Source organism: Streptococcus sp. HMSC072C09 (assembly GCF_001813105.1).
GTDB lineage: Bacteria > Bacillota > Bacilli > Lactobacillales > Streptococcaceae > Streptococcus.
In genome coordinates this window covers 69,684-127,354 of record NZ_KV811503.1, presented here as the reverse complement: position 1 = coordinate 127,354, position 57,671 = coordinate 69,684, and the positions used below count along the sequence as shown (strand labels likewise).

General features: G+C 41.6%; 51 protein-coding genes, 2 pseudogenes and 1 riboswitch (1 of these 54 only partly in view). Of the genes and pseudogenes, 39 read left to right on the top strand and 14 right to left on the bottom strand.

Annotation, left to right across the window (positions count from 1 at the left end; translation table 11 throughout):
* The 8 genes from HMPREF2893_RS09180 to rpsD all read left to right on the top strand — a co-directional run.
* On the top strand, positions 1–403 hold the 3' end of the coding sequence (locus tag HMPREF2893_RS09180) for a DHH family phosphoesterase (RefSeq protein ID WP_042760252.1). It extends 1,577 nt beyond the left edge of the window; only the last 403 of its 1,980 coding nucleotides appear in the window; its start codon lies beyond the left edge, outside the window; it ends in the stop codon at positions 401–403.
* The gene (gene rplI / locus HMPREF2893_RS09175; protein ID WP_024056479.1) at positions 400–852 is read left to right on the top strand and encodes a 50S ribosomal protein L9; all 453 of its coding nucleotides are present in this window, start codon (positions 400–402) and stop codon (positions 850–852) included. Before HMPREF2893_RS09180 ends, rplI begins: the two co-directional genes overlap by 4 nt.
* Before the next feature lie 25 nt (positions 853–877).
* Positions 878–2,236: a replicative DNA helicase gene (gene dnaB / locus HMPREF2893_RS09170; protein ID WP_014714093.1), complete on the top strand. Its 1,359-nt coding sequence runs from the start codon at positions 878–880 to the stop codon at positions 2,234–2,236.
* 1 nt (position 2,237) lies between these two features.
* A complete protein-coding gene (locus HMPREF2893_RS09165; RefSeq protein WP_003009183.1) occupies positions 2,238–2,510 on the top strand; it encodes a Veg family protein in 273 nt (90 codons plus the stop codon).
* Between the two features lie 34 nt (positions 2,511–2,544).
* Positions 2,545–2,646, top strand: a riboswitch (TPP riboswitch).
* A 74-nt stretch (positions 2,647–2,720) separates the two neighbouring features.
* Complete coding sequence (locus tag HMPREF2893_RS09160) at positions 2,721–3,479, top strand: ABC transporter permease (RefSeq protein ID WP_070675871.1); 759 nt, start codon at positions 2,721–2,723, stop codon at positions 3,477–3,479.
* A gap of 57 nt (positions 3,480–3,536) precedes the next feature.
* Positions 3,537–4,532 carry an ABC transporter substrate-binding protein gene (locus HMPREF2893_RS09155; protein ID WP_049506426.1) on the top strand — a complete coding sequence of 332 codons (996 nt, stop codon included), beginning with the start codon at positions 3,537–3,539 and terminating at the stop codon, positions 4,530–4,532.
* The gene (locus tag HMPREF2893_RS09150) at positions 4,525–5,256 is read left to right on the top strand and encodes an ABC transporter ATP-binding protein (protein WP_070675869.1); all 732 of its coding nucleotides are present in this window, start codon (positions 4,525–4,527) and stop codon (positions 5,254–5,256) included. Before HMPREF2893_RS09155 ends, HMPREF2893_RS09150 begins: the two co-directional genes overlap by 8 nt.
* A 205-nt stretch (positions 5,257–5,461) precedes the next feature.
* Positions 5,462–6,073, top strand: a complete 612-nt coding sequence (gene rpsD / locus HMPREF2893_RS09145; RefSeq protein WP_003002210.1) for a 30S ribosomal protein S4 — start codon at positions 5,462–5,464, stop codon at positions 6,071–6,073.
* A gap of 189 nt (positions 6,074–6,262) precedes the next feature.
* On the opposite strand, the gene HMPREF2893_RS09140 is transcribed toward rpsD, so the two are convergent.
* Positions 6,263–6,796: a TetR/AcrR family transcriptional regulator gene (locus tag HMPREF2893_RS09140; protein WP_003001962.1), complete on the bottom strand. Its 534-nt coding sequence runs from the start codon at positions 6,794–6,796 to the stop codon at positions 6,263–6,265.
* Between the two features lie 134 nt (positions 6,797–6,930).
* On the opposite strand from HMPREF2893_RS09140, the gene HMPREF2893_RS09135 reads away from it, so the two are divergent.
* Positions 6,931–9,726: a YhgE/Pip domain-containing protein gene (locus tag HMPREF2893_RS09135; protein WP_070675867.1), complete on the top strand. Its 2,796-nt coding sequence runs from the start codon at positions 6,931–6,933 to the stop codon at positions 9,724–9,726.
* 234 nt (positions 9,727–9,960) lie between these two features.
* Here the strand turns inward: HMPREF2893_RS09135 and HMPREF2893_RS09130 are convergent, their stop codons facing one another.
* Both HMPREF2893_RS09130 and HMPREF2893_RS09125 read right to left on the bottom strand, forming a co-directional pair.
* Complete coding sequence (locus HMPREF2893_RS09130) at positions 9,961–10,644, bottom strand: DUF4947 domain-containing protein (protein ID WP_083312260.1); 684 nt, start codon at positions 10,642–10,644, stop codon at positions 9,961–9,963.
* Positions 10,645–10,733: 89 nt separating this feature from the next.
* Positions 10,734–11,980 (bottom strand): annotated as a pseudogene (locus tag HMPREF2893_RS09125) (carbohydrate-binding domain-containing protein).
* Positions 11,981–12,194: 214 nt separating this feature from the next.
* Here HMPREF2893_RS09125 and HMPREF2893_RS09120 point away from each other — a divergent pair.
* From HMPREF2893_RS09120 to HMPREF2893_RS09075, 10 genes and pseudogenes are all read left to right on the top strand, one after another.
* Positions 12,195–12,974: pseudogene (locus HMPREF2893_RS09120) on the top strand (polyphosphate polymerase domain-containing protein).
* The gene (locus HMPREF2893_RS09115; RefSeq protein ID WP_049485999.1) at positions 12,967–13,650 is read left to right on the top strand and encodes a DUF4956 domain-containing protein; all 684 of its coding nucleotides are present in this window, start codon (positions 12,967–12,969) and stop codon (positions 13,648–13,650) included. The pseudogene HMPREF2893_RS09120 and the gene HMPREF2893_RS09115 overlap by 8 nt, the downstream one beginning before the upstream one ends.
* A gap of 328 nt (positions 13,651–13,978) precedes the next feature.
* Positions 13,979–14,107, top strand: a complete 129-nt coding sequence (locus HMPREF2893_RS09110; RefSeq protein WP_003002102.1) for a teichoic acid D-Ala incorporation-associated protein DltX — start codon at positions 13,979–13,981, stop codon at positions 14,105–14,107.
* A gap of 18 nt (positions 14,108–14,125) precedes the next feature.
* Positions 14,126–15,676, top strand: coding sequence for a D-alanine--poly(phosphoribitol) ligase subunit DltA (dltA, locus tag HMPREF2893_RS09105; RefSeq protein WP_049485998.1), 1,551 nt, complete (start codon positions 14,126–14,128; stop codon positions 15,674–15,676).
* Positions 15,673–16,926, top strand: a complete 1,254-nt coding sequence (gene dltB / locus HMPREF2893_RS09100; RefSeq protein ID WP_070675863.1) for a D-alanyl-lipoteichoic acid biosynthesis protein DltB — start codon at positions 15,673–15,675, stop codon at positions 16,924–16,926. Before dltA ends, dltB begins: the two co-directional genes overlap by 4 nt.
* Before the next feature lie 15 nt (positions 16,927–16,941).
* Positions 16,942–17,181, top strand: coding sequence for a D-alanine--poly(phosphoribitol) ligase subunit DltC (dltC, locus tag HMPREF2893_RS09095; protein ID WP_003002265.1), 240 nt, complete (start codon positions 16,942–16,944; stop codon positions 17,179–17,181).
* Positions 17,174–18,442, top strand: coding sequence for a D-alanyl-lipoteichoic acid biosynthesis protein DltD (gene dltD / locus HMPREF2893_RS09090; protein WP_070589849.1), 1,269 nt, complete (start codon positions 17,174–17,176; stop codon positions 18,440–18,442). Before dltC ends, dltD begins: the two co-directional genes overlap by 8 nt.
* A 251-nt stretch (positions 18,443–18,693) precedes the next feature.
* Positions 18,694–18,918: a hypothetical protein gene (locus HMPREF2893_RS09085; protein WP_021154124.1), complete on the top strand. Its 225-nt coding sequence runs from the start codon at positions 18,694–18,696 to the stop codon at positions 18,916–18,918.
* A gap of 97 nt (positions 18,919–19,015) precedes the next feature.
* The gene (gene aspS, locus HMPREF2893_RS09080; RefSeq protein ID WP_049482684.1) at positions 19,016–20,770 is read left to right on the top strand and encodes an aspartate--tRNA ligase; all 1,755 of its coding nucleotides are present in this window, start codon (positions 19,016–19,018) and stop codon (positions 20,768–20,770) included.
* Between the two features lie 75 nt (positions 20,771–20,845).
* Positions 20,846–21,787, top strand: a complete 942-nt coding sequence (locus tag HMPREF2893_RS09075; protein ID WP_003009152.1) for a YitT family protein — start codon at positions 20,846–20,848, stop codon at positions 21,785–21,787.
* A gap of 29 nt (positions 21,788–21,816) precedes the next feature.
* Here HMPREF2893_RS09075 and pulA read toward each other — a convergent pair whose 3' ends face one another.
* The 6 genes from pulA to HMPREF2893_RS09045 all read right to left on the bottom strand — a co-directional run bounded on the left by pulA (position 21,817) and on the right by HMPREF2893_RS09045 (position 29,376).
* Positions 21,817–23,892: a type I pullulanase gene (gene pulA / locus HMPREF2893_RS09070; RefSeq protein ID WP_070675861.1), complete on the bottom strand. Its 2,076-nt coding sequence runs from the start codon at positions 23,890–23,892 to the stop codon at positions 21,817–21,819.
* An 8-nt stretch (positions 23,893–23,900) separates the two neighbouring features.
* Positions 23,901–24,884 (bottom strand): LacI family DNA-binding transcriptional regulator, encoded by a 984-nt coding sequence (locus tag HMPREF2893_RS09065; RefSeq protein ID WP_013904333.1) that lies wholly within the window; start codon positions 24,882–24,884, stop codon positions 23,901–23,903.
* An 11-nt stretch (positions 24,885–24,895) separates the two neighbouring features.
* Positions 24,896–25,708 carry a DUF1189 family protein gene (locus HMPREF2893_RS09060; RefSeq protein ID WP_021154118.1) on the bottom strand — a complete coding sequence of 271 codons (813 nt, stop codon included), beginning with the start codon at positions 25,706–25,708 and terminating at the stop codon, positions 24,896–24,898.
* Between the two features lie 144 nt (positions 25,709–25,852).
* The gene (locus tag HMPREF2893_RS09055; RefSeq protein WP_021154117.1) at positions 25,853–26,695 is read right to left on the bottom strand and encodes a sugar ABC transporter permease; all 843 of its coding nucleotides are present in this window, start codon (positions 26,693–26,695) and stop codon (positions 25,853–25,855) included.
* Between the two features lies 1 nt (position 26,696).
* Positions 26,697–27,992, bottom strand: a complete 1,296-nt coding sequence (locus HMPREF2893_RS09050; protein ID WP_023919930.1) for a sugar ABC transporter permease — start codon at positions 27,990–27,992, stop codon at positions 26,697–26,699.
* Between the two features lie 127 nt (positions 27,993–28,119).
* Positions 28,120–29,376 (bottom strand): extracellular solute-binding protein, encoded by a 1,257-nt coding sequence (locus HMPREF2893_RS09045; protein ID WP_023919928.1) that lies wholly within the window; start codon positions 29,374–29,376, stop codon positions 28,120–28,122.
* Between the two features lie 449 nt (positions 29,377–29,825).
* Between HMPREF2893_RS09045 and malQ the strand changes: the two genes are divergently transcribed.
* The 6 genes from malQ to nrdI all read left to right on the top strand — a co-directional run bounded on the left by malQ (position 29,826) and on the right by nrdI (position 39,349).
* Positions 29,826–31,355 (top strand): 4-alpha-glucanotransferase, encoded by a 1,530-nt coding sequence (malQ, locus tag HMPREF2893_RS09040; protein WP_049522608.1) that lies wholly within the window; start codon positions 29,826–29,828, stop codon positions 31,353–31,355.
* 46 nt (positions 31,356–31,401) lie between these two features.
* Positions 31,402–33,660: a glycogen/starch/alpha-glucan family phosphorylase gene (gene glgP, locus HMPREF2893_RS09035; RefSeq protein ID WP_070675859.1), complete on the top strand. Its 2,259-nt coding sequence runs from the start codon at positions 31,402–31,404 to the stop codon at positions 33,658–33,660.
* A gap of 486 nt (positions 33,661–34,146) precedes the next feature.
* Positions 34,147–34,752 carry a YSIRK-type signal peptide-containing protein gene (locus tag HMPREF2893_RS11235; RefSeq protein WP_070675857.1) on the top strand — a complete coding sequence of 202 codons (606 nt, stop codon included), beginning with the start codon at positions 34,147–34,149 and terminating at the stop codon, positions 34,750–34,752.
* 162 nt (positions 34,753–34,914) lie between these two features.
* The gene (locus HMPREF2893_RS10705) at positions 34,915–37,890 is read left to right on the top strand and encodes a GbpC/Spa domain-containing protein (RefSeq protein ID WP_261674186.1); all 2,976 of its coding nucleotides are present in this window, start codon (positions 34,915–34,917) and stop codon (positions 37,888–37,890) included.
* Between the two features lie 426 nt (positions 37,891–38,316).
* Entirely contained in the window at positions 38,317–38,832 is a 516-nt protein-coding gene (locus HMPREF2893_RS09020) for an ABC transporter permease (protein WP_003009132.1), read from the top strand.
* Positions 38,833–38,893: 61 nt separating this feature from the next.
* Entirely contained in the window at positions 38,894–39,349 is a 456-nt protein-coding gene (nrdI, locus tag HMPREF2893_RS09015) for a class Ib ribonucleoside-diphosphate reductase assembly flavoprotein NrdI (RefSeq protein ID WP_070449535.1), read from the top strand.
* 240 nt (positions 39,350–39,589) lie between these two features.
* Here nrdI and HMPREF2893_RS09010 read toward each other — a convergent pair whose 3' ends face one another.
* Positions 39,590–39,835, bottom strand: a complete 246-nt coding sequence (locus HMPREF2893_RS09010; RefSeq protein WP_023919916.1) for a hypothetical protein — start codon at positions 39,833–39,835, stop codon at positions 39,590–39,592.
* Between the two features lie 153 nt (positions 39,836–39,988).
* A complete protein-coding gene (gene argS / locus HMPREF2893_RS09005; protein WP_070675855.1) occupies positions 39,989–41,677 on the bottom strand; it encodes an arginine--tRNA ligase in 1,689 nt (562 codons plus the stop codon).
* Positions 41,678–41,781: 104 nt separating this feature from the next.
* Between argS and argR the strand changes: the two genes are divergently transcribed.
* Positions 41,782–42,222 carry an arginine repressor gene (argR, locus tag HMPREF2893_RS09000; RefSeq protein ID WP_023919910.1) on the top strand — a complete coding sequence of 147 codons (441 nt, stop codon included), beginning with the start codon at positions 41,782–41,784 and terminating at the stop codon, positions 42,220–42,222.
* A gap of 120 nt (positions 42,223–42,342) precedes the next feature.
* Positions 42,343–44,892 carry a DNA mismatch repair protein MutS gene (mutS, locus tag HMPREF2893_RS08995; protein ID WP_070675853.1) on the top strand — a complete coding sequence of 850 codons (2,550 nt, stop codon included), beginning with the start codon at positions 42,343–42,345 and terminating at the stop codon, positions 44,890–44,892.
* A 180-nt stretch (positions 44,893–45,072) separates the two neighbouring features.
* Here the strand turns inward: mutS and HMPREF2893_RS08990 are convergent, their stop codons facing one another.
* Positions 45,073–45,528 carry a DUF3021 domain-containing protein gene (locus tag HMPREF2893_RS08990; protein WP_049503864.1) on the bottom strand — a complete coding sequence of 152 codons (456 nt, stop codon included), beginning with the start codon at positions 45,526–45,528 and terminating at the stop codon, positions 45,073–45,075.
* Entirely contained in the window at positions 45,522–45,962 is a 441-nt protein-coding gene (locus HMPREF2893_RS08985) for a LytTR family DNA-binding domain-containing protein (RefSeq protein WP_021154101.1), read from the bottom strand. The genes HMPREF2893_RS08990 and HMPREF2893_RS08985 overlap by 7 nt, the downstream gene beginning before the upstream one ends.
* Positions 45,963–46,210: 248 nt before the next feature.
* Here HMPREF2893_RS08985 and mutL point away from each other — a divergent pair, with 248 nt between their 5' ends.
* From mutL to HMPREF2893_RS08970, 3 genes are read left to right on the top strand one after another with little or no spacing between them, the layout of a single operon-like run.
* Entirely contained in the window at positions 46,211–48,154 is a 1,944-nt protein-coding gene (gene mutL / locus HMPREF2893_RS08980) for a DNA mismatch repair endonuclease MutL (RefSeq protein ID WP_070675851.1), read from the top strand.
* Between the two features lie 20 nt (positions 48,155–48,174).
* Positions 48,175–48,768 (top strand): Holliday junction branch migration protein RuvA, encoded by a 594-nt coding sequence (gene ruvA / locus HMPREF2893_RS08975; RefSeq protein WP_070675849.1) that lies wholly within the window; start codon positions 48,175–48,177, stop codon positions 48,766–48,768.
* Between the two features lie 9 nt (positions 48,769–48,777).
* Positions 48,778–49,341 carry a DNA-3-methyladenine glycosylase I gene (locus HMPREF2893_RS08970; RefSeq protein WP_070675847.1) on the top strand — a complete coding sequence of 188 codons (564 nt, stop codon included), beginning with the start codon at positions 48,778–48,780 and terminating at the stop codon, positions 49,339–49,341.
* A 61-nt stretch (positions 49,342–49,402) separates the two neighbouring features.
* On the opposite strand, the gene HMPREF2893_RS08965 is transcribed toward HMPREF2893_RS08970, so the two are convergent.
* Entirely contained in the window at positions 49,403–50,434 is a 1,032-nt protein-coding gene (locus tag HMPREF2893_RS08965; RefSeq protein ID WP_070675844.1) for a S66 family peptidase, read from the bottom strand.
* Positions 50,435–50,809: 375 nt separating this feature from the next.
* Between HMPREF2893_RS08965 and HMPREF2893_RS08960 the strand changes: the two genes are divergently transcribed.
* The 9 genes from HMPREF2893_RS08960 to HMPREF2893_RS08920 all read left to right on the top strand — a co-directional run bounded on the left by HMPREF2893_RS08960 (position 50,810) and on the right by HMPREF2893_RS08920 (position 57,627).
* Positions 50,810–52,078, top strand: a complete 1,269-nt coding sequence (locus HMPREF2893_RS08960) for a competence/damage-inducible protein A (RefSeq protein ID WP_070675842.1) — start codon at positions 50,810–50,812, stop codon at positions 52,076–52,078.
* 120 nt (positions 52,079–52,198) lie between these two features.
* Positions 52,199–53,344 (top strand): recombinase RecA, encoded by a 1,146-nt coding sequence (gene recA / locus HMPREF2893_RS08955; RefSeq protein ID WP_024054712.1) that lies wholly within the window; start codon positions 52,199–52,201, stop codon positions 53,342–53,344.
* Positions 53,345–53,431: 87 nt separating this feature from the next.
* Positions 53,432–53,830: a transcriptional regulator Spx gene (spx, locus tag HMPREF2893_RS08950; RefSeq protein WP_003009108.1), complete on the top strand. Its 399-nt coding sequence runs from the start codon at positions 53,432–53,434 to the stop codon at positions 53,828–53,830.
* 135 nt (positions 53,831–53,965) lie between these two features.
* Positions 53,966–54,562, top strand: coding sequence for an SP0191 family lipoprotein (locus tag HMPREF2893_RS08945; protein ID WP_031576799.1), 597 nt, complete (start codon positions 53,966–53,968; stop codon positions 54,560–54,562).
* A 124-nt stretch (positions 54,563–54,686) separates the two neighbouring features.
* Positions 54,687–54,953 (top strand): IreB family regulatory phosphoprotein, encoded by a 267-nt coding sequence (locus HMPREF2893_RS08940; RefSeq protein WP_003002070.1) that lies wholly within the window; start codon positions 54,687–54,689, stop codon positions 54,951–54,953.
* On the top strand, positions 54,953–55,372 hold the full coding sequence (ruvX, locus tag HMPREF2893_RS08935; RefSeq protein ID WP_023919889.1) for a Holliday junction resolvase RuvX: 420 nt from the start codon (positions 54,953–54,955) through the stop codon (positions 55,370–55,372). Before HMPREF2893_RS08940 ends, ruvX begins: the two co-directional genes overlap by 1 nt.
* 22 nt (positions 55,373–55,394) lie before the next feature.
* Positions 55,395–55,700, top strand: coding sequence for a DUF1292 domain-containing protein (locus tag HMPREF2893_RS08930; RefSeq protein ID WP_003001941.1), 306 nt, complete (start codon positions 55,395–55,397; stop codon positions 55,698–55,700).
* Between the two features lie 207 nt (positions 55,701–55,907).
* Entirely contained in the window at positions 55,908–57,140 is a 1,233-nt protein-coding gene (locus tag HMPREF2893_RS08925) for a bifunctional folylpolyglutamate synthase/dihydrofolate synthase (RefSeq protein WP_070675841.1), read from the top strand.
* Between the two features lie 76 nt (positions 57,141–57,216).
* Positions 57,217–57,627 (top strand): SP_0198 family lipoprotein, encoded by a 411-nt coding sequence (locus tag HMPREF2893_RS08920; protein WP_070675840.1) that lies wholly within the window; start codon positions 57,217–57,219, stop codon positions 57,625–57,627.
* Positions 57,628–57,671: the final 44 nt, after the last annotated feature.

The following is a 57,671-nucleotide window of genomic DNA, read 5'->3' as shown; positions in this document are numbered from 1 at the left end:
AACCATCCAGGAGATCTCTGCGATTCAGTTTGATGAGTACCGCGAAGTGAACGAACTGATCTTGACTGGTGAAAAGATTTTGCCGCATATCATCGTAGCTTGTGCCAATACGACTAAAGCCTATGATTCAGTAACTATTAGTAAAGCAGCTGATAGTATGCTAGCCATGTCTGAGGTGGAAGCAACCTTTGTCATTGCTTGTAATCAAAGTGGAACTGTCTCGATTTCTGCACGAAGTCGAAGCAAAGTCAATGTACAGCGTATCATGGAACAGCTTGGCGGAGGAGGTCATTTCAACTCGGCGGCTTCTCAAATTGAGGGTCAAGATTTAATGAGTATTCGTCAACAACTGATTGAGACTATTGAAAACGAAGTAACTATTGAAAAGGAGAATGTAGAATGAAAGTTATTTTCTTAGCGGATGTAAAAGGTAAAGGTAAAAAGGGCGAAATTAAAGAAGTGCCTACTGGTTATGCACAAAACTTTTTGATCAAAAAAAATCTTGCGAAAGAAGCCAATGCCCAAGCAATCGGTGAGCTTCGTGGAAAACAAAAGTCAGAAGAAAAAGCGCATGCTGAATTGTTAGCGGAAGCGCAAAAGATTAAAGCAAAATTAGAAGAAGAAGCAACTGTTGTTCAATTCACTGAAAAAATTGGGCCAGATGGCCGTACTTTCGGCTCTATTACTAATAAAAAGATTGCAGAAGAGCTTGAGAAACAATTTGGCATTAAAATTGATAAACGTCATATCCAAGTTTCCTCTCCAATTCGTTCAACAGGTTTGATTGACATCCCTGTAAAAATTTATCAAGATGTTACAGGTGTGATTAATATTCGTGTAAATGAAGGGTAAACACGATCGATAGAAAGGTTTTTTTATGGCTGAGATAGAGGAATTACGAACACAACCTCAGGATATCCAAGCGGAGCAATCAGTGTTGGGAGCCATCTTTATTGATGAGGGGAAATTGGTCTTTGTTCGTGAATATATCGAGCCTGGCGATTTCTTTAAGTACTCGCACCGTTTGATTTTTAAAGCCATGATCGATCTAGCTGACCGCGGGGATGCGATTGATGCGACGACTGTTCGAAATATTTTAGATAGTCAGGGGGATCTCCAAAATATTGGCGGTCTCTCCTATTTGGTAGAAGTCATTAATTCGGTACCAACTTCAGCTAACGCGGAGTATTACGCGAAGATTGTTGCCGAAAAAGCTGTCTTACGTCGATTGATCTCTCGATTAACGGAAAGTATTAATCAAGCTTATGATGGTGCAAGTCCTTCAGATGAAATCATTGCGGGTGCTGAAAAAGCTCTGATTGATGTTAGTGAAAACGCAAATCGTAGTGGATTTAAAAATATTCGAGACATCTTGAATATAAATTTTGGTAGCTTAGAAGCCCGTTCGCTTCAAACCTCTGATATCACGGGTATTGCGACAGGCTATCGCGATTTGGACCATATGACGACGGGGCTACATGAGGAAGAATTGATTATTTTAGCGGCTCGTCCTGCGGTAGGGAAAACAGCCTTTGCTCTAAATATTGCTCAAAATATCGGGACAAAGTTGGATAAGACAGTGGCTATTTTCTCATTAGAAATGGGTGCTGAAAGTTTGGTAGACCGGATGCTAGCTGCTGAAGGCTTGATTGAATCCCATTCGATTCGTACAGGTCAATTGACGGATGAAGAGTGGCGGAAATATGCCATTGCTCAAGGAAATTTGGCCAATGCGAGTATTTACATCGATGATACCCCAGGAATTCGGATCACTGAGATTCGTTCGAGAGCAAGAAAATTGGCGCAGGAAACAGGGAATCTCGGTCTTATCCTGATTGACTATCTGCAACTGATTACAGGGACTGGAAGAGAAAACCGTCAACAGGAAGTTTCAGAAATTTCTCGTCAGTTAAAAATTTTGGCGAAGGAACTAAAAGTTCCCGTCATTGCTTTGAGTCAGCTATCACGTGGTGTGGAACAGCGCCAAGACAAACGTCCTGTTCTTTCTGATATTCGTGAATCTGGATCGATTGAGCAGGATGCGGATATTGTTGCTTTCTTGTACCGTGATGATTATTATGATCGAGCTGGTGAAGAGGAAGAAGATGGAATGCCCAATAATACGGTTGAAGTGATTATCGAGAAAAACCGTTCAGGTGCGCGTGGGACAGTCGAATTAATATTCCAAAAGGAATACAATAAATTCTCAAGTATTTCAAAGAGAGAGGATCAATAAGATGAGTGATGCATTTACAGATGTTGCAAAAATGAAAAAAATTAAAGAAGAGATCAAGGCCCATGAAGGACAAGTGGTTGAAATGACGCTTGAAAATGGACGGAAACGTCAAAAAAATAAATTTGGACGCTTGATTGAGGTCTATCCTTCTTTATTTATTATCGAGTATACGAACGACAATAGCTTACCAGGTGAACCAGCTAATACATACGTGGAGTCTTACACCTATTCAGATATTTTAACAGAGAAGAATTTAATTCGTTATTTGGATTAATTTCTTGCTTTTATCGTCTAAATCAGTTATTATAATAAATACATATGGGAGTCTGTGTACAGTCTGAGAGGAAGTGTAAGCTTCGACCGCACCTGATCTGGGTAATGCCAGCGTAGGAAACAAATGAAATGTATTTTTCGTTATGAGTGACCTTGTGCAATCCGTCTCCTATTTTGGAGGCGTTTTTTATTTGTGAGAAAGGGGGTTACGATGTCTCTTGTAAAAAGATATTCAAAACAGTTGATAGGATTTGCAGGTTTTAGCAGCCTTCTTGTCTTATGGCAGTTAGCAGGTTTTTTAAATATTCTCCCCAAATTTGTATTACCAACGCCACTTGAAATTGGAAATGCCTTTGTACGAGATCGAGCTCTCCTGATTCATCACAGTTTGTCTACCCTTCAAGTGGCCTTGATCGGACTTGTTATAGGGGTTCTTCTTGCTGCTGGCTTTGCGATTCTCATGGATAGTTTTCAATGGGTGAATGATCTGGTCTATCCTTTTATGGTTGTTATTCAAACCATTCCGACGATTGCCTTGGCCCCTATCCTGGTTCTTTGGTTTGGTTATGGTATGCTTCCAAAACTGGTTTTGATCATTATTACGGTGGTATTTCCCATCGTAGTCAGTCTGTTAGATGGTTTTCGGCATTGCGATCAAGATATTCTGAGATTGTTTCAGATTATGAAAGCCAATCGCTTTCAGACTTTAGTCCATTATAAAATTCCTGCAGCGCTTCCTTATTTTTTTGCAGGTTTACGTGTGAGCGTTTCCTATGCCTTTATCAGTACGGTCGTTTCAGAATGGTTAGGAGGTTTTGATGGATTGGGGGTCTATATGATCCAATCGAAGAAGTTATTTCAGTATGATACGATGTTTGCGATCATTGTATTGATTTCTGCTATTAGTTTACTCGGTATGTTTCTCGTTGACCAATTAGAACGAACCATTCTAAAATGGAAAAAGGATTGACAAACTTGTAAATGGTGTAAAAATTAAATTGACAAAAATGTAAAAGAGGTATAGCTAATGAAAAAGTCAATAGGTTTATTTTTCTCAATAATATTGGGATTTGTTTTTTTAAGTGCTTGTCAAAATTCTGTCAAGCAATCGTCAAGTGGTTTGAAAAAGATTGATTTTATTCTAGATTGGACCCCGAATACCAATCATACGGGTCTCTATGTAGCAAAGGAAAAAGGGTATTTTAAAGATGCAGGACTGGATGTAGATATAAAACTTCCGCCGGAAGACAGTAGTTCTGATTTGATTATTAATGGGAAAGCTCCATTTGGTATTTATTTCCAAGATTCTATGGCCAAGAAATTGGATAAAGGTGCGGGGATTACCGCTGTTGCAGCTATCGTCGAACACAATACGTCAGGGATTATTTCAAGAAAAGATGCAGCGATCACAAGTCCAAAAGATTTGGTTGGTAAGAAGTATGGTACCTGGAATGATCCGATTGAGTTGGAAATGATCAAATCGATGATGAAAAAAGAGGGGGCTGATTTTAATCAAGTAAAATTGGTTCCAAATAGTGATTCAAATTCCATTACTCCGATTGAAAATAAGGTCTTTGATGCTGCTTGGATTTATCACGGTTGGGATGGAATTTTGGCTGAGCAAAAGGGAATGAAGACCAATTTCTTCTATATGAAAGATTTTGTTCCTGCATTTGACTACTATTCGCCTGTTATTATTGCTAACAATGACTATTTGAAGTCTCATAAAGAGGAAGCAAAGAAATTCATTCAAGCGGTGAAAAAAGGCTACCAATATGCTATAGAGCATCCAGAAGAAGCAGCAGATATCTTGATTAAACAGGCCCCTGCTTTGGCTAACCAGCGTGATTTTGTACTCGCTTCTCAAAAATATCTTTCCAGTCAATATGCTTCAGACAAGGATAAATGGGGGCAGTTTGACTCCAAGCGTTGGAATGCTTTTTATGCTTGGGCAAAAGAGCAAGGATTGGTTTCAAATGACTTAGAAGACAAAGGTTTTACAAATGAATTGGTAGGTGACTGATATTTTAACCGTAAAAGATGTAAGTTTCTCTTTTGGAGATAAAGCAGTTTTAAACAATGTATCACTAGTAGTGCAAAAAGGAGAAATCGTCTCTATTCTAGGTCCAAGTGGGGTAGGGAAATCAACCTTGTTTAATTTAATTGCTGGGATCTTTCCCTTACAAAAGGGCGCTATAGAAGTAGATGATGCCCCGATCTCCTTTGGAAAAGTCAGCTATATGCTACAAAATGATCTTTTGTTGGAACATAAGACAGTATTGGGAAATATTATTCTTCCCCTTCAATTAAAAAAGATTCCTAAGGAAGAGGCAACATCTACAGCTCTAAAATTGTTAGATGAATTTAAATTGGGAAGTATTGCCAACCTTTATCCCAATGCCCTGAGTGGGGGGATGCGGCAACGGGTGGCGCTATTGAGAACCTATCTTCTGGGTCATTCTGTCTTCCTATTAGATGAAGCTTTTAGTGCCTTAGATGAATTGACAAGGCAGGATCTTTATCACTGGTATCTAGACAGTAAGGAACGTCTTGGTCTCACCACTCTAGTGATCACTCATAGTATCGAAGAAGCTTTGACATTGAGTGACCGGATCTATATCTTAAATCATAATCCCGGTGAAATTATTGCAGATCTTCCTTTAAAATGGGATCCAGCAACGGATAGAGACTGGCAACAATTGCAATATAAAAAACGAATCATAGAATTATTGTCTGAATTTCATTGAAATTGTTTTGAAGGACTTTACAAAGTTTCTATTCCGTGATAAAATAGAATTTGTGCGAAATGACAGCAGGACAAAATGAAGCTCGTCAACAGGAAGTCAGCTAGAAAAGTAACCTTTGCTGTTTGGGCGAAGGCTTTCTGAACGAATCAGGTTTGTCTAAAACGTTATTTCCTACAAAAATTATTTTTATAGGAGGACATTTCAAATGTCACGTTATACAGGACCATCTTGGAAACAATCTCGCCGTCTTGGCTTGTCACTTACAGGTACAGGTAAAGAATTGGCACGTCGTAACTACGTACCAGGTCAACATGGACCAAACAACCGTTCAAAATTGTCAGAATACGGTTTGCAATTAGCTGAAAAACAAAAACTTCGTTTCTCTTACGGACTTGGTGAAAAACAATTCCGTAACTTGTTCGTACAAGCTACTAAAGTTAAAGAAGGAACTGTCGGTTTCAACTTCATGCTTCTTTTGGAACGTCGTTTGGATAACGTTGTTTACCGTCTTGGACTTGCGACTACTCGTCGTCAAGCTCGTCAATTCGTTAACCACGGTCACATCCTTGTTGACGGAAAACGCGTTGATATCCCTTCATACCGTGTAACTCCAGGTCAAGTGATCTCAGTTCGCGAAAAATCAGCTAAAGTTCCAGCTATCCTTGAAGCTGTTGAAGCTACAGTTGGACGTCCAGCATTTGTATCATTCGATGCTGACAAACTTGAAGGTTCATTGACTCGCCTTCCAGAACGCGATGAAATCAACCCAGAAATCAACGAAGCACTTGTCGTTGAATTCTACAACAAAATGCTTTAATTTTAAGATATACCTTACAGAAAGCCTACAACAGTGGGCTTTTTGTTTTGTCTTAAAGGGTTGATTTCTGGCTTTGTTCAGTTACAAATTTTCTAAAACTGTTTCATTAAATGAGACAGTTTTTTGTTTTCTTAAAACCTAAACCTGCTAATAAAAAAACTCCTGATCTAGATCGATCAGGAGAGACTGTTACCGTAACATTTTCATTAAAAATTCAGCCATTTGTTGAGGACTTTCTTTTTTTCCGCGCGAAACCCACATCTGACAGACTCCGAAGAAGGCATTGGTCAGATAGACAGAACTGTAGACTCTTTCAATATCTGTTAATGATTTATGACTATAGCGCTCTTGCAAACTATCAACCAGAAGAATCTGTAATTTATGTCGTAAGAAGGTTTGGATCTCTTTGGTTCCATTCTCTGTCAGAAGAACTGCAAAGAGTGGCTCCTTGGTTAGGAATTCGAACACTTCTGTAATCGCTTGGCGCTTGTCGTCTTGGTGTTTGTCAAAGATATATTCAAGCTTGTGAAAGAGTGCTTGTTGGTAGCGCTCGATCATATCGTACTTGTCTCGATAGTGGGTATAAAAGCTAGAGCGACTAATGCCGGATTCTTGTGCTAACTCAACCGTTGTGATTTGGTCGAATGATTCCTTTTCTAGTAGTCGAACCATCGCCTCCTCGATATTTCGTTTTGTTTTTAATCGTTTATTGCTCTCAGTCATCTGTTAATCCTTTTTGCACAAAATTATACACAGCGTCTAAAAATAAAGATTTCCTACTTGTGAAAATTTCTAGAAACTGTATAATCTATTATATCAGAAATTTAGACAATGTGTATAAAAAGGAGACAAAAAATATGATGAAAGAATGGAAGGCTATTCTTAAAAAGCCAACATTTATCATTGTCATGATTGGAGTTGCTTTGATTCCAGCTCTTTATAATATTATTTTTCTATCTTCCATGTGGGATCCATATGGCCAAGTTTCGGATCTTCCTGTAGCGGTTGTCAATAAGGATCAATCTGCTACATATAATGGACAAAAGATGGAAATAGGAAAAGACATGGTGTCCAATTTGAAGGACAATGACTCACTTGATTTTCATTTTGTAGATGAGAAAGCTGCGAAAGATGGTCTTAAAAATGGCGATTATTATATGATTGTAACCCTGCCTGAGGATCTTTCAAAGAAAGCTAGCTCCATCTTAACCAATCATCCGGAACAGATGACCATTGATTACCAAACATCCAGTGGTCATAGTTTTATCGCAGGGAAAATGAGCGACACTGCGATGACAAAGATGAAGCAGTCAGTGGCCGAAAAAGTGACCAATACGTATACAACAGCTTTATTTTCCAAAATGGGATCGCTTAAATCTGGTATGGGGACAGCGGCAGATGGAAGTGCTAAATTAGCAGATGGTGCAAGTAAATTGGAAGATGGTGGTCAAACACTGTCTACTAATTTGAATACATTGGCTCGTTCAAGCTTAGCATTTTCAGATGGTGCGACTACTCTTCGTACGGGTCTAGCAGCCTATACAGATGGTGTTGGTCAATTAGGAAATGGTCTCAATCAAATGGCTGGTCAACTTCCAAACTTGGTATCTGGCGTCAATCAATTAAATAATGGGTTTGGTACTTTTAATACAGGCTTGATGGCTTACGCTACCGGAGTGGATCGATTAGGAAATGGTCTCAATCAAATGGCGAGTCAAACCCCTCAGTTAGCTTCAGGAGTTGGTCAATTAACCAGTGGTATGGGGACCCTCAATGATGGTCTTGGGAATTATACCAATGGCGTGCGTCAATTGAATTCAGGTCTATCTAACTTTTCAAATGGTTTAGCAACCTATACAAATGGAGTCGCTACTTTATCAGAAGGAGCGGGTCAATTAAGTAGTCAATCTGCTACCCTTCGAAATGGGGTTTCACAATTAGAATCAGGTATTCAAACATTATCAAGCCAGCTACAAGCTTCTACAAGTCAATCTGCTCAGATTGATCAATTGGCAGCTGGTTTAAACCAATTAAATACAGCGATTCAAAATGCTTCAGTAGATACCAGTCAACTTTCGTCTGGATTGACGAGTATTGCGAATTCAACCCAAGCAATCCTTGCTTCAGCCCAAGCGGATCGTGCAAATGCCCTTGCAAGTGTTCAAGGGACAGCAGCCTATCAAGCAATGACAGCTGACCAACAAGCGGAAATCAATGCAGCGATCTCATCGAGCCCAAGCTCGAGTGAAACGGCGGCTCAAGGAATCTTGACTACGATTCAAACGATCCAAGGTAGTTTGAATACAGGAAATAGCTTGACACAACTGCAAACGGCAGCCAATCAAGTTTTACCGACAGCTTCTTCTACCTTGACAGACCTGTCAAGTGGCTTATCTAAGATCCAATCCGCAGTTAGTGGACAATTGTTGCCAGCTAGTCAAACCATCAGTCAGGGGATCGGCGCTTATACAGCTGGTGTCGATAAAATCGCTAATGGAGCAACCCAACTTCAGACGAATAGCAGTACTTTAACAAATGGGGCTAGTCAGTTAGCAGCAGGTGTTGGTCAACTAGATAGTAAATCATCAGAATTACTTGCAGGAAGCAATCAATTGGCTTCTGGTCTAGGTGAGTTAAATGGGAAGATGCCTGCCTTGACATCAGGTATGAATCAACTGGCTTCAGGAGCGACCCAATTAACAGGTAAGTCAGGTGAATTGGTTGCCGGTGCTGGAAAATTAGCAGACGGTGTAGGACAATTGAACAGCAAAACTCCAGAGTTGGCAGGTGGTGTCAACAAACTTGTCACTGGTGTCAATCAGTTGACAGAAAAATCAGGTCAATTGGTGACTGGTGCTGATAAACTAGCCGACGGTGCAAATCAAATCTCAGATGGGTCCAGCAAATTAGCAGCAGGTGGCCAAACATTGACAAATGGTTTAGGTGAATTAGCAACAGGAAGCCAAACCTTGAGTCAAGGATTAAACGATGCTAAGGGACAATTGAATGTGGCTACAACTGAAAAAGAAAACGCTAAAACCTTAGCAGATCCTGTCACGACCTCTAAAACAGACCATGATAATGTTCCTGTGAATGGTGTTGGGATGGCTCCTTATATGATCTCAGTAGCACTCTTTGTTTGTGCCTTGTCAACCAATATGATCTTTGCAAAATTGCCATCCGGTCGCCACCCTGAAAGTCGCTGGGCATGGTTTAAATCTCGCTTTGAGGTCAACGGAACGATTGCGGTGATTGCAGGAGTCTTGGTCTATGGTGCCGTTCACTTGATTGGTTTATCAGCCAATCATGAAATGGCTACGCTCTTCCTTTGTGTGATTGGTAGTGTATCTTTCATGTCTATCGTGACAGCTTTAACGACATGGCAAAGTAAAGTCGGTGCTTTCCTTTCCTTGATCCTCTTGCTCTTGCAATTGGCTTCTAGTGCAGGAACCTATCCTCTTGCTTTGACAAATGGATTTTTCCAAGCCATTCATCCATTCTTGCCAATGAGCTATACCGTTTCTGGTCTTCGTCAAACGATTTCGATGACAGGAGAAATTGGAAATCAAGTGGCCTTCCTTCTGATGACTATTGTTCTTTTTGCAGGCCTCGGAATGTGGTTCTATAATCCAAAAAAATATGAAGAGGACTAATCTTCAAGAACTCCCAACAGAATGTGTTGGGAGTTTTTTTGTTTCATGTGAAAAAAGAGACTGGGACAAAAGTCCTAGCCTCTCAATTATTTTTAGGTTGTCGAGCAAGACGCAGTGGTTGAGTGGGCTCTACTACGCTGATTTCATCAGCTTTTACAGCCCTACTCAACTGTGCAGAGGTGGGACGACGAAATCGAATTCTAACGAATTACCGATTTCTGTCCCACTCTCTTATTATTTAAAGAAGACAACATCAGGATTTGGTGTAATATAGAGAAGTTGGTCGTTTTCAAAGACCAGTTGGATAGTGTTGTTTTTATAGGTGTAAATGGTATAGTCTACTCCGAATTTAGACGCTTGTTTGAGATCAACAGCTCCCATCAAAAAGGCATGAGCTTGTTCCCTTGTGATTTTTCCCTCGTGGTAGAGCCCTTTAATATTTTCTAATTCGGTATTTTCAAAAGATTCGGCAATATAAGCAGGGTCTGTTATTTGTTTCTCTGGATTCCCAAGGATTTTTTGGACAAGGGCAGTGGTATACCCTTCATAATCCGGCGTCTGGGCAAAAATAGTATCGTCATTTCTAGAGTAAGCTACTTTTAGGTTCCCTGTTGCATAAATCTTATCTTTTGGAGCTTCTTGAGCATTTCTAGGGAGTCCTTCGGTTGTGACGATGTCAGAAGTGGTTTCCGTAGTAGTTGAGGGAGAGCTAGAGGAGTTGCTTGAGCTATTTGAACTGGTTGAGCGACTCGGGAGGCTAGAACGACTCGAGCTACTTTTTTTAAAGGTTTTCTTTTTTGAGCTGGTAGTAGTGGGTACTTTTTTAAAGTTGATCTTAAGGTCCGGCATACAGGCTGATAGAAAAAGAAGAGACAGCAACAGTGTGAAGAAAAGAGGGAGTGTTTGTTTTTTCATCATGTTCCTTTCGATAAGCTGATTGATTTTCTATTCTATCATAAAAAGGGTAACAAAAAAAGGTCAGGAAGAAATCCTGCCTTTATTTGTTATTATGGATGCCCACCTCCAGGTCCACCGCCTTGAGGTCCGCCACCACCTGGAGCCCCACCGCCTCCAGGCATGGAGTTGACAATTTCCGTTTGTTTTTCACCGTTGATATAGATGTCTCCGCCAGTGTAGGTAGCAGTACCATCAAAGTCGAATCCAGATTGTCCCGTTAATTTAATGGTTCCTCCGGTAACAGTGATATTTCCATTCGAATCAATTGGATCGGTATCACCTTGGCCAACTTCAACGTTGAGGGTTCCACCATTCATAGTGAAGAAAATTTCATCTTGGTTAGCATTGGCATTGGCCGCATTGACACCGTCATCGGTTGCATAGATGGTGATATCTCCACCGTTGATGGTGATCGATTTTCCTTCTAGACCTTCGACAGAATCGGTTACCTTGTAGGTTCCGCTATCGATGATCAGATCACCAGAAGCATGGATTCCATCGTCTCCTGCGGTGATGGTCATTTTGTTGTCTGAAAGATACATGGTTCCGACCGAAGTATCTTCATCATTATCCACCTTGACTGCATCTTCATCTGCATCGATGGTCATGGTCGTACCAGTGATATTGAGTTCGTCATTGACGTTGAAGGCATCTCCTACAGCCGTGATCTTATAGGTTCCACCTGTGATATGGAGAGTGTCATTAGCCTTGATACCATTGTTCTTCTTGGCATCAATGTTGAGCGTACCTGAACCATTGATAGTGAGGTCGCCTTTAGAGAAGATCACTGCATCGGCATCTTCATCATTATTTGAACTTGAATCAGACAAGGTATTGATCGTGCCATCTGCTAGGGTAAGGTAGACATGACCTGCTTTCGTAGCAGAAATTAGCGCGTTGGTGTTGGTCATGGTAACGCCTTTCAAGACGATGTGACATCGTCTGAGTCACCTGCTTCGACTTTGATTTGAACCCTATCGGATTCACCAGAGATGACATAAGTTCCGGCCTTCGAGATGGTCACAGTTGATCCAGAAACGGCTACGCCATCCCCTGAAACAGTTGCAGACGAACCAGATAGTTTGACAGTAGATGCTTTACTTTCATCATATGAGGTATCTGAATCTTTTTCGGTAAAATAGTCAGATTGCTTGGTTTCAGTCGTTTTCTTTGAGACACTAGAAGCAGTTGTTGTTGCGCTTGTTGTAGCTGATTGTGATGACGCCTGAGTACAAGCTGTCAGTAAGGCGAGGGTTGCGGCCCCCGTTAATAAAAATTTCCATTTGTTTGATTTCATGAGCTTTTCCTCTCGTTCAATTGATATGCTCCTAGTCTAAAGTTGCTAGCTGAAAGTTTCCTAAAGTTTTTCTGAAAGGAACCTTAACTTTAGTTTTCTTTAAGTTTGGCTTAATGACCAGTTAAGAAAGTCCTATTAAACTAGAAAGCACGTAAGTCGTATTCATACTTACTGAAGGTTAGAAACAATAGATCCCCCTTAAAGGAGTAGAAACATGAAAAAAACAATTGAGACAAGTTTTAAACGAATCGAAACAAAATATATCGTCGCAAAAGATGACGTAAAAGACTTGATCAAAGACTTAAAAGAATACGTCATAGAAGATGATTACCCAACTTCAACTATTTCAAATATTTATTTTGATACGGAAAACTTTGAGGTCATTCAAGATGCTCTTGCCAAACAACACCGCCGTGAAAAAATTCGGATGCGGACTTATATAGAAACACCTCAAGCAGACAGTCCAGTATTTCTAGAAGTGAAGTCAAAAGATGAAGAAGGAATTGGCCATAAATTCCGTCTAGTCGCTACTTCACAAGCCATTATCAACTTGATGACAGATGGGACAGTAGATCATCAGGTACAAGATCCAGACTTAGTGCAAGAGATTCAGAGATTGCGTAAACGCTATGGTCATCGATTGGAACCACGGATGTTCATTTACTATGATCGCTTGTCTCTCAAAGAAAAGAAATCCATTCAGGGTTATCCTTATCAGAAAATTCGCGTGACAATCGATCAAAACTTAGTCTTTCGTGATCAAGCTGTTAGTCTTTTTCATGGGAAGAAAGGAGAACCTTTGTTAGAGGATGACTTCGTGATCATGGAAATTAAGGCTCCCGGACAAGAACCTCAATGGTTAAAGGATATTTTAGAGAAGTATGGTTTGGTCAAGCAGAAATTTTCAAAATATAGCTGAGCTTATCATAAATCACAAGGATTGGATTATGCCCCAAGACCAGTGGAAGAAACGGTAGGTGCTGCCTATGTCTAATCTATTTGATTCTATTTTTAATAATGCCACAGCAACGGTGGATCCCTTGCGCTTACTGCTGGCCCTTTTGGTCAGCCTCTTTCTAGGAATAGCCCTATCTTGGACCTATAAATACCGGACACTGTACACTCGAGAGTTTGTCATTAGTTTGACCTTGCTTCCTTCTATGATGACCTTAGTGATTTTTTTGGTCAATGGAAGTTTGGGAACCTCGATTGCAGTGGCAGGGACCTTTAGTTTGATCCGTTTTCGTTCGGCTACGAGTGGTTCTAGAGAGTTGATTGCCATTTTCTTAGCTATGATTATAGGACTGGCAGCTGGATCTGGCTATCTTTTATTGGCCATTTTAACAACCCTCTCTTTACTAGGAGTGTGGCTGGTATTGGAGAACAAACAGAGTAAGGCAGACCATCAACGGCGCCGCCATTTGACTATTACCGTCTCAAAACAAGATTCTGTTGCAGAACAAATCAGCCAGTTGTTGGACCAAAGTTGTTCAGAAATTGACTTTATTTCTGTCACAACGGCCCAAGCTGGAGAACAACTGACCTTGAACTATGAAGTAAATATGAAATCGAACATCGATGATTTTGGCCTTGCTAATCTATTGATTAGCGAGATTGAAAATTGTGATGTCGCTCTGACAAAGAAAGCGAAGAAAAGAAAGAATTTATAACTGCTATCCTACTTTAGGATAGTTTTTTAGGGTTTTAAGAACTTTTTAAGAAAAAGTGGTATACTGTTTCTAAAAAATTGAAGGAATCCCTTATGAAAAAGACTGCTATTTTTGAAGATGTCGTCTATGACCCATGATTCATCAAGGCAATGTAAAATAGAATAGGATTTCAACCAGAAAACTGATTAAAGAAAAATGCTTTCGTTAAACGGCTTGATGATCTGAAATGATAACGTTTTCTACCACATTCTCACTATGTTTAAGATTGCTTACTTGGTATAAAAAATGGTAAAATAGTGAATAACAATCAAAATGAAGAGTGAAACTTATGAAACATAAAACACTTTATAAATTTATCGGGCAGACGGTCTTGTATTTCGCCATTTTCCTAGCCCTACTTTATTTCTTTAGTTACCTTGGTCAAGGTCAGGGTGGCTTTATCTACAACGAATTTTAGAAAAGGAGACTCCTAGCCGTGTCAAACCAACCAATTACTGATATGATCGAGACAATTGAACGTTATGCGCAACTACAACCAGACTATCCGGTTTACAATGTCCTTGGTGAGGAGCATACCTATGGCCAATTGAAGGCTGATTCAGATAGCTTGGCTGCCCACATCGACCAAATGGGACTTCCTGAAAAGTCACCTGTAGTGGTCTTTGGTGGTCAAGAATATGAAATGTTAGCAACCTTTGTGGCCTTGACAAAATCTGGCCATGCCTATATCCCAATTGATAGCCACTCTGCCTTGGAGCGCGTGTCTGCCATTGTTGAAGTAGCAGAGCCAAGCTTGATTATTGCCATCAATGAATTTCCATTGGAAAACCCAGCTGCTCCAATCATGTCCTTGGAGAAAGTGCGTGAAGCTTATGCGGCTCAGCATGCCTATGACTTGAAACATCCGGTCAAAGGGGATGATAACTACTACATCATCTTTACCTCAGGGACAACTGGGAAACCAAAAGGGGTGCAAATTTCGCACGATAACTTGCTCAGCTTTACCAACTGGATGATTACGGACAAGGAATTTGCAACGCCAGAGCGTCCGCAAATGTTGGCGCAACCGCCCTATTCCTTTGACTTGTCTGTCATGTACTGGGCACCGACCTTGGCTCTTGGAGGAACCCTTTTTGCTCTTCCATCAGCCATTACTCAAGACTTCAAACAACTCTTCGCGACCATCTTTTCCCTTCCGATTGCGATCTGGACTTCAACACCATCTTTCGCAGATATGGCCATGTTGTCTGAAGATTTCAATGCTGAAAAGATGCCAGGCATTACCCATTTCTACTTTGATGGGGAAGAGTTAACGGTTAAAACCGCTCAAAAATTGCGCGAGCGTTTCCCAAATGCGCGTATCATCAATGCTTACGGGCCAACAGAAGCAACTGTAGCTCTTTCGGCTGTAGCCGTAACAGATGAGATGTTAGCGACTTTGAAACGTCTACCAATTGGTTATACCAAAGAAGATTCTCCAACCTTCATTATTGATGAGGCAGGAAACAAATTGCCAAATGGTGAGCAAGGGGAGATCATCGTATCTGGCCCAGCCGTTTCAAAAGGTTATATGAATAATCCAGAGAAAACAGCAGAAGCCTTCTTCGAATTTGAAGGTCTTCCAGCCTACCATACGGGAGATGTCGGAACCATGACGGATGAAGGCCTTCTTCTCTATGGTGGTCGGATGGACTTCCAAATCAAGTTTAACGGTTATCGTATCGAGCTAGAGGATGTCTCTCAAAACTTGAATAAATCGAAGTATATTGACTCAGCAGTCGCAGTACCGCGTTATAATAAAGATCACAAGGTCCAAAATCTCTTGGCCTATGTCATCTTAAAAGAGGGCGTCAAAGAACAATTTGAGCGCGAAATTGATATCACGAAAGCCATTAAGGAAGATTTAGAAAACATCATGATGTCTTATATGATGCCTTCAAAATTCCTCTATCGTGACAGCCTGCCATTAACACCAAACGGGAAAATCGACATCAAAGGGTTGATTAGCGAGGTTAACAACCGATGATCGAGTTTTTGAAACAGCTCCCTCATTTAGAACACTATGGAACACCGATCTATTTTATCTACCTCATTCTAGCTTTTTTGCCGATCTTTGTGGGTCTCTTTTTCAAAAAGCGGTTTCCGGTATATGAAGGACTTGTGAGTCTGATCTTTATCATTTTGATGCTGACAGGTTCGAATCTCAAGCAAATTTATGCCTTACTCTTTTACGTAGTCTGGCAAATCTTGATTGTGTATTCCTACAAATTTTATCGTCAGAAAGCGGACAATAAGTGGATTTTCTATCTTCATTCCTTCTTGTCTGTCTTGCCCTTGATCTTTGTTAAGGTAGAGCCAGCGATCAAGAATGGACACCAATCCTTGTTTGGATTTTTAGGGATTTCTTATTTGACCTTCCGAGCTGTCGGAATGATCATCGAAATGCGAGATGGTGTCTTGAAAGAATTCACGCTCTGGGAATTCTTACGTTTTATGCTCTTTATGCCGACCTTCTCAAGTGGGCCGATTGATCGTTTCAAGCGTTTTAATGAGGATTATAAAGCCATTCCTGAGCGCGAAGAATTATTGGATATGTTGGAGCAAGCTGTTAAGTACATTATGTATGGCTTCCTTTATAAATTTATCCTAGCTCATATTTTTGGCCACTTATTGTTAGGTCATGTGCAGACCTATGCCTTGTCTCAAGGTGGATTCTTCAACATCGGAACACTGGGAGTCATGTATGTTTATGGCTTTGACCTCTTCTTTGACTTCGCAGGGTATTCGATGTTTGCTTTAGCGGCCTCCAATTTGATGGGGATTAAAAGTCCCATCAACTTTGACCGTCCTTTTAAATCACGTGATTTAAAGGAATTCTGGAACCGCTGGCATATGAGTTTATCTTTCTGGTTCCGTGATTTTGTCTTTATGCGTCTCGTAATGGTTCTGATGCGCAATAAAGTGTTCAAGAGCCGGATCACGACCTCAAATGTTGCCTACATTATTAATATGTTGGTCATGGGATTCTGGCACGGGGTGACCTGGTACTATATCGCTTATGGGCTCTTCCATGGGCTTGGAATGGTTATCAATGATGCTTGGATTCGTAAGAAAAAGACCATCAATAAAGAAAGAAAAGCAAAAGGATTGGATCCGATACCGGACAATCGTTGGACCAAGGCTTTGGGGATCTTTATCACCTTTAATACAGTGATGTTGTCCTTCCTGATCTTCTCAGGATTCTTGGATCAGCAATGGTTCCCAAAATTGAAATAAAAGGAGAATAGAAAAATGGATGTAAAATCACAAGTAATTGAAATTATTGACGAATTGTTTATGGAAGATGTCTCAGACATGATGGATGAGGATCTCTTTGATGCGGGTGTCCTTGATAGTATGGGAACAGTCGAATTGATTGTAGAACTGGAAAATCGCTTTGGCATCCGTGTTCCTGTATCTGAATTTGGACGCGATGATTGGAATACTGCTAACAAGATCGTAGAAGGTGTAACGGAGCTTCAGAATGCTTAAGCGTTTGTGGCTGATTTTAGGGCCCGTATTTTGCGCGCTCCTCATGGTAACAGCTTTATTATTCTTTTATCCAATCAATCATAAGCACAACTATACCGAAGAGAAAAAAGCTGCGGTAAGTCTGAATGCAGAAGGATTCAAGAGTCGTACAAAGAAACAAGAAGCACTCTCTGATCCACAGCATCGCTTTGTCCCTTATTTCGGCTCCAGTGAGTGGTTGCGCTTTGATGTGGTGCATCCAGCGGTTTTGGCTGAAAAATATGACCGCAATTACAGACCCTACTTTTTAGGAGAACGTGGTGCGGCTTCTTTGAACCAGTATTTTGGAATGCAACAGATTTTGCCAGAACTCAAGGACAATACAGCTGTTTATGTAGTTTCTCCGCAATGGTTCACTAAGAAGGGATACGATTCCTCTGCTTTTCAACAATTCTTTAATAGCGATCAGTTGAATAGCTTTATTGCCAATCACCAACAGGATGCTGCATCCCAGTATGCTGCAAAGCGTTTGTTACAACAGTATCCAAATGTCGCCTTTCAAAGTGTTGTAACGAACATTTCTCAAGGAAAGAAAATTTCCAGATTTGATCAGTCTTTGAACCAGTTTGTTTCCCACCTTGTCCAACGCGAAGATGCTTTGTTTAGTAATCTTGCAACGCGTACAAACGGGAATTACGATAAGAAGGTCAAAAAACGTCTACAAGATTTACCAGATCAATTCTCATATGAGAAATTGGAAGAAATTGCAACGGCTGAAGCAAAAGTCAAAACCAATAACAACGACCTTGGAATCAGCAATCATTTTTACAATACTCGTTTAAAAATGAAGTTGAAGAAACTAAAAGGTTTCCAAAAAAACGAATCCTATGTTCAATCTCCTGAGTACAATGACTTGCAATTGGTTCTAGACCAGTTTGCTAAATCTCGGACCAATGTCATCTTTGTCATTCCTCCAGTTAATGCCAAATGGATGAAATACACAGGCTTGAGCCAAGAAAAATATGAACAGGCTGTTCAAAAGATTCGTTACCAATTGGAAAGTCAAGGATTCACCAATATTGCAGACTTTTCTAAAGATGGTGATCAGCCCTACTTTATGGAAGATACGATTCATATGGGATGGAATGGTTGGCTAGCCTTTGATAAAGCGGTCAATCCCTTTGTCACAAAGGCTGAAAAAGCACCAACTTACCATCTAAATGATCGCTTCTTCAGTAAAGACTGGGCTCAATATAAAGGGACACCAGACGAATTTAAATAATGCTTGATCAAAGGGGGCAGGATCAAATCCTGGCTCCTTGATTTGTGAGGAAAGTGACGAGAAAGTCACAAACGAGCAAGAGAGTTATCCACAGGTTGTGGGAAACTTCCTTGTAAATGGATGAAAACAAGTCCTGGTGCTGATGACACTTCCTCTTTTGAGGGAGCAAAAGGTGAAAGTTATCCACATTTTTGTGGATAAGTGATAAAAAACAGTGGATAAGTCAGCTGGTTTGTGAAAAGGAGAATAGTGTGAAAAAAATTTGGTTTTACGCAATCGTTCAGGGAATTGTCATCTTTTTTATTGTGGGTGGCATGACCTATGTACTTAGGGGAGATTTCTTTTTCCGCTACCTATCCCCTATTTTTGGACTAGCAGCAGCTGTCTTGCGATTTGGGACGGCGACTTTAATGAAGGTGCTAGCACCCACTCTCTACGATGATCCCAAAAAGAAAGAAGAGAGCCACGATAATTAAAGAAGTTGGTGACTGAAAAAGTTGAGCTAAAGGCCACTTTCTGCGGGTCTTTATGGTAAAATAGAAGGAAGAATATTAGTTTGGAGATTAATTAGAAATGAAACGTTCAATGTATGCTGGACGTGTTCGTGAAGAACACATTGGAACTCGTATTACCTTGAAAGGATGGGTTAGCCGTCGTCGTGACTTGGGTGGTTTGATCTTTATCGATCTACGCGACCGCGAAGGGATCATGCAATTGGTGATCAATCCAGAAACAGTTAGTGCAGAAGTGATGGCTACAGCTGAAAGCATCCGTAGTGAATATGTTGTAGAAGTGACAGGTCTTGTAGAAGCTCGTGAACAAGCTAATCCAAACTTGCCTACAGGAGCAGTAGAACTCAAGGTAGAAGCTATTACGGTTCTCAATACTGCCAAAACTACACCGTTTGAAATCAAGGACGGAATTGAAGCCAATGATGATACCCGTCTTCGTTACCGCTACTTAGACCTTCGTCGTCCTGAGATGTTGGAAAACCTCAAACTCCGTGCAAAAGTAACCCATTCAATCCGCAATTACTTGGATGAATTAGAATTTATTGATGTGGAAACACCGTTTCTTTCTAAGTCAACTCCGGAAGGAGCACGTGACTACTTGGTTCCTTCCCGTGTCAATAAGGGTCATTTCTATGCCCTTCCACAAAGTCCTCAGATTACAAAACAATTGTTGATGAATGCCGGTTTTGATCGCTATTATCAAATCGTGAAGTGTTTCCGTGATGAGGATTTACGGGGAGACCGTCAACCTGAGTTTACACAGGTCGACTTGGAAACTTCTTTCTTGAGTGATCAAGAAATCCAAGATATCACAGAAGGCTTGATTGCACGTGTCATGAAAGAAACCAAGGGAATTGAAGTAACACTCCCATTCCCACGGATGAATTATGATGACGCTATGGCCTTGTATGGTTCAGATAAACCAGATACACGTTTTGAAATGTTGCTCCAAGACTTGACAGAGCTTGTCAAGGGTGTAGACTTCAAAGTTTTCTCAGAAGCTCCAGCAGTTAAGGCGATTGTTGTCAAAGGTGCAGCGGATCATTACTCTCGTAAAGATATCGATAAATTGACAGAAGTTGCGAAGCAATACGGTGCAAAAGGTCTTGCTTGGGTGAAATATGCTGAGGGTGCTTTGAATGGTCCTGTTGCGAAGTTCTTGACAGACTTGACAAGTGACTTGACAGCTGCTTTACAGTTAGAAGACAAGGATCTAGTTCTCTTTGTAGCAGATACTCTTGAAGTAGCCAATGCAACGCTTGGTGCTTTGCGTGTTCGTCTTGCGAAAGAGCTTGACTTGATTGACAACAATCAATACAACTTCCTTTGGGTAGTGGATTGGCCAATGTTTGAATGGTCTGAAGAAGAAGGCCGTTATATGTCTGCTCACCATCCATTTACACTCCCACAAGCTGAAACAGAGCATGAATTGGAAGGAGATCTTTCAAAAGTTCGAGCAATTGCCTATGATATCGTCTTAAATGGCTATGAATTAGGTGGAGGAAGCCTACGGATTAATCATAAAGATTTACAAGAACGGATGTTTAAGGCACTTGGATTTACAAAAGAAGCTGCCAATGAACAATTTGGTTTCTTGTTGGAAGCAATGGATTATGGTTTCCCACCACATGGAGGATTGGCGATTGGTTTGGACCGCTTCGTGATGCTTCTTGCAGGTGAAGATAATATTCGGGAAGTCATTGCCTTTCCTAAGAATAACAAGGCGACAGATCCAATGACACAAGCTCCTTCTGTCGTTTCTGAAAAGCAATTGGATGAGTTAAATCTTCAAGTAGAAGTAGCAGAGCAAGAATAGGACAAGAGAGAAAAGGGAGAGTCTAGGAATCAGTTGCTCTAAGATTTTCCTTTTCTTCTAATCGATGGATTGAAAATGAAAAAAATTCGCTTTCATAAGCTATTTCGCTATCATGTGCGGCGACTAGCTTATAACATTAAATTATTGCGCGTGCTGAAGAGCATCTCCCGTGAGAAATACGATGAAAAAGTGTCAGCTTCCTTGCTGTATGGTTTTCTATCAGCGATTGCCGTCAACTTCTTCTTTCAACCAGGACATGTATACTCCAGCGGTGCAACAGGGCTAGCTCAGATTTTATCTGTTCTGAGCCAACGCTTTATTGGCTTTACGATTCCCGTTTCCTTGACCTTTTATGCCATCAATATCCCTTTGATGATTGTGGCTTGGTATCAAATTGGCCATAAATTTACCATCTTTACCTTTATTACGGTTTCGATGAGTTCCCTCTTTATTCAGTTCGTGCCAGTGATTACGTTGACCAACGATCCGATCATGAATGCCCTATTTGGTGGGGTTGTCATGGGAACAGGGATTGGTTTTGCTCTTCGGAACAACATTTCCAGTGGGGGAACCGATATTGTCAGTTTGACGATTCGAAAACGGACAGGAAAGAATGTCGGCAGTATCTCCTTTTTGGTCAATGGGACCATTATGTTGATCGCTGGTCTGACCTTTGGTTGGAAGTATGCTCTTTACTCTATGATTACCATCTTCGTATCGAGTCGAGTAACGGATGCTGTCTTTACCAAGCAAAAACGGATGCAGGCAATGATCGTAACGAGCCAGCCGGATGCCATTATTGAAAAGATTCATAAAAAATTGCATCGTGGAGCAACCATTATCCACAATGCAGAAGGAACCTATAACCATCAGGAAAAAGCGGTTCTGCTGACAGTTATTACGCGTGCAGAGTTTAATGAATTCAAATATATTATGAAAAAAGCTGATCCTCAGGCTTTTATCACCATTTCAGAAAACGTTCATATCATTGGACGCTTTGTGGAAACAGAAGAATAAAAATAAAGGTCACCACATTGTGGTGACCTTTATTTTGTTGATTCAGTTTCGTGGAGAAGGAGCCAACTATGGGCAGGAATAGAAAGTTCCTTTCCTTTAGGAATAGGCGCTTGGAGGTTGGCATGAGGATAGGCAAATAACAGCTGGCTATCGCTCGGATGTTGATAGGTCTTTTCTTGATCACCGATATTGACGAGAATCGTTATTTTTTCACGATCTTTCTCAATCGTGTAGATCAAATGATGATCAGACAACCATTTGACATCACAGTAGTCGCGAATCTCTTGCCCTTTTTTCAAACGAAGGAGTGGCTGTGATTTCCGATAAGCAATCAATTCTTCAAGAAAAGCAATTTCTTCTTGGCATTTTGAAAGGGATGTCCAGTCCAATTGGTTGAGACTATCTGGCAAGTTATAGGTGTTGTCTTCGAGCCCTTTTGTGCGGTAAAATTCTTGACCAGCATGGATAAAAGGTACACCTTGGGATAATAATACCAAATGAAGAGCGAGGCGTGAGAGAGCTTTTCGCTCCTCTAGACGAATCTCTTCTTTTTCAAGTTGGAAATAATCAAAAACAGTTGCATTGTCATGGCATTCGACGTACTGAATGGCTTGTTGAGGTTGGATGAAATGAGCAGGTCCTACTTTCCCGACATTTGCTGTTAGGATATTAGAAAAATCATTGGCTGGATGTTGACTATCACGACGGTGATCGGCTAAGAGTGTTCTCTTGACCGTATCCCGGAAATTATCACTGAAAAAGCCAAAATCTGGTAATCGTTTTGAGTTGTACTGGTGAGCGAGCTGGTCTTCAGAGAGGCCTGTATCCATCTTCCACCCTTCCCCATAGAGATAGATGTTAGGATAGATTTCACGGAGCTCCTCTGCAATCTCTGTCATGGTTTGAATGTCTAAGATTCCCATCAAGTCAAAGCGAAAACCATCAAAGCCGTAGAGGGAAACCCATTGCTTGAGGGATTGCTTGATATAGTGTCTTACCATGGAACGTTCACTTGCGACATCATTCCCACAGAAGGTTCCATTGGTCCGCTCTCCTTCTGCATTATAGCGGTAGAAATAACCGGGTACGATTTGTTCAAATGCATACTCATCGGCCTGGTAGACGTGATTGTAGACCACATCCATGATAACACTAAGATTAGATTGGTGATAGGTTGCAATAGCATCTTGGAGTTCCCAAATCCGTGCATAAGGATCGTTGGGGTCACTGGCATAACTACCTTCTGGAACATTGTATTGGACAGGATCATAACCCCAGTTGTAGGCTTTCCATTGATTCTCTTCATCAACACTACCGAAATCATAGACAGGAAGTAACTGTACATGGGTAATGCCAAGTTTTTGAAGGTAATCAAATCCAAGGATCTGACCATTGAGTTGAGGCGATTCTGTCAACCCTTTAAACTTACCAGGGTGTTTAAAGCCGGCCTCTTTTTGGACAGAGAAGTCCCGAACGCTCATCTCGTAGATGATTGCTTCTGTCGGGTCTAATTGACGAGCAGCACGTGTGATAGGACGTGTAATCTTCTTCCGGTCGATGACCAAGCTGTCTCCAGAGTTGGCCAAAGAGGATAGAGCATAGGGATCGTGAATCCGACGTTCTAGGCCATTGACACGAAATTCATAGTGGTAGGCAGCTCCTTCCCAATCCCCTTTGAGCAAGAGTTTCCAGACACCGTTTTCTGTACGTGTCATCGGATAGATCTGATCTTCGATATGGAGACTCACATCTTGCGAAATCGGTGCCCAGAATTTAAATTGCGTCTGATTTGGTGTGTAAAAACTTCCTAAATCTTCTCCACTATAGGTGAAGGTTTGATCGAAAATGGGTTTGCGAACGATGTTTCGATAGTGGAGTATAGAAGAATTTCCAGTAGCATCGTAGATGGTGTACTCTTCTCCGAGTTCAAGTGGAATAGGGCTTAAGAAATAGTCTCCTGTGTCAGTCGCTGCACTTGACGTTTTGACAGGGATTAAGGCAAGATGACCTTGGTTCGTTTTCAAATAAAAAGGAAGGATATGCTCCTCTCCCTTTTGGATACGAATGAGGTCTTGGTCATCTAAATAAGCAGTAAATGTAGACATAAAGACTCCTAGAGTTTCGTAATGGTATGGTCAATCAATTGACGGTAGCAAACGGTTTTTCCTTCTTTGTGATCCTTGATAATTTGTAGAATTGTCCGAACAGACTCACGTCCGAGTTCCACTGCATTGATGTCAATATAGGCTTCAATATCGAGTCGTGGCTTAATCGAATCAAAGGAAATAATCGGGATTGTCAGCTGGTGTTCTAATAGGTATTGGCGCACCCCTTCAGCAACGAGAATATCGGTTGTCATGATGGCATCTAACTCTGCTAGGGGAAGGCTCTCCATCATTTGATAAGAATTGTCTTCCAACATAAAACCAAATGAGAAATGAACCAGTTTTTCATCGAGAGGAATCCCTGCTTTTTGGAGGGCTTCTTTATAACCTTCGTAGCGGTCTTGAGATACGAACAGTTCTTTGTTTCCCCCGATAAAAGCAATTTTTCGGTAGTTTTGTTGAATGAAATAATCCGTCGCATCAAATGCAGCCTTGATATTATCATTATCCACTAGCGATACAAAAGGTGAAGCTGCCTTTCCGAGAATGAGGAAGGGGAACTTGTCTTTGATCGCAAATTCAACGAGGGGATCATTCGGGTTGGAATAAAGGAAAATCAAACCATCTACACGATTTCCGTAGATGAGTTGTTTGAGGTTGTCGAGCCGCCGTTCTTCATTTTGCCCCGTACAGATTTGGATGGCATAATCATTGTCTGACGCGATCTGGGTAATCCCTCTTAAAACAGTTGGGAAGAAAGGATTCTGGTAGAAGACGTCACTGTCGATTGGTAGGACCAAAGCAATGACTTGACTAGATTGGCTGACAAGGCTGCGAGCATTAAGATTGGGATGGTAGTCCAATTCGACCATGGCCTCACGGACACGTTTTTTTGTTTCATCACTAATCGTGGATTTGTTTTGGATGACGCGCGTGACAGTTGAAGGCGCGACGCCAGCGAGTTTCGCCACATCTTTGATGGTAACACGCATGAGAAAACCTCCTAGCGGTGATAGTCTGGATCACGGAAGTGGGTCTTATAAAATACCATAGCAAGATAGAGTACAAATAAGACATTTTGGATCATGATCGTCGTAGTAAATACTTGATGGAATAGTAAACTGATGAAGACACTCAGTAAAATAGGGAGTCCCAAGCAATTCAGAATACAATTGAAACATTCCTTGAAAGTTTGTAGTGAAAAGAGTCGAGATTTTCGTGTCAAGTAGAGGAAGAAAGATGCCCCTACGATGAGAATCAAATAATTGACTGTCGATAAGAAGCCAGAGAAAATCACGAGAAAGAGACTGACAGGGAGTCGATTGTCGCGAAACCAATCGCTAGAGATAGCTTGAGTGAAGCTTTTTTTATCCCGAAGGCTCTCTTGATTAATAGCCTGGTATGAGACTGTAGCGAGTTCTTTATTCTCTTTTGAGATAATCAATTGTTTGCGATCAAAATGGAGTGTTAACTCCTTGCCTTCACTAGCCTTTGCCTCTTGGCCTAAGATAACCTGTCCTTTTGAAGTCTTGTGTACAGGGTTAGTCCCTGTATAGGTGAGCTCTTGGTCTTTGATCACGACGTGTTCTTGGATATCTTTCATAACGTCTGTTGATAAAGGATCAAACACATCGCTGACAAAGGTTGTCAAAGGATAGGTTTTGAGTTGAGCATTTTGCAGAGCCACAGGTAATAGTGTGATAGAGATTAGAAAGAAAGAAGTAAAAATCATTTGGAACCAGCTCAGTTTTTTGCGGTTTGCAAAAGAAGAGCGGAAATTGAAGATACTTGCGAAATAATTAAAAGGATAGGGCATAATATGACCTTTCTAAATATAAGAGTATCAGAAATGCAAAGAGAAATCTCTTTGCATTGATTTTATTCTTAACGAAGGGTAGTAAAGCATCCACCATACTACCCTCAACTTAAAAATAAAATGTGCTTGAAATAAGATTCTATTTTATCCTTTATCTCCACCAGCTGTCAAGCCTGAAACAAAGTTCTTTTGTAGGAAGAAGAATAAGATACAGATTGGAACCGCGATCAAAATAGCACCGGCTGCAAAGAAGGCGATTTTTTGATTTTTTTGGTCACTGATAAAGGTTTGAAGACCAACGGCTACCGTATAGTTCACTTCGTCACGAAGCAAGAATTTAGACAAGATATAGTCTCCGAAAGGCCCCATGAAAGCCCAAAGTGCTTGAACGGCAATCATTGGACGAACAAGAGGAAGGACGATTTGCCAGAAGCGACGGAAGTGTCCAGCTCCATCCAATTTCGCAGATTCATCGAGGGAAATTGGAACAGTATCAAAGTATCCCTTCATCAACCAGGCATTCATTGGAATACCACCACCAACATAAAGGAAGATCAAGAACCAAGGTTGGTTCAAGGCATTCAGCATCAAAGCCATAACGAAGAAGGCTGTGAGGGCTGCCATGGTTGGGACCATTTGAATAATCAAGAAGAAGACCAAACTTTGTTTACGCGCCAAGAAATTGTAACGGCTGTATGCGTAACCTGCGAAGGTAACGATACTTGTTTGTACAATCATGGTGATAATGGCGATAACCAAGGTGTTCATATACCAAGTGCCATAATGGGTTTCAGAGAAAAGTTTTGAGAAGTTATCAAAACTAAGATTGCCACTAAAATCAAGTGTAAAGGCACTGACATTCCCTGATTTGAAGGCTGATAGAACCGTAATCAACAATGGATAAATGATAACGATTGAAAGAACCACCATGTACAGGTAAGTCAAGAAATGATTGAGGCGGCGTTTAAATTGAACTGAATTTTTCATTTTATACATCCTCCATATCAAATGCATGTAGTTTCTTGAAGGCAACCATAGAGATTGAGATCACAATCACAGAGATAATCAAGGTTACCGCTGCAGCCATTGAATATTGAGGAGAAGAATTGGTTGTCAACTTGTAGATCCATGAGATCAAGATATCTGTAGATCCGGCGTTTCCTCCGACAGAACCAGGTCCCCCATCGTTAAACAAGTAAATGATGGAGAAGTTATTAAAGTTGAAGGTATATTGACTGATCAAAGTTGGAGCTGCAACAGCCATAATCATTGGGAAAGTGATGCTGCGGAATTTTTGCCAACCGTTGGCACCATCAATATAAGCAGCTTCGTAAAGATCGTTTGGAATCGATTGAAGAATCCCTAAAGTCAAGACGTAGATGTAAGGGAAGCCGAGCCAACCTTGCATCATAATCAAAGCAATTTTTGTCCAGGTAGGATCTGTTTTCCAAGGAATCAAAACGCCATCTAAGAATGGGAAGATCTTCGCAAACAATGGGATAACTTGTGCATTGATAGCACCGACACTATCGTTAAACATATTTGAGAAAGTTAGGATAGTGATGAAGGCTGGAACAGCCCAAGGAAGCAAGAAGATAACCCCAAAGATTCGTTTTCCTTTTACGAATGGTTGGTTTGCAACAATAGCGGTCAAGATACCGAGTACGATTTGAAGAGTAGAAGCTGCGAGGGCCCAAATCAAGGTCCAGCCAAGAACCGATGTAAAGGCTGAGCGGAAGGTACTCAAGGTCCACATATTAGTGAAGTTTTGGAACCCGATCCAATCAAGCAAGGTTGTTGGAGCGGTATGTTTGAAGTCGTAGTTGGTAAAGGCGATCATCAAAGTTACTAAAACTGGGAAGATAATCGCAAATGTCATAGCAATGTATGAAGGAATAATCAATAAATATGGGAAGCCATTTTCATAGATGGCTTGAACCATTTCTTTCAAGGTTTTTGGAACGGCAATCCCGTTGTTGATGCGTTTAGCAACTGTTCCAGCATCCTTAATATTTAAGGCATAAAATAGGAAGTAAACAACAGTGATGATCAAGTGGAAGGCGCCACGAATCAAGATAAAGAGAGAATTATCTTGTCCACGGACGGTTCCAAGTGTAACCAATTTCGCTAATTCTCCAGCTCCAATTCCTAGGAAATAGGCGAGAAAGAGAATGGTTACGGCAAGAAAAATATAGCCTTTGGTTTTTTGTTTGTTATAAATTTGCCCAAGACCCGGGATCAAAGAGAGCCACATAGCCTTTTTAGGGTTTTGTTCTGTAGTCATTCAAATCTCCTTATAATGTCCTTGCTAGAGAGCAAGAAGACAAGTCAGACAGTAAGTTGTGCTTGAAAATTGAACATAAGAGGTTGGGACTTTGTCTCCAACCTCTTACTCACACCTAAAAACTGTCTTATTTGCTACCGAATTTTTGTTCGATGGTTTCTTTAATCAATTTCACTGCATCGTCAGCAGATGCTTTTGCAGATTTTTTACCACTTACAGCATCGAAAAGCATAGTAGCAGCTGGATCCCAAACAGCACTCATTTCTGAGATATTTGGCATTGGTTGAGCATTCTTGAATTGATCAACAACGGCAGTTGTCAATTCATCGTTTTTGCTAACCGCATATTTACGAGCTTCTGTGTTGGCAGGAACTTCATTGGTCTTGTCAAACAAAGCTTTTTGTTGGTCAGTACTTGTCAAGAAGTCAATGAATTTTTGAGCGCCATCAAGGTTTTTCGCACCTGCAGGGATAACCCAAGCTTTACCACCACCAAAGGCAGAGTATTGTTTTCCGTTTGGAAGAGTTGGAATCGTTGCGACACCGTAGTTTACTTTAGCTTCTTTCAATGAAGCAGCTTTCCAAGGACCATCGATGATAGCAGCTGTTTTACCTTCTTGGAATTGTGTTTGGATGAAGTTAGCAGCAGCTTTTGTATCTTGCAAACCTTTTGGCCATTTAGCATACCAAGTTTTTGCATATTCGATACCATCGATAGAACCTTGGTTGTTCAATCCAATATCTTTAGGATCTGTACCGTCTTTACCAAACACATAACCGCCGTTACCTGAAAGTAAACCGTAAGTGTAGTAGAAGTTTGTCCAGTCAGCTAAGAAGGCAGTTGTTTTACCAGGTTCGCTAGCGAAGTCGTACTTGCTATCTTTTGCAAGATTTTCAAGATCACCAAATGTTTTTGGAGCTTCGCTTACAAGATCTTTGTTATAGTAGAGAACCAATGTTTCGATGACAGCAGGTGCACCGTAAACTTTACCACCGTTTGTTACAAGAGCTTCAGTTGTTTTATCTGTATGGCTATCTTTGTTTAATGTCACTTCAGCCAATTGACCATCGCTACCAAGACCACCTACACGGTCGTATGGTGCCATCATAACGTCTGGAGCTTTTTTAGATTGGTTATCAAGAGAAAGGTTATCCAATCCACCAAGAGCATCACCAGTCTTGATGTTAATTTTTACGCCATTTTCTTTTTCAAAAGCTTTTGCAGCTTCTTCAACATAAGATTTGTAGCCTTTGTCTACATAGACGTTGATTTCTTTACTTGCCTCAGAAGAACCTGATGAGTTATTGCTACAAGCAGCAAGTAAGAAGCCGGCAAAACCAACTGTACCAAGTACAGCAGCACTACGTAAAATTGTACGTTTCATGATTTATTCCTCCTAAAGAATAAAAAAAGATAATAATTAGAAACCGTTTTAGACAAACGTTTTCCTAAAACGTCTTAAGTATATCACAAGGCGAAAACGTTTGCAAGTAGTTTTAAACAATTTTTTTAAAAATATTTTAATTCCGAACTTTCTTCTATAAAATGCATCAAATTTGTTGACATTAGCCAAAGGAAAGAATACACTAAGGGGGTGAGGACATTCTGAAAAAAGTTAAAAAAGTTTTTAAGAAATCCCTTGCAGAAAATAGGGAAAAAGTTTATAATAACATGGTACGCAAACGTTTTCGCAAAAATTGCGTAAACTGAGTTGCGCCTGTTCGATTTTTAACAAAGAGTAGAGCCGCTTGAGAGCTGGATACGACTCTGCAACGATACCCATACCGTGCACCGAATCGCAGGCTTCAAAGAAATAAAAAAAGGTGGTAACCCATGAAAAAACGTCAAAGTGGTGTTTTGATGCACATTTCTTCCCTTCCTGGACAATACGGGATCGGATCATTCGGTCAATCAGCATATGATTTTGTTGATTTCCTCGTTCGGACCAAGCAACGTTACTGGCAAATCTTGCCGCTTGGTACAACTAGTTATGGAGATTCTCCATACCAATCTTTCTCAGCTTTTGCTGGGAACACTCATTTTATTGATTTCGATCTTTTGATCGAGCAAGGTTTGTTGACAGAAGCAGACCTTAAAGGAGTGGACTTTGGTCAAAATCCTACTCAAGTGGATTATGCAAAGGTTTTCGAACAACGTCGTCCCTTGCTTGAAAAAGCAGTTGCCAATTTCTTAAAATCAGGTGATCAAAAAGAATTCCAAGAATTTTGTGAAGCCAATGCTTCTTGGTTGGAGCTCTTCGCAGAATACATGGCTATTAAAGAATACTTTGATTTGAAAGCTTGGACAGAGTGGCCAGATGCAGCTATTCGTGCGCGTGAGCCAAAAGCTTTGGCTAAATACCGTGAAGAATTGGCTGATAAATTGACTTACCATCGTGTAACTCAATTCTTCTTCTTCCAACAATGGTTGGCCTTGAAAGCTTATGCCAACGACCACCACATTGAAATTGTGGGAGATATGCCAATCTATGTAGCGGAAGATTCAAGCGACATGTGGGCTAATCCTCATCTCTTCAAAACAGATGAAAACGGGAAAGCGACTTGCATCGCAGGATGCCCGCCAGATGAGTTCTCAGCAACTGGTCAACTTTGGGGGAACCCAATCTATGACTGGGAAGCAATGGACAAAGATGGCTACCAATGGTGGATTGAACGCTTGCGTGAAAGCTTCAAGATCTATGACATCGTTCGGATCGACCACTTCCGTGGTTTCGAATCATACTGGGAAATCCCTGCTGGTTCTGAAACTGCAGCACCAGGTAAATGGGTCAAAGGTCCTGGCTACAAACTCTTTGCAGCCGTGAAGGAAGAGCTCGGTGATTTGAACATCATCGCTGAGGACCTTGGCTTCATGACAGACGGAGTCATCGAACTTCGTGAACGCACTGGCTTCCCAGGAATGAAGATTCTTCAATTCGCCTTCAATCCTGACGATGAAAGTATCGATAGCCCTCACTTGGCACCAAACAACTCTGTGATGTACACTGGAACACATGATAACAACACAGTTCTTGGATGGTACCGCAATGAAATCGACGATCCAACTCGTGAGTATCTTGCTCGTTATACCAACCGGAAAGAGTACGAATCTGTACCGCATGCTATGCTTCGCACCGTCTTTGCTTCCGTCAGCTTCATGGCGATTGCTACGATGCAAGACTTGCTTGAGTTAGATGGCTCAGCTCGGATGAACTTCCCATCTACTCTCGGTGGTAACTGGTCATGGCGAATGACAGCGGATCAATTGACTCCAGCTGTCGAGCAAGAATTGCTTGATTTCACTACGATCTATCGTCGTGAAAACAAAGACTTGAAAAAAGAAGTTACGAAAGCAGAAAAATAATCTTTCCCCCTATTAAAAAATTGTTGAAACAAAGGAGACTCCTAACATGGAATCATTACAAAAATATGTGATTGATCATCATCAAAAAACAATTGCTGAATGTTCAAATGAAGAATTGTACCTTGCTTTGCTTAATTACACCAAGCAAGCAAGTGCCCAAAAGAAATTAAATACTGGTAAGAAAAAAGTTTACTATATCTCAGCTGAGTTCTTGATCGGTAAACTCTTGTCTAATAACTTGATCAACTTGGGTCTTTACGACGATGTCAAAAAAGAATTGTCAGATGCTGGTAAAGACTTGATCGAAGTCGAAGAAGTGGAATTGGAACCATCACTTGGTAACGGTGGTTTGGGACGTTTGGCAGCCTGCTTTATCGACTCTATTTCAAGCCTTGGTTTGACAGGGGATGGGGTTGGTTTGAACTACCACTTTGGTTTGTTCCAACAAGTATTTAAAAACAACCAACAAGAAACGATTCCAAACGCATGGTTGACTGATCAAAGCTGGCTCGTTCGTTCAAGTCGTAGCTACAAAGTGCCATTTGCACACTTCACATTGACTTCTACCCTTTATGATATCGACGTACCTGGTTACAAGATCGATACCAAGAACCGTTTGCGTTTGTTCGACTTGGATTCAGTTGATTCATCTATTATTGAAGATGGTATTAACTTTGACAAGACAGATATCGCTCGCAACTTGACCCTCTTCTTGTACCCAGATGATAGTAACCGTCAAGGGGAATTGCTCCGTATCTTCCAACAATACTTCATGGTATCAAATGGTGCACAATTGATCATCGACGAAGCCATCGAAAAAGGAAGCAACTTGCATGACCTTGCTGACTATGCTGTTGTCCAAATCAACGATACTCACCCATCAATGGTCATCCCTGAATTGATCCGTCTTTTGACAGAACGTGGTATTGGAATGGATGAAGCCATCTCTATCGTTCGTAGCATGACAGCCTACACTAACCACACAATCCTTGCAGAAGCCCTTGAAAAATGGCCACTTGAATTCTTGCAAGAAGTGGTTCCTCACTTGGTTCCAATCATTGAAGAATTGGACCGCCGTGTTCGCGCTGAATACAAAGATCCAGCTGTTCAAATTATCGATGAAAACGATCGTGTACACATGGCACACATGGATATCCACTATGGATTTAGCGTAAACGGGGTAGCAGCACTTCACACAGAAATCTTGAAGAATTCTGAGTTGAAAGCCTTCTACGACATTTACCCTGAAAAATTCAACAACAAAACAAACGGTATCACATTCCGTCGTTGGCTCATGCATGCTAACCCAACCTTGTCACACTACTTGGATGATATCCTCGGACGTGACTGGCACCATGACGCATCTAAATTGGAAGACCTTCTTTCTTATGAAGATAAAGATGCAGTCAAAGCAAAATTGGAAAACATCAAGTCTCACAACAAACGCAAATTGGCTCGTTTCTTGAAAGACCATCAAGGTGTGGAAATCAATCCAAATTCTATCTTTGATACCCAAATCAAACGTCTTCACGAATACAAACGTCAACAAATGAACGCTTTGTATGTGATCCACAAATACTTGGACATCAAAGCTGGAAATATCCCTGCTCGTCCAATCACTGTTCTCTTTGGTGGTAAAGCAGCTCCTGCCTACACCATTGCACAAGATATCATCCACTTGATCCTATGCTTGTCTGAAGTGATTGCAAACGATCCAGCGGTAGCTCCACACTTGCAAGTTGTTATGGTAGAAAACTACAACGTAACTGCTGCAAGCTACTTGATCCCAGCTAGCGATATTTCTGAGCAAATCTCTCTTGCTTCGAAGGAAGCTTCAGGTACTGGTAACATGAAATTCATGTTGAATGGTGCATTGACACTTGGTACGATGGATGGAGCTAACGTGGAAATCGCTGAATTGGTTGGACGTGACAACATCTATATCTTCGGTGAAGATTCAGAAACGGTTATCGATCTTTACGCTAAATCAGCATACAAATCAGCAGACTTCTATGAACGTGAAGCCATCAAACCATTGGTAGACTTCATCGTCAGCGATGCCGTTCTTGCTGTTGGGGACAAAGAACGCTTGACTCGTCTTCACAATGAATTGATCAACAAAGACTGGTTCATGACTCTTCTTGACTTGGAAGACTACATTGTAACCAAAGAACGCATGTTGGCTGATTACGAAGACCGTGATGCATGGTTGGATCAAGTCATCGTTAACATTGCGAAAGCAGGATTCTTCTCATCTGACCGTACGATCGCTCAGTATAACGAAGACATCTGGCACTTAAACTAATGATTAGTTGTTAGACCAAGGTCCATAAGACCTTGGTCTTTTTCATTACTTCTTATTTTGGAAAAGAAATGGAGCTAGTTTAGGGGATGGACACTCTGCAAAAAGTGTTGTTTTTTTGAATTTTGCCACCCCTAAAGGGAAAAAATTACATAAATTTTTATTTCAGTCTTCAAATCTAATTTATTGGTATAAAAAAATACTTCCCTTTAAAAAGCCTTCCGGTGAAATTTATAAAAAGAGAAAGCGTCCTGAAAACCCTTGAAAATAAAGGTTTTTTCAAAGGCGTTTACATATATTTTCAACTAAAAGATGGGGAAGGCAAGGAAGGTTTGGGGATTCAAGTTGTTATATATTTAAAGTAAAATAAAAAATTAAATTAACAAATATGTAGAAATGGTTGATTGTGATACAATGGAGTTAACTGAAAGTAGCATATTTTTGCCTCTACAGTGAGATTTTTTTAAACAAAAAAGGAGAGTTTTGAAAATGAAAAGCTATCGTGAACATGTTTCGAAGCAGGAAAAATTTTCAATTCGTAAGTTATCAGTCGGTGTTGTTTCATTAGCCATCGCTGGATTGGCTACTGTTAATACCTACGGAGCAGAAGTGAAAGCGGATGAGGCAACAACGCCTGCAACTGAAGCAACCACTACAGAGACAACAACAAGTGATGTAGCTGTTGCAACAAGTTCTAAGTTGACATCTACAACTGTGACAGAAGGAAATAAAACAGTTACGACGACTTATGTAGAATCACCAGAACTTGAAAAAGCAAAAGCTGATGCAGCTACAGAAGGTGTGACCGTTACAGAAGAAGCTGAAAAAGTCCAACCATCTATCGCAGCAGCAGAAGCAGATAATAAAGCTCAAACAGCTGAAATCAACACAGTCGTTGAAAACTACAAAAAGGCCAAAGCTGAGTATGAAGCAAAATTAGCTGAACAAAAGCAAGTAGAAGCTGAAAATGCTAAAGCAAAGGCTGACTACGATCAAGCTAATACTGAATACCAGAATGATTTATTAGCATATCAGACTCAAAAAGCTGAATATGAAAAAGCGAAAGCTTCTTACGCAGAATCCCAAAAAGCATAAGAAGAAGCTTTAGCAGCATATAAAGCAGCTTCTACTTCAACTTCAAGTAAAGACTCTGATTCCTATAAACTAGTTAGGGAGCAATACGAAGCTGCAAAAGCAACTTATGAAACTAGTAAAGCTAAATATGAAACAGATGCAGCAAAATATGCTGATAATGAGTTGAGTTTTACCGATGCAACAGCATCGTACAATACTGCAAAAACTTCTTACGATGCCGCTCTTGCTCAGTATAATGTAGCTAAAGCTCAATATGATAAGGAATTAGAATCATACGAATCTAAAAAAGCAGAGTTTGAAAAAAATAAACTTGCTCAAGCAGCTGCTGAGAATAAATTCGATCAACAAACTAAAGAATATACTGCAGCTGAAAAACAATACCAACAAGATCTAGCAGCATATAATGAAGCTAAGACAGCATACGATACTGCTCTAGTGGCTTATAATGTTGCAACATCTACTGGTGGGACAGATTCGGCGGAATATGCTGCGCTGAAAGCTAAATATGAAGCAGAGAAATCAGCATATGAAACTGCAAAAGCAAAATATGATGTAGATGCTGAAAATTATAATGATAAGAAAACATCATATGAAACAGCCAAGGCTAGTTATGATTCAACTAAAACAGCATACGATGTAGCAAAATCAAGTTATGATGTTGCAAAAGCTCAGTATGATTCAGAAGTGGCAAAATATAACAAAGCTACTGAAGAATATAATAAGGCGGTATCAGATTATCAAAAAGCACAAGAACAATATGCAAAAGATAAATTAGAATATGATACGGCTGCAACTTCTTATGCTAAAGCTAAAACTGAATACGATACAGTAGTAAACAAATTTAACAAATTCGAAAAAGAAATTAAAGCAATCTACAAAAATGCAAAAGTTGATATTGTAGAAAGTAATACGATTGTAGAAGATGAAGAAAAAGAAGTAGAAAAAGACAAAGACGGAAAACCTACTAAGGAACTTACAAAAAAAGCAAAAGATTTAACAGCTGCAAAAAATTTATATAAAAATAATAAATCTCAGTATGAGGAAGATAAGAAAGCATTTGAGGAAGCAAAAGCTAAGTACGCTTCAAACGAAATTGAGTTTGTGGCTGTAAAAGCAGCTTATGATAAAGCAAAATCAAGTTATGATGCTGTGAATGAACAATATGCAAAACTTTATCAAGCGAAACTTGCAAGTATTGAAACCGCTTTGGCTCAATACAAAGATGCTAAAGAAGCGTATGAAAAATATATGAATGACAATGGTTTCCAAGATCTAAAAGATGTTGAAACTGTTCAAGATTTGACCTTCCAACGTGAAGGTGGTGCAACTCATACCATTGACGGCATCAGTACTTACCTCACTCGTGATGCTCAAGCTCGTTTGAATACAAGCAATGTGCATCAATATGATTCCAATAAATTGGAAGCTTCAGATATTGTAGCGACTAGTCCTTGGGCCAATAATAAAACTGAATACATTCAAGTGAAGGAAGGCGACAAATTTGTTGTAACCTATGACAATTTGAATCAGTCCAGCATGCGTGAAAATAAAAAGGATATGCATCCAATCAAGCGCGTAATTTACCGCTATGAGATTTTGAGCCTTCCATCAAATAATGGCAAAGGGATTGCAGCAGTCAGTGCAGACCCAACTGAAACCCTTACGGTTGGAGCTTCAACAGACCAAAACAAACCCGTTAAGGTTGCTGTCGACGTTGAATTCTATGATGGTAATGGTAATAAGTTTGATTTGACACAACACAATGCGATTGTAGCATTGAACTCCCTCAACCACTGGACAGGTGCTTCTTATGTAGATAGTGGAGATAAACCTCGTGCCCTTACAGTAGAAGCTAAAGATAAAAATGGGAATACCGTTCGTGGAACTTGGGATCCATATGCAGATGGTTCATCCATGAGCATTGAAAACAATGCGGTTGTTGTTAAAAATGGAACAGCTGATTTTGGAACAGCTGATGTCACTATCTCTGCTGAAAATCCGATCAAGATTGTGGCACAAAAAGCAACATGGAATGGTAGCGAATTCGCAGTTAGTGAAGAAACTGTGATTGATGCAACATCTGTCAATACTTCAGGTGGAGGAAATGGTCATTCTATTGGTACAGAAGAATTTACTTTTGAAGGTAAGGATGATGTTCTTGGTTCATACAAAGTAAATGCCACTACAGGTCAAATTACGTTCACACCTAAGAAGAAATTTGAAAATGTGAAGCACCAAGAGTCTGTAAATATTGAAAATAATAAATACATTCAAATTCCAAACTCAAGTATTTCTTATGACTCTGCTACTAAAGAGGTAACATCTGATAAAGATAACCAATATATTGAACATGGTGCCGTCTTTAATGGGGAATCTTCAGCGACTCTTCGTGGTTGGGATGATCCATCTTCTCCATACCTCTATTATGGTGGAGCAGGCTTGAAGATGTCTGATGGTCACTTAGTCTTTACGGCTAATGGAGCTAATGCTGCTGGACAACCTACTGTTTATTGGTTCGCAATCAACTCAAATGTTGGTCTTCCAAAAAATCCAGGTTCATTTGTCATTCCGCCAGCTCCAGTTTCTCCAGTTGCCCCAGTAGAGCCAAAATTTAATGAAGTAAAACCAACATTGCCTACTCCATTGAATCCGGTATCTCCAGTGGCGCCAGTTAAACCGGTGAAGGAGGAAATTGAAAAAATTAAAGAACCGACTCCACCAACACCAGTCGCACCGGTTTCTCCAGTTTCTCCAATTGAACCAAAAGCCCCTGAGCAACCAAAATACAAAACAATCCCTAAAACTGAGGAACCTCAATCAGCTGAAGTGAAATGGCATAAGAATAAAGTGGTAACGGAAACAGATATTCCAACCCCACCAACACCAGTTCCACCAACTCCACCAACTCCATACAATCCACCAACACCAATTGTTCCACCAACACCAATCGTTCCACCAACTCCAGAGGTGCCAACCGAACCAACTCCTGAAGTTCCGGAACAGCCTGTACAACCTGCGCAACCACAAACACCTGCGCTTCCAAATACAGGTACAGAAAGCTCAACTGCAGCTGTTCTTGCAGGTGCGATGGCTGGATTGCTTGGATTGGGTCTTGCACGCAAGAAAAAAGAAGATTAATTCTTGTTTCTTTCGTTCATTCATCTAAATAAAGAAAGTCAGAAGGCAAGTCCTTCTGGCTTTTTTGATGGAGTGATGACCAAATAGTTGAGAAATAGAACAGAATAGTTTTTGGATAAGGAGAGGAAATGGCTTTTATAGACCAAATCGTGTCGAAATGAAGCAGAATAGAAATGGATGACACAAGAAGAAGAGAATGAGGTATACTGGTGGTGTTCGAATGAAAGTTTATAGGACTCCGTTATATCTCTAATCATTCCAATGATACAGTTGCGATGGCTTTTCATCTTTTGCACACATTACTTTTCCAAATGAATTTCATTTGAACGTATCAGTGATCAGGCAAGTGCTTCCACGATTTTGAGGCGCTTGCCTTTCTATCTGTATCGCGATATAATAGGGTGTAAGAAATGAAAAGGAGTTTGTATGAAAAAGAAACCTATCTATCTTTACATCCTGTTATTTTTCTCTACGGTTGGAACCCTAACATCAGCTGTATCAACCTTTGGAGCTTCAAAGAGTTTTGAGTTGACAGATGATTTTGCGAAACAACTTGGTTTAACAACGGCTCAAGACAAGGCTGACTATGTGACATATTATGAGAAATCGGCCCAACTCAATCAGTCTCCATTAACCTTTTTATTTGTTTCCCTGATTCTGATTGCTTTGCTGGCAACTTTCTATTTCCTCTTTATGAAGCAGGATCTGTTAACAGCCCATTATACTTATATGGGGCAGATTTTGTTAAGTCAAGCCTTCTCTTGCTATAATTATTTTGCAGGGCGTCCACTATTAGCTAGTTTTTCAACCCCGTCCCTTCGCCAACGATATCTGGCATCTTCGTCCATTGCGTTGTTACTCTTGACTGCTTTATCTCTTCTCTTCCTTGGAATTGTTTTGTATAAAACCTTGCGTTTGAGAAAAGCTCAAGCTAGGGCATAATAGATAAGTTTGAATGGAGCTCTCTTAGAGGATAAGAGAGCTTCTTGATTGGAGAAAAAAGATGAAAGTATCCTTTGTTTATATTAGTCTGAGTGGAAATACAGAGAGTTTTGTCCGCCGTTTAAGTGACTATTTGCTGGAAGTCCATCCCGGACTTGAAATCGAGAAAGTTCATGTGAAAGACCTGGTCAAAGAGGGCCAGCCCTTCTTTGAAATGACCAATCCTTTTATCACTTTTTTGCCTACCTATTTGGAGGGTGGAAATGGTGTTGACAATGGCGATGTGGAAATTTTGACGACAGATGTCGCGGATTTTATTGCTTATGGAGACAATGCCAGCAAGTGCTTAGGAGTGGTTGGATCAGGCAATCGGAATTTTAACAATCAATATTGTTTAACCGCTAAGCAATACAGCCAACGCTTTGGTTTCCCTATGTTAGCCGATTTTGAAATGCGGGGGATGTTGGGAGATATTAAAAAAGTAGCCGCCATTGTAGAAGATTTGTATCATCTTTAAAATAAAGAGAGTGGGACAGAAATCGGTAATTCGTTAGAATTCGATTTCGTCGTCCCACCTCCGCACAGTTGAGTAGGGCTGTAAAAGCTGATGAAATCAGCGTAGTAGAGCCCACTCAACCACTGCGTCTTGCTCGACAATCCAAAAACTATTGAGAGGCTAGGACTTTTGTCCCAGCCTCTTATTTGTTGCGACTGAATAGAAGAGGAGTCACATTTTATATGACTCCTCTTCTATGGCTTATTTTAATTTTTCTGTGATTTCTTTAGCAAGTAGGAGTCCCAATCGATAGTCTTTGTTGATGGCATGGATGACATCGTTGATATTGTCGGTCTCTTGGATTTTTTCCTTGATGCTATCTTTGAAAGCTTGATCTTTCAAGAGTTGCTCTTGTAAGAGCCGTTGTAGTTTTTCTCTTTCGTACTTGTTGAATAAAAAGAGGACCACTAAACTGATGAGGATTAAGATGTAAACGGTTTGATTCATAGATTTCTCCTGTATATAAAGGATTTGAAAATGTAGAGAATGAAGGGCATTAGGCATGACAAAAGGAGTGAGAAAGAACTAAATTGAATCGCATTTAGTTTCTCCTCTCACTCCCATATGAGATGTTCTACTTATCAATCATTAGATAAGAAATTACATTTTCTCAGGGGCATCGACACCAAGTAAGCGAAGGGCTTCTTTTAAGACTACTGCAGTTGAGTAGCTAAGAGCAAGACGGCTTTCGCGTTCTGGGCTTTCATCCAAGATACGAGTGTGTGCATAGTATTTGTTGAAGGCTTGAGCCAAGTTGATAGCATATTTTGCGATCAAGGATGGATCATAGTTTTCAGCGGCACGTTTGACAACACGAGAGAAGTCTTGGAGAAGCTTGATGATTTCCCAGCTTTCTGGGTCGCTCAAGCTGTAAGTCGCATCTGTAGATGGTGTGAAGTTGGCTTTACGAAGGATTGATTGGATACGAGCGTAAGCGTATTGAACGTAAGGTCCAGTTTCTCCTTCGAAGGATACCATGGCTTCGAGGTCGAAGTCATACCCATTGCGGCGGTCTGTCTTCAAGTCGTAGAATTTAACCGCACCAACACCGACTGCATGTGCCACTTCTTCCTTGTTTTCAAGTTCAGGATTCTTTTCTTCGATCTGAGCTTTGGCACGAGAGATGGCTTCTTGAAGAGTTGGTTCGAGCAGGATGATATTTCCTTTACGAGTTGACAATTTTTGGCGGTTTTTTGTCACCAAACCAAAGTCAACGTGAACCATATCATCGCTCCAGTCAAATCCCATTTTCTTCAAAACAGCTTTCAATTGACGGAAGTGGTTAGATTGTTCTTGACCTACAGCATAGATGTTTTTCACAAAGTTGTAAGTCCGTGCACGGTAGATAGCGGTTGCGATATCACGAGTGATATAAAGAGTGGCACCGTCTGATTTCTTAATCATAGCCGGTGGAAGGTTGACATCATCGAGCTCAACGATGCTAGCTCCCTTAGACTCTTTCAACAAGCCTTTGTCTTCAAGAATTTGGACAGCTTCATCCATCTTGTCATTGTAGAAAGCTTCTCCGTTTAAGCTGTCAAATTCAACACCGAGGAGTTTGTAGATACGGTTGAATTCTACCAAGCTTTCGTCACGGAACCATTGCCACAACTCAGTCGCTTCTGGATCTCCATCTTCCAGTTTCTTGAACCAGAGACGTCCTTCATCATCAAGCTCAGGATCGTTTTCGATTTCAGCGTTGATCCGAACGTAAAGTTTTAGCAATTCATCGATTGGGTTGGCTTCGACAGCTTCCTTACTACCCCATTTTTTGTAGGCTACCATCAAGAGACCGAACTGTTTACCCCAGTCTCCCAAGTGGTTGATTTTAATCGTGTTGTAGCCCATTTTGCGGAAGATGTTTGAAAGAGCATCCCCGATAACGGTTGAGCGCAAGTGACCAACTGAGAATGGTTTTGCGATATTTGGACTTGAAAGGTCGATGGTAATGTTTTGGCCATGACCTTCGTCTTGTTTACCGTAGTCTGCCCCTGCTTCGATGACGGATTTGATCACCTGATCAGAGATCTTAGATTTGTCTAAGAAGAAGTTCACGTAAGGTCCAGTTGCAACAACTTTTTCGAAGGCGCTTTGGTTGATCTTTTCAGCAATATCTGCAGCGATTGCTTGAGGAGCCTTGCGTTCCACTTTTGCAAGTGAGAAGGCTGGAAAAGCAATGTCACCAAGATCAGATGATTTTGGTTGTTCAAGCAAATTTAAAATAGCATCTTGGTCAAGAGAGTCAATCACTTTGGCCAATTCACTAGCAATGAGTTCTTTATTGTTCATATTAGCTCCTTAGTCCTTTTAACTATTATTTTAACACAATTCTGAGCGAATTTTCAATTTTTTTGGTATAATTTAAAGTATATTTATTCAAAAGTGGAGGTCCAATGAAAAAGACAGAACGTCACCTTTTGATTCAACAAATGATTCGAAATGAAAAATTGTCGACTCAAAAAGAGATTCAGGATCGATTAGAAGCAAAAGGAATTGCTGTAACGCAAACAACTCTGTCACGAGATTTGCGCGATCTGGGTCTAGTCAAGGTGAAACGAAAAGACCAGTTGTATTATATTTTGCCAAATGAGCCTGAGGTGGCGGAGATTTATATTATGTTGTCCAGCCACGCCAAGTCTGTCTCACGAGCGGAATTCACCTTGGTCTTGCGGACAGAGCTAGGAGAAGCAGCTCTCTTGGCCAATGGTGTAGATGAAATGTCAGATGAGCGTATTTTGGGAACAGTAGCAGGGGCCAATACCCTCTTGATTGTCTGCCGTGACCAAGAGGCGGCTATTGAAATTCAAAATGAAATTTTAGGGATGATGCAGTAGTCAAGCCCCGTTGGAGAGAAAGAGAGATGTCAAAAGGAGGAAGATAGTGAGCTATCTACTCCTGTTTTCATCTATGGAGCTTGTGTCAGAAAATGATGCAAGAGTAAGGAATAAAGAAGTATGACAGTAGAAAAAATATCCCCTGGAATGCAGCAGTATCTAGATATCAAAAAAGACTATCCGGATGCCTTTTTGCTGTTTCGAATGGGAGATTTTTACGAATTATTTTATGAAGATGCAGTGAATGCAGCTCAAATTTTAGAGATTTCCTTAACCTCACGGAATAAAAATGCAGAGAATCCGATCCCTATGGCGGGTGTTCCCTATCACTCGGCCCAGCAGTATATTGATGTTCTCATTGAACAGGGCTATAAGGTCGCGATTGCAGAACAAATGGAAGACCCCAAAGAAGCTAAGGGGGTCGTTAAGCGGGAAGTCGTACAGGTGATTACGCCGGGTACAGTGGTGGATTCGACCAAGCCAGATAGTGAGAACAACTTCCTGGTTGCTTTGGATCGTTCAGGAAATGAGTATGGGCTAGCCTATATGGATCTGGTGACAGGGGAGTTTCAGGTGACGACTCTCAATGACTTTAGCATGGTTTGTGGAGAAATCCGCAATTTACGTGCGCGTGAGGTGGTCCTGGGTTACGAGCTGCCAGAACAGGAAGAGCGTGTGTTTGTTAGCCAGATGAATCTCTTGTTGTCACATGTAGAGACGGCGCTCGACGATGTTCAACTCTTAGGGGATCAGTTGAGTGAGCTAGAAAAGAAAACGGCTGGAAAACTTCTCCAGTATGTCCACCAGACACAAATGCGGGAATTGAGCCACCTCAAAAAAGCCCATCATTATGAGATTTGCGATTTCTTGCAGATGGACTTTGCGACCAAGGCTAGTCTTGATTTGACAGAGAATGCGCGAACTGGGAAGAAACATGGTAGCTTGTATTGGTATTTGGATGAAACCAAGACGGCCATGGGCGGTCGTTTGTTGCGGTCCTGGATTCAGAAGCCCTTAGTCGATTTGAAACGGATTCGAGAGCGCCAGGACATCATTCAGGTCTTTATGGATCATTTCTTTGAACGGAGCGATTTGACCGACAGCCTCAAAGGGGTCTATGACATTGAACGCTTAGCGAGTCGGGTTTCCTTTGGCAAGATCAACCCTAAGGATCTCTTGCAGCTAGGAGATACTCTGGGGCATGTGCCGACGATCAAGTCGATTCTACTGGGGATTGGTGATCCAGTCTTAGATGTCTTGATTGCACGCTTGGATGAACTTCCTGAGTTGCACCGCTTGATTACCTCAGCTATTGCTCCGGAAGCGTCTGCTGTTATTACGGAGGGAAATATCATCCGAACTGGGTTTGACGAGCAATTGGACCAGTACCGTGTCGTTCTTCGGGATGGTACTGGTTGGATTGCTGAGATTGAGGCCAAGGAGCGCGAAGCCAGCGGCATTACAGGTCTAAAAATCGATTACAACAAGAAGGATGGCTACTATTTCCATGTCACCAATTCTCAATTGAGTCACGTTCCTGCTCACTTTTTCCGCAAGGCGACCTTGAAAAATTCAGAACGCTTTGGTACGGAGGAATTGGCACGTATCGAAGGAGATATGCTTGAGGCGCGTGAGAAGTCTGCTAATCTTGAATATACGATTTTTATGCGGATTCGTGAAGAAGTTGGCAAATATATCCAGCGTTTGCAACAGTTGGCTCAGGCGATTGCAACGGTTGATGTTTTACAAAGTTTGGCCAGTGTTGCTGAGTCGCAACAGTTGAATCGCCCCCTTTTTCATGAAGAGCGACGAATTGAAATCGACAAAGGTCGCCATCCAGTTGTCGAGAAAGTCATGGGAGCCCAGTCCTATATTCCGAATAGCATCTTTATGGATGAAGAACGGGATATTCAGCTGATTACGGGGCCAAATATGAGCGGGAAGTCTACCTATATGCGCCAATTGGCGATCATTGTGATTCTTGCCCAAATTGGCTCTTATGTTCCAGTGCAAAGGGCCGAGTTGCCAATCTTTGATGCGATTTATACCCGAATCGGAGCTGCTGATGACCTGGTATCGGGTCAGTCTACCTTTATGGTGGAAATGATGGAAGCCAATCACGCCATTCGCAAGGCAACGCCCCAGTCCTTGATTTTGTTTGATGAGTTGGGACGGGGAACAGCGACCTATGATGGGATGGCCCTCGCTCAATCCATCATCGAATACATCCACGATCGTACTGGTGCCAAAACCTTGTTTGCGACCCATTACCATGAGTTGACGGCTCTCTCAGAGACTTTGACCCGTTTGGAAAATGTCCATGTTGCGACCTTGGAGCGAGATGGTCAGGTTACCTTCTTGCACAAGATTGAACCCGGCCCAGCAGATAAATCCTATGGGATTCACGTTGCCAAGATCGCTGGTTTGCCAGAAGAATTGCTGAAGCGGGCGGATGCGATTTTGACCAAGCTCGAAGGACAAGCCCAGCAAGTACCGCTTGCGGATGCAACTCCTAAAAAGGAAGTGTCTTCGCAGGTTGCTGAACAAATGTCCCTCTTTGAGGAAGAAACAGAAAGTACAGTGATCACAGAATTGAAGAATCTGGATCTCTACAATATGACTCCGATGGAAGTCATGATGGCAGTCGCCGAATTGAAAAAGAAATTGTAAAAAGGGAGTGGGAAAGAACTCTGACTGGATAAAAAGAGTTCGTTTTCCCACCCCCGCACAGTTGATTAGGTCATCTTTGGAGCTTAATAAGCGAACAAAGATACCAATCAACCACTGCGTCATACAGGTATGCCTATTAAACATCGAAGACTGGACAGTTTTTGCCCAGTCTTTTTTCTTTTAGTGGTTAGCAATGCTTTGATTGATTTCTTGAACTTGTTTTTTATAAAAATGATGGGAGACCAACCAGATGATCACGTAAACGAGGGTGAATTCGACAATGAGCGAGAGGTAAAATCCGAGTCGTGCTGGAAACCAGCCGGCCAAAGTAGCCAGAGGGATAAACCCAAGTAACATGAGTAGGTAATGGCTCAGAGTAGCCCGTAAGAGGCTCCAGTCTTTTTGAAAGAGGAGACTTCCGAAGCTAAAGAGGACCCCAATTGCACCCCAAACGAGAGCACAATAGAGCATGACCAGTGAGCCGTGAACATGATGCAAGAACATCCAGCGGCCGACTGCAGAGTTGGGACTTAAGGGAAGGTACAACTCAGGTGAGAAGAGATAGGAAAAGAAGATGGATAGGATGAGCCCGATGAAAATGCCTTTTAGGGCGTCAGAAAAAGATTGTTTTAGCATGATAATTTCTCCTTAATGGCTTTCAAGTAACGACGGGAGGAGTAGGTCAGACTCCCGTTTTTAAGATAGATTTGCACCGATCCTCCACTGGTAAAGTGCAGGTGATCGATTTCTTTTGTGTTGATAATTTCAGATTGGGAAATTTTGAGAAAGCAGGTCGGTAAGTCTTCAGATAACTGATAGAGTGGCCCAGTCAGAATAAATTGATCTGTCATGGTCTCACCAATTACTTGCCGATTTTCAATGTAAAAACGTTGGAATAGCTGGCTTTCGATCAGGTAAGCTTCCCCATCCTTTTTAGCACGTAAGCGCCCTTTTTGATCCAATTCTTCCACAAAGTCACGAATTTTCTCTACACGCGCAGACAGTGCAGGTGCTGTGATCATCACCGCTTCTTCTTGGAAGTGGGAATCAATTTGTACTTCAACTTTCATAAGATCGTTTCTCCCTCCTTTGGGTAAAGTCGGTTGGCCTGCTAGCCCGGCTCCTTCTTTACACTACTATTAAACACTTTTTCCAAAGGGAAGACAAGGGGATTTGTCTATGTGGTCGTTTTCTTTGCCTATACGGTTTTTAAGGAAGAAGATGGGGTCAGACTATATTTTTTAAGAAAGGGACTCCTGTGGATCTGTGGTATAATAGAGCTACATGTATCGGTGAAAAAATAGGTAAAGGAGCAGACATGACACAGATTATTGAATTGCCAGAAGTCCTCGCCAATCAGATTGCGGCAGGTGAAGTAATTGAACGACCTGCTAGCGTGGTCAAGGAATTGGTTGAAAACTCGATCGATGCTGGGGCTAGCCAGATCGTTGTTGAAATCGAAGAAGCAGGATTGAAGTCGATTCGAATCACAGACAATGGGGAAGGAATTGCGCACGATGAGGTCGCTTTGGCCCTCCGTCGACATGCGACCAGTAAGATCAAGAGTCAAGCGGATCTCTTTCGTATTCGAACGCTTGGTTTTCGTGGTGAGGCCATGCCTTCCATTGCTTCTGTCAGTATTCTAACCCTTCTAACGGCGCAAGAAGGAGCTGCCCACGGGACCAAATTGGTCGCAAAGGGTGGCGAAATTGAGGAAGTGGAGCCAGCGACAAGCCCTGTCGGGACCAAGATCACAGTGGAAGATCTCTTTTTTAATACCCCTGCTCGTCTCAAGTATTTAAAGAGCCAGCAGGCAGAGTTGTCCCATATCGTGGATATTCTCAATCGCTTGAGCTTGGCCCATCCTGAGATTGCCTTTACCTTGATCAATGATGGAAAAGAAATGACCAAAACAGCTGGGACTGGTAATCTCCGGCAAGCGATTGCGGGTGTCTATGGCCTCGCGTCTGCCAAGAAGATGGTGGCTATTGAAAATCGCGACCTAGATTTTGAAGTGACGGGCTTTGTGTCTTTGCCTGAATTGACTCGTGCAAATCGCAATTACATCAGTCTCTTTATCAACGGCCGTTACATCAAGAATTTCTTGCTCAATCGAGCTATTTTAGACGGCTACGGCAGTAAACTCATGGTGGGCCGCTTTCCACTCGCGATCATTAATATCAAGATCGATCCTTACTTAGCGGATGTCAATGTTCACCCCACTAAGCAAGAGGTTCGCATCTCCAAAGAACGAGAACTAATGGCCTTGATCTCCCAGGCGATTGCGAACGCTTTGAAAGAGCAGGACCTGATTCCGGATGCTCTAGAAAATCTAGCCAAGTCGACTATTCGTCGAACAGAAAAGCCAGTACAGACGACCCTGCCTTTAAAAGAAAACCGCCTCTATTATGACCGAGAGAGTCAAGATTTCAAGCTTCGACCAGAGGTGGCAGATCCTCAACGGCCTCTGACAGATGAGGTAACTGCTGATTCTACAAGTCAAGAAAACCCAGCAGAAAAACCAACAAGCGCGATCAAGTTTGCGGAAAGAAAGACTGCGGTTTATGATGAACTGGACCACCCAGAGTTGGATCTGGCTAGTCTAGACAAGGCCTATGATAAGTTGGATGGGGAAGAACATTCGACCTTCCCAGAGTTGGAATATTTTGGTCAGATGCATGGAACCTATCTCTTTGCCCAAGGCAATGGAGGCCTTTATATCATTGACCAGCACGCGGCCCAAGAGCGGGTCAAATACGAAGAATACCGGGAGAGCATCGGGGACGTAGACGGCAGTCAGCAACAACTGCTGGTTCCTTATATCTTTGAGTTCCCTGCAGACGATCTGATCCGCTTGCAACAGCGCAAACACCTCCTAGAGGAAGTGGGAGTTTATCTTGAAGAGTACGGAGCCAACCAGTTGATCTTGCGGGAGCATCCGATCTGGATGAAGGAAGAAGAGATTGAGTCGGGCATCTATGAGATGTGTGACATGCTCCTCTTGACCAAGGAAGTGTCTATCAAGAAATACCGGGCGGAGTTGGCTATCATGATGTCCTGCAAACGCTCCATCAAGGCCAACCACACGCTGGATGATTACTCTGCACGCGATCTGATCTACCAACTATCCCAATGTGATAACCCTTATAACTGCCCTCATGGCCGTCCTGTCTTGGTTAACTTTACCAAGTCGGATATGGAAAAGATGTTCCGACGCATTCAGGAAAATCACACCAGTTTACGGGAATTGGGCAAGTATTAAACAAACAATAAAGGAAGATTATGTACGAATACATTAAAGGAATCTTAACAAAAATCACCGCTAAATACATTGTGGTAGAAACAGCTGGGATCGGCTATCTCTTGCATGTGGCCAATCCTTATGCCTACTCTGGAAAAATGAATCAAGAGGTGCAAGTCTATCTGCACCAGGTGGTTCGGGAAGATGCTCATCTTCTCTATGGTTTTGCGACCGAAGAAGAGAAACAGCTCTTTTTAAACTTGATCTCAGTCTCTGGGATTGGACCTGTCTCAGCTCTGGCTATTATCGCTGCAGATGACAATGCAGGCCTTGTCCAAGCCATCGAAAGCAAGAACATCACTTACTTGACCAAGTTTCCGAAGATCGGCAAGAAAACAGCCCAACAGATGGTTTTGGATCTGGAAGGTAAGATCAATCTTGATCTAGAAGATGCACCGGCTCAGACCAATGCCAAAGTTTCAGAAGAAAACCAAGCCCTTGAAGAAGCTATGGAAGCCATGTTGGCTTTGGGCTACAAGGCAACGGAACTCAAGAAAATCAAGAAATTCTTTGAAGGAACGACGGATACTGCTGAGAACTACATCAAGTCTGCCCTTAAGATGTTGGTGAAATAGGAGAAGAAGATGCCAAAACGTTGTAGCTGGGTTAAGATGAACAATCCTCTCTATGTGGCCTATCATGATGAAGAATGGGGACGACCCCTCCACGATGACCAGGCGCTTTTTGAGTTGCTTTGTATGGAGACTTATCAGGCCGGTCTATCTTGGGAAACGGTTCTCAATAAACGGCAGCCTTTCCGAGAATCTTTTCATGGCTACCACCTTCAATGCGTCGCAGAGATGACGGATGAGGAGTTGGAAGCTTTAATGGATAATCCAGCAATTATCCGCAATCGAGCCAAGATCTTTGCGACACGGGCCAATGCTCAAGCCTTTCTACAAGTCCAGGCAGAGTTTGGCACCTTTGATGCCTATCTCTGGTCTTTTGTCGATGGAAAAACCATCGTCAATGATGTTCCAGATTACCGGCAGGCTCCAGCGAAGACAGCTCTTTCTGAGAAGCTAGCCAAGGATCTTAAAAAACGTGGTTTTAAGTTCACCGGACCAGTCGCAGTTTTATCCTTCCTACAAGCAGTAGGCCTGGTTGATGACCATGAGAATGATTGTGAATGGAAAAACGGTGGTTAGTTAGTATAGGTAACTAGAGTATCTGAGAATATAGAAAAAAGCTGAGAAATTTTTCTCAGCTTTATTTGTTATAGTCAAAGCGAATGACTTGTTCCGTTGCATCTACATGGGCGTGGACTCCGAAGGGGACAATTGCTCTTGGAGTTGCGTGTCCGACATTCAGATTATAGACAATCGAGATATTGCTATCAATGATCTCCAATAGTGCTTCTTTATAGTCGTCATAGAAAGCTTCATCCATAGGTTTTCCGACCAAGAGTCCACTGATGACCTCGAATATACCCGTGTCCTTCAAAGTCCGCAACATCTTTTTGAAGTCTTCAGGATTAGGCTTTTCTTGGCTGGTTTCTAGCAAGAGGATCTTTCCTTCCCAGTCTGACAAGTCAGGGAAAAGTTTGTATTTTTGGCAGAGGTCTGTGCTATCTGCGTGTAGAGAGTTGTCAAAAATATCATAGAGAGACTCAAGACAACCACCGAGGATTTCTCCCTCAAACTGAGCATTGCCTTGTAGTAAGTCAAAAGCTGTATTTGCATGGCTAACACGAGGTGTTCCCAGAGCCTTGGGACTATAATCAGTCCGTTCCTCATACCAAACGTTACTAGGGCGAATTTCTGAGATTTTTCCAGTCTCAATCAATTCTTTAAAGTAGTGGCGGCTATATGGCAACATTTCCTTGTCTAATTCACAAATGTCTGCAAAAAAGGATTGCCCATAAAAAGTCTTGATTCCTAGTTTATGCAACATGAGATGGTTCATGGTCGTATCCGAGAAGCCAAGAAAAATCTTTTGTTTGATAACCTTTTGTAGTTGGTCATTTTCAAAAAGATAAGGTAGCAAGCGATAGGTATCGTTTCCACCGATGGCGCATAGGATCATGTCGATACTATCATCAGAAAAGGCCTGAATCAAATCCTCCGCACGAGCTTCGGGATGTTCTTTGATAAAGTCTAAGCCTTTTAGTGAATGAGGTAAAAAGATAGGATTGAGTCCGAGGTCTTTGAGTCGTTGGACCCCCAAGTCCACTTCGTGCTTGACAAAGTCCTCTCCGATAATCCCACTAGATAAACTTATAATACCGATAGTAGAAACCATATCTCATCCTCCTAGAAAAAATTGATGCTATTGTATCACAAAAAATGAGGGGAAACAACAAGAATGAGAGCCAGAAGAAGGCTTTTAGATCAAGAAAGAAGAAAAAAGCAACCGCTCGATATGGTTGCTTCAGAATATAGATAAGCTCTATCAACAATAGAAAATAGCCCTTTAGAAGTTGATTGCCACATAGTTAAAACTATTAGGAATGCTGATGTAATAGTATTTCTAAGAGTTTTTTACTTTATACTCTAAAAGAAAAAGATTGAAGAAAGTTGTCCAAAATGTACTTTATCTTCAATCTGTTTTTTAAATAATTTAGGAAATTGTGTTAAAATGAAATGAAAATTACGAATAGTATAAGTGGGAGGCACCATGAAGGCGGAAATTATTGCAGTTGGAACGGAAATTCTAACAGGACAAATTGTGAACACCAATGCTCAATTCTTGTCTGAAAAATTGGCTAGTTTAGGGATTGATGTCTATTATCATGTGGCGGTAGGAGACAATGAAGGTCGTCTCTTCTCGACCATTGAGACAGCTTCAAAACGCAGTGATTTGGTGATTTTATGTGGTGGACTTGGGCCAACAGAGGATGATTTAACCAAGCAAACCCTTGCTAAGTTTTTAGGGAAAGAACTGGTTTTTGATCCGACAGCACTTGCTAAACTCGACAACTTCTTTGCAAGTCGCCCTGATTATGTCCGGACGCCCAATAATGAGCGACAAGCACAATTGATTGCCGGTTCAATCCCCCTTCAAAACCGTACAGGTCTCGCGGTTGGAGGTTTGATTGAAGTCAATGGTGTGACCTATGTCGTTCTACCTGGTCCACCAAGTGAGTTAAAACCCATGGTCAATGAACAATTGGTGCCTCATTTGACAACAGGGGAAGAGCTTTTTTCAAGAGTCTTGCGCTTCTTTGGGATTGGGGAAAGCCAGCTAGTTACGATCCTAGCAGATATCATTGAAAAGCAGAGTGATCCGACGGTTGCCCCTTATGCCAAGACGGGAGAAGTAACCTTGCGTCTATCTACAAAGGCGAAGGATCAAGCCTCAGCGGATGCTAAGCTCGATGTCTTAGAAAAGGAAATCTTATCCCGTCATACTCTGGATCATCAACCCTTGCAAGAGTTGTTTTACGGTTATGGAGATGACAATTCGATGGCCAAGGTTGCCTTTGATCTCTTGAAAGGGACTGGTAAGACCATTACAGCTGCAGAAAGCCTGACGGCTGGCCTGTTCCAAGCGACTTTGGCAGATTTTTCAGGGGCGTCCAGCATCTTCGCGGGTGGTTTTGTCACCTATAGTTTGGAAGAAAAAAGCAAGATGTTGTCTATTCCAGCTCAAGAGTTAGAGCAACATGGAGTGGTGTCTCATTTTACAGCTCAAGCCATGGCTTCACAGGCCCGTAAGTTAACAGGATCCGATTATGGTGTTAGCCTGACCGGAGTTGCGGGGCCAGATAGTCTAGAAGGGCACCCAGCAGGGACCGTCTTTATCGGACTTGCGACTCCAAATGGAGTGGATAGTGTCCAAGTCAATATCGCCGGACGTAGCCGGGCGGATGTCCGCGAAATTGCAGTCCTTCATGCCTTTAATTTGGTGCGCTTGGCTGTATTAAATGGTGAAAATTTGGTATAATGAAGCTTGTGCCAAATGAAGAATAATTCTAAAGATGGATAGGAAATGTGCCTTTCAAAGGACGGAAAACGTCAGTGAGTTGCATGTATTTCCTGTATAGCAAAAACATAGGAGAAAAGAATGGCGAAAAAACAGAAAAAATTAGATGATATCTCTAAGAAATTTGGAGACGAGCGTGAAAAAGCGCTCAACGATGCCCTGAAGTTAATCGAAAAAGACTTTGGTAAAGGATCCATCATGCGTTTGGGTGAACGCGCAGAGCAAAAAGTTCAAGTCATGAGCTCTGGTTCCTTGGCGCTTGATATTGCCTTGGGTGCTGGTGGTTATCCAAAAGGTCGGATCATCGAAATCTATGGTCCAGAATCATCTGGTAAAACAACCGTTGCCCTCCATGCAGTAGCGCAAGCACAGAAAGAAGGAGGCATTGCTGCCTTTATCGATGCCGAGCATGCCTTGGACCCATCTTATGCTGCAGCTCTTGGGGTTAATATTGATGAACTCCTCTTGTCTCAACCAGACTCAGGAGAACAAGGACTTGAAATTGCTGGTAAATTGATTGACTCTGGTGCCGTTGATTTGGTCGTTATCGACTCTGTTGCGGCCTTGGTCCCACGCGCAGAAATCGATGGCGATATCGGGGATAGCCACGTTGGTTTGCAAGCGCGGATGATGAGCCAAGCGATGCGTAAGCTTGGAGCTTCTATTAACAAGACCAAGACCATTGCTATCTTTATCAACCAATTGCGTGAAAAAGTTGGGGTCATGTTTGGGAACCCTGAAACCACACCTGGTGGTCGTGCCCTGAAATTCTACGCTTCTGTCCGTCTAGATGTTCGTGGAAATACTCAAATCAAGGGGACTGGGGACCAAAAAGATACCAACGTTGGTAAGGAAACCAAGATCAAGGTTGTGAAGAACAAGGTAGCTCCACCATTCAAAGAAGCCATGGTTGAAATCATGTACGGGGAAGGAATTTCACGTACAGGTGAATTGGTGAAGATTGCAACAGATTTGGATATCATCCAAAAAGCGGGTGCGTGGTACTCCTATAATGGCGAAAAAATTGGTCAAGGATCTGAAAATGCTAAGAAATTCTTGGCTGACCACCCAGAAATTTTTGACGAAATCGACCACAAGGTTCGGGTTCATTTTGGTTTGATCGAAGAAGACGAAGCAGTGAAAACCCTTGATAAAACTGAAGAAGCAGCTCCTGTCGTAGAAGAAGTAACTCTAGATTTAGATGACGCGATTGAAATTGAAGATTAATTTTTTTCAAAATAGGTCGCTAGACTGATGGTTTTTGTGTTATAATTTAATACGATAGTATTATCGTGTAGCGAAAGGAGTGCAGGCATGATTAAAATTTATACAGTGTCAAGTTGCACCAGCTGTAAAAAAGCAAAGACTTGGCTCAACGCTCATCAGCTAACCTATAAAGAACAAAACCTCGGTAAGGAAGGGATCACCAAAGAAGAATTATTGGATATCCTTACAAAGACTGAAAATGGAGTGGCAAGTATTGTCTCTTCAAAAAATCGATACGCTAAAAATCTAGGAGTGGACATTGAAGACTTGAGTGTCAATGAAGTCATTGACATCATCATGGAAACACCTCGTATTCTTAAAAGTCCGATCTTGGTAGATGACAAACGTCTCCAAGTGGGCTACAAAGAAGATGATATTCGTGCCTTCTTGCCACGATCAGTTCGAAATGTAGAAAATGCAGAAGCGCGGATGCGTGCAGCTCTTTAAAACGATTGAAAATCAGAAACAATTTGTTTCTGATTTTTTCTTGTTAAAAATCGAAATGGAAAGCAGTTTACTGCGCCATTTTACCAAATCTATGATACAATATTTTAGAAAACAATAACTAGTAAGGAATGGAAAATGAAAAGGAAAATCTTCTTATTGGGTGCACTTGCCTTGTGTTTGACTGGATGCGGTCAAAAAAAACAAGCGAAAACGCCAAATTCAAGTGAACAAAAGGCAATCCAAGCAAAAGCAGAGCAACTGCAAAAGGATAATAAGAGTATCCTGCAAAAAGCTGAAGAAAATAAAGTCATCACTAGAACCTTTGTCTTTCCAAAAGATGACAAGGGGACACAACAGACGCAAATCGTCACCTATGTGGGGAATACCTTTAAAAAATTGGAGACCATCAATGTGACGGCAACCGATGAGGAGTTGAAAAAAGGGATCCAACAGGTTGGAGTAGAGGAAGCGCAAAAGCAATTGAGAGAATCCTTTAATAAGGATGATGCCTTTAAAGAAGCTTTGACAGTGCCAGGTTTCACAGCTGATTTGACCTTGGAAAATGAGAATGAATACAAGGTAACCATCACCTATGACTTTGAAGCGATGGATGTGAAGAAGGCTGAAGGTATGACCTACTTCAAAAACAATCACTTACCAGAGTTGTTGAAGCTGACACCGAGTCAATTTGCGGACAACCTCATCAATGCTGGAGCGAGTGAGCAAAAATAAAAAAACAGTTTAGCTAAAATAGCTCAAAAATGCTTGAAAAAGCCGTAAAATCAAGGGCTTGTCCGTTGTGGAAAACTCTTAATTATGGTATAATAGTAATATTCTAAGGAAAGAGGGTGTTCTTGTGGGATTTACAGATGAAACAGTACGTTTTAATCTTGATGATTCAAATCGTAAGGAAATTAGCGAGACCTTGAAAGATGTTTACTTGTCGCTGGATGAAAAAGGCTACAATCCAATTAATCAAATCGTAGGATACGTACTCAGTGGTGATCCTGCCTATGTACCTCGTTATAATAATGCACGGAACCAAATTCGTAAATATGAACGAGATGAGATCGTGGAAGAATTGGTACGTTATTATTTGAAAGGGCAAGGAATAGACCTCTAATGAGAATTATGGGATTGGATGTTGGTTCAAAGACCGTCGGGGTTGCTGTGAGTGATCCTCTCGGTTTTACAGCTCAGGGTCTTGAAATCATCCAAATCGATGAAGACAAAAAAGAATTCGGTTTGGAGCGCTTGGCCGAATTAGTGGCTCAATACAAGGTAGACCGTTTTGTTGTGGGCTTGCCGAAAAACATGAACAACACAAGCGGACCGCGTGTGGAAGCCAGTCAGGCTTATGGCGCAATGATTGCTGAAAAGTTTGGGTTGCCAGTCGACTACCAAGATGAACGGTTGACAACAGTTGCTGCAGAGCGGATGTTGATTGAGCAAGCAGATATTAGCCGTAGCAAACGCAAAAAAGTTATTGATAAGTTAGCGGCGCAGCTTATTTTACAAAATTATTTAGATCGCAATTTTTAGAAAGAAAACGAGGAAGAATAGTATGGCACATGATCATAACCACGACCATGAAGAACGTGAATTAATCACATTGGTGGACGAACAAGGAAATGAAACCTTGTTTGAAATTCTTTTGACCATTGATGGCAAAGAAGAATTTGGGAAAAACTATGTCCTTTTGATCCCTGCAAATGCAGAAGAAGATGAAAACGGCGAAGTTGAAATCCAAGCTTATTCATTTACAGAAAACGAAGACGGAACAGAAGGCGACCTTCAACCAATCCCAGAAGACTCAGATGCAGAATGGGATATGATCGAAGAAGTCTTCAACAGCTTTATGGAGGAGTAAAAACGTCCGGGGGACGTTTTTAGCCCAGCTCCTAGAAACTAGAAAGAGTTGGTAAGTCCGGGGGATGTTTTTAGCCCTGCTTCAAGAAACAAGAAAAAGCAGGAAGTCCGATGGACTTGCTGTAAAAATGAGAAAGAAATAACTACGAAAGAAAGGAGCGCAAACGTCAGAAGAGGTTTTGTCGCTTTTTTCTTTTAGGAGGAAGATGTGAATAAGATTGAGCAATGGATGAATAGTCGGATCGGTCTGAATTTTCGATCGGGACTGGATCGTATGGAGCAGGCAGTGAGCCTTTTAGGGAGGCCAGATAAGGCTTACCCGATCCTTCATGTGACAGGAACCAATGGGAAGGGATCCACAATCGCCTTTCTGCGTCAATTATTGATGGCTCACGGAAAGAAGGTTGGGACCTTTACCTCTCCTCATATGATCAGTATCCATGATCGGATTTGTATTGGGGATCAGCCGATTTCAGATGAAGATTTTACTCGGATTGGTCAAGAAGTTCAACAAATGGAGCAGACCTTGCTTCAAACCCAGGACCAACTCTCTTATTTTGAGATTATCTGCCTCATGGCCCTCTTGTATTTTAAGGAACAAGCTGTGGATGTAGTCTTGTTGGAAGTTGGCATCGGTGGGCTTCTAGATACGACCAATGTAGTGACGGGAGAGATCGCAGTGATCACTTCGGTTGGCCTGGATCACCAGGAAACACTGGGAGGGACGATTGCGGAAATCGCCCAGCAAAAGGCAGGAATCTTTAAGAAGGGCAAGAAAGCTGTGGTGGGTCCCTTATCGGATGATGCTATAGCTGTTTGTCAAGAAAAAGCGGAGCAATTGGCTGTGGGTCTCCACGCCTTCCAGAAAGATTTTGGCATAGAGCAGGATCGCTTTTGGAATGAACGTGTGGAACTTGTCTTGCCGTCTCTGGGCTTGAAGGGTGATTACCAACGGGAAAATGCTGCAGTAGCTCTGGAGGCCTTTCTCCTCTATATGGAAGGTCTAGATCAAGAAGTGGATATAGATCAGGTCAAGCACGCCTTGCAAGAGACGCGGTGGCCGGGACGTCTAGAGTTGTTTGGAGACCAGGTGTATCTGGATGGCGCTCATAATCCTCATGCTATGTTGCGCTTGATTGAGTTTGCCAATAGCTTAGCAGGAAAACGCGTGAAGATTTTATTCGGTGCTCTCAAACGAAAAGATTATAGTGGGATGCTCCAAACGCTTCAAGCGGGATTGCCAGAAGCTGAATTGATTTTGACGACCTTTCATTACGGTGAAGTGGTGGCGCAGGGTGATCGACAAGACCTGCCTTATGTGGCTGACTACAAGGCCTATATCAAAGAGTTTATGGATCAGAGCCATCCAGATGAGGTTTTATTTGTGACAGGTTCCTTGTATTTTATTGCAGAAGTAAGGGCATTTTTATTAGAGGGGTAAACAATTGACCTAAAGACTTTCTTGGCGTATACTGGTGGTAGATAGTATACGGTTATGGCGAAAGGAGTCGATCTTAATGAAAAAAATCATGTCTATACTGACCTTGGCGGTAGCTCTTTTCCTGACTGCTTGTAGCCAGCAAGAAAAAGCAACACAGACTTCGAGCAAACAGACGTCAACTTCATCACAGACTATGACTTCGGCGAGTGAAGAACAGAAAGAAGGAGTGTCCATAGATGGCAGTTATCGAGGACAGGACGAGGAAAATACGATTCTCTTAGTTGTGACGGGGCGAAAAGGCACGTTTACGGTACAAGATGCTGATGGAGAAGAAGAGACCAAAGAGGTCAGCATTGATCCGGTCAATCAATCCATGCGTATCGGGGATGAGCCTTATCGCTATCGGATCGAAGGAGATCAGTTGTCGCTAGAAGACCTAGAGCAAGCAGAGGATGATCAAGGGATTATCGTTTTGACCAAGCAATAAGGGACGAAACAAGAGAGAGTGGGACAGAAATCGGTAATTCGTTA

Excerpts from the sequence above, each read along its gene's own strand:
- rplI (WP_024056479.1), top strand. The coding sequence starts at position 400 with ATGAAAGTTATTTTCTTAGCGGATGTAAAAGGTAAAGGTAAAAAGGGC.
- dnaB (WP_014714093.1), top strand. The coding sequence starts at position 878 with ATGGCTGAGATAGAGGAATTACGAACACAACCTCAGGATATCCAAGCG.
- HMPREF2893_RS09165 (WP_003009183.1), top strand. The coding sequence starts at position 2,238 with ATGAGTGATGCATTTACAGATGTTGCAAAAATGAAAAAAATTAAAGAA.
- HMPREF2893_RS09160 (WP_070675871.1), top strand. The coding sequence starts at position 2,721 with ATGTCTCTTGTAAAAAGATATTCAAAACAGTTGATAGGATTTGCAGGT.
- HMPREF2893_RS09155 (WP_049506426.1), top strand. The coding sequence starts at position 3,537 with ATGAAAAAGTCAATAGGTTTATTTTTCTCAATAATATTGGGATTTGTT.
- rpsD (WP_003002210.1), top strand. The coding sequence starts at position 5,462 with ATGTCACGTTATACAGGACCATCTTGGAAACAATCTCGCCGTCTTGGC.
- HMPREF2893_RS09140 (WP_003001962.1), bottom strand. The coding sequence starts at position 6,796 with ATGACTGAGAGCAATAAACGATTAAAAACAAAACGAAATATCGAGGAG.
- HMPREF2893_RS09135 (WP_070675867.1), top strand. The coding sequence starts at position 6,931 with ATGATGAAAGAATGGAAGGCTATTCTTAAAAAGCCAACATTTATCATT.
- HMPREF2893_RS09130 (WP_083312260.1), bottom strand. The coding sequence starts at position 10,644 with ATGATGAAAAAACAAACACTCCCTCTTTTCTTCACACTGTTGCTGTCT.
- HMPREF2893_RS09115 (WP_049485999.1), top strand. The coding sequence starts at position 12,967 with ATGTCTAATCTATTTGATTCTATTTTTAATAATGCCACAGCAACGGTG.
- HMPREF2893_RS09110 (WP_003002102.1), top strand. The coding sequence starts at position 13,979 with ATGAAACATAAAACACTTTATAAATTTATCGGGCAGACGGTCTTGTAT.
- dltB (WP_070675863.1), top strand. The coding sequence starts at position 15,673 with ATGATCGAGTTTTTGAAACAGCTCCCTCATTTAGAACACTATGGAACA.
- dltC (WP_003002265.1), top strand. The coding sequence starts at position 16,942 with ATGGATGTAAAATCACAAGTAATTGAAATTATTGACGAATTGTTTATG.
- dltD (WP_070589849.1), top strand. The coding sequence starts at position 17,174 with ATGCTTAAGCGTTTGTGGCTGATTTTAGGGCCCGTATTTTGCGCGCTC.
- aspS (WP_049482684.1), top strand. The coding sequence starts at position 19,016 with ATGAAACGTTCAATGTATGCTGGACGTGTTCGTGAAGAACACATTGGA.
- HMPREF2893_RS09075 (WP_003009152.1), top strand. The coding sequence starts at position 20,846 with ATGAAAAAAATTCGCTTTCATAAGCTATTTCGCTATCATGTGCGGCGA.
- pulA (WP_070675861.1), bottom strand. The coding sequence starts at position 23,892 with ATGTCTACATTTACTGCTTATTTAGATGACCAAGACCTCATTCGTATC.
- HMPREF2893_RS09065 (WP_013904333.1), bottom strand. The coding sequence starts at position 24,884 with ATGCGTGTTACCATCAAAGATGTGGCGAAACTCGCTGGCGTCGCGCCT.
- HMPREF2893_RS09060 (WP_021154118.1), bottom strand. The coding sequence starts at position 25,708 with ATGCCCTATCCTTTTAATTATTTCGCAAGTATCTTCAATTTCCGCTCT.
- HMPREF2893_RS09055 (WP_021154117.1), bottom strand. The coding sequence starts at position 26,695 with ATGAAAAATTCAGTTCAATTTAAACGCCGCCTCAATCATTTCTTGACT.
- HMPREF2893_RS09050 (WP_023919930.1), bottom strand. The coding sequence starts at position 27,992 with ATGACTACAGAACAAAACCCTAAAAAGGCTATGTGGCTCTCTTTGATC.
- HMPREF2893_RS09045 (WP_023919928.1), bottom strand. The coding sequence starts at position 29,376 with ATGAAACGTACAATTTTACGTAGTGCTGCTGTACTTGGTACAGTTGGT.
- malQ (WP_049522608.1), top strand. The coding sequence starts at position 29,826 with ATGAAAAAACGTCAAAGTGGTGTTTTGATGCACATTTCTTCCCTTCCT.
- glgP (WP_070675859.1), top strand. The coding sequence starts at position 31,402 with ATGGAATCATTACAAAAATATGTGATTGATCATCATCAAAAAACAATT.
- HMPREF2893_RS11235 (WP_070675857.1), top strand. The coding sequence starts at position 34,147 with ATGAAAAGCTATCGTGAACATGTTTCGAAGCAGGAAAAATTTTCAATT.
- HMPREF2893_RS09020 (WP_003009132.1), top strand. The coding sequence starts at position 38,317 with ATGAAAAAGAAACCTATCTATCTTTACATCCTGTTATTTTTCTCTACG.
- nrdI (WP_070449535.1), top strand. The coding sequence starts at position 38,894 with ATGAAAGTATCCTTTGTTTATATTAGTCTGAGTGGAAATACAGAGAGT.
- HMPREF2893_RS09010 (WP_023919916.1), bottom strand. The coding sequence starts at position 39,835 with ATGAATCAAACCGTTTACATCTTAATCCTCATCAGTTTAGTGGTCCTC.
- argS (WP_070675855.1), bottom strand. The coding sequence starts at position 41,677 with ATGAACAATAAAGAACTCATTGCTAGTGAATTGGCCAAAGTGATTGAC.
- argR (WP_023919910.1), top strand. The coding sequence starts at position 41,782 with ATGAAAAAGACAGAACGTCACCTTTTGATTCAACAAATGATTCGAAAT.
- mutS (WP_070675853.1), top strand. The coding sequence starts at position 42,343 with ATGACAGTAGAAAAAATATCCCCTGGAATGCAGCAGTATCTAGATATC.
- HMPREF2893_RS08990 (WP_049503864.1), bottom strand. The coding sequence starts at position 45,528 with ATGCTAAAACAATCTTTTTCTGACGCCCTAAAAGGCATTTTCATCGGG.
- HMPREF2893_RS08985 (WP_021154101.1), bottom strand. The coding sequence starts at position 45,962 with ATGAAAGTTGAAGTACAAATTGATTCCCACTTCCAAGAAGAAGCGGTG.
- mutL (WP_070675851.1), top strand. The coding sequence starts at position 46,211 with ATGACACAGATTATTGAATTGCCAGAAGTCCTCGCCAATCAGATTGCG.
- ruvA (WP_070675849.1), top strand. The coding sequence starts at position 48,175 with ATGTACGAATACATTAAAGGAATCTTAACAAAAATCACCGCTAAATAC.
- HMPREF2893_RS08970 (WP_070675847.1), top strand. The coding sequence starts at position 48,778 with ATGCCAAAACGTTGTAGCTGGGTTAAGATGAACAATCCTCTCTATGTG.
- HMPREF2893_RS08965 (WP_070675844.1), bottom strand. The coding sequence starts at position 50,434 with ATGGTTTCTACTATCGGTATTATAAGTTTATCTAGTGGGATTATCGGA.
- HMPREF2893_RS08960 (WP_070675842.1), top strand. The coding sequence starts at position 50,810 with ATGAAGGCGGAAATTATTGCAGTTGGAACGGAAATTCTAACAGGACAA.
- recA (WP_024054712.1), top strand. The coding sequence starts at position 52,199 with ATGGCGAAAAAACAGAAAAAATTAGATGATATCTCTAAGAAATTTGGA.
- spx (WP_003009108.1), top strand. The coding sequence starts at position 53,432 with ATGATTAAAATTTATACAGTGTCAAGTTGCACCAGCTGTAAAAAAGCA.
- HMPREF2893_RS08945 (WP_031576799.1), top strand. The coding sequence starts at position 53,966 with ATGAAAAGGAAAATCTTCTTATTGGGTGCACTTGCCTTGTGTTTGACT.
- ruvX (WP_023919889.1), top strand. The coding sequence starts at position 54,953 with ATGAGAATTATGGGATTGGATGTTGGTTCAAAGACCGTCGGGGTTGCT.
- HMPREF2893_RS08930 (WP_003001941.1), top strand. The coding sequence starts at position 55,395 with ATGGCACATGATCATAACCACGACCATGAAGAACGTGAATTAATCACA.
- HMPREF2893_RS08920 (WP_070675840.1), top strand. The coding sequence starts at position 57,217 with ATGAAAAAAATCATGTCTATACTGACCTTGGCGGTAGCTCTTTTCCTG.